This is a genomic window from Halomonas nitroreducens, from assembly GCF_003966155.1.
GTDB lineage: Bacteria > Pseudomonadota > Gammaproteobacteria > Pseudomonadales > Halomonadaceae > Halomonas > Halomonas nitroreducens.
Map to the genome: position 1 here is coordinate 336,971 of NZ_RXNS01000002.1, position 46,131 is coordinate 383,101.

A 46,131-nucleotide genomic window follows, 5' to 3' on the forward strand; every position below is an offset into this window, starting at 1 on the left:
CAGACCGAGCAGATGATACGACGCAGCGGGTGACTCATGCGCATCGGCATCCTGACCCTCACGATCTCCCTGCCCGGCTGTGGCTCCCTCAAGGAGAAACGCCAGCGCATGGGCGGGATGCACCAACGCTATGGCCGCAATCCCTCGGTGGCGGTATGCGAGAGTGCCGAGCGCGACAACCTCGATACCAGCCAGTGGACCTTCGTGGTAACGGGCCACTCGCTGCCGGAGGTCGAGTCGCTGTGTAGCGAGATCGAGGACAGGGTACAGCGCAGCGTGGACGGTCGAGTCATCGAGACGGCCCGCGAGATCCTGTGACGGCGACCGGACGATGCCTGGACACGCCCCCACTCACAACGCCTGCTTCGCTCGCTCCTCCTGGCGATGCTGCAGCGGCGAGGTGCCAAAATAGCGCTTATAGTCGCGGCTGAACTGCGAGACGCTGCGATAGCCCACTGTTTCGGCGGCCTGGTTCACGTTGCTGCTGTCCTGGACGAGCAGCTGCTGGGCCTTGATCAGGCGCAGCCGCTTCAGGTACTGCAGCGGCGAGGCCTGGGCGACCGCCTTGAAGTGCTGGTGGAAGGTCGACGGGCTCATGTTGGCCTGGCGCGCCAGCGCCTCCACCGAAACCTCTTCGGCATAGCGGGCATGCAGCCGCGACAGCACCTGGACGATCCGGGAATAGTGCCCCCGGTGCAGGACCAGGGCACGTAATGCCGGCCCCTGCTGCCCCTTCAGCGCCTCGAACACCACGTCTCGCACCCGCGATTCGCCCATGGCGGCGGTCTCGGTGAGGTCCTGCAGCGTTCGCAGCAGCCGCACCACCGCCCCCTGCATGCCCCCGGTCATCGACACCGAGGCCATGGGCACGGGCGCCGCGTCCTCATCCTCGGGCCGCTCGCCCATGGCCGTCACCAGTTCCCCCAGCAGCGCCGGATCCAAGCGTATCGACACGCCCAGCAGTGGCGACTCGAGGGAGGCATGGGTCTCGCACTCGAAGGGCAACGGCAGTGTCTGTACCAGATACTGGCCGGGCCCGTAGTGGATCTCGCGGTCGCCGAGATAGCCGATCTTGTGCCCCTGGGCGACGATGATCAGGCTGGGGTCGTACATCAGCGGCGTGCGCGCGCAGGGGCGTTGCGCCGCCACCAGCGACACCTCCTTGAGCGGCGTCGGGGTATAGCCGTCGCCCTCGACCAGGGGCGCCATCAGCTCGACCAGGGCCTCGGCCGGGGAATATGCAGTCATCCTGGCTCCATGACGCAGGGTAAGACGATTATGACAATTTCTGCCGCCTCGATGTCGAGCGAAGTCCGGCTATCGGAGAAACGTGCAAAAAACCCGGAGGAACCTGGGTCCTCAGCGAGCTCTCCTCTCCGCATAATGCCTGCAACCTCGCCCCCGAGGTAACACCGATCGAGAGGAGAACCCTCCATGAGTGAGACGCGTGCCTATGCGGCCCACGCGGCCCACGCGGCCGACCAGCCGCTGGCCCCCTTCAGCTTCGAACGTCGCCGGCCGCGCCCGGACGACGTCGCCATCGAGATCCTCTATTGCGGCGTCTGCCACAGCGACCTGCACTTCGCCCGCGACGACTGGGGCATGACCCGCTTCCCCATCGTGCCCGGCCACGAGATCGTCGGCCGCATCACCGCGGTGGGCGACGAGGTGAGCCGCTTCCGGGTCGGCGACCTGGTCGGCGTCGGCTGCATGGTCGACTCCTGCCGCCACTGCCAGTCCTGCCGCGATGGCGTCGAGCAGTTCTGCCTCGAGGGCTTCACCATGACCTACGGCAGCGACGATCGCCAGGACGGCAGCTTCACCCAGGGCGGCTACTCGGATGCCATCGTGGTCAGCGAGCACTTCGTGCTGCGCATGCCCGAGGGCATCGACCTCGCCTCCGCCGCCCCCATCCTGTGCGCCGGCATCACCACCTATTCGCCGCTCAGGCACTACGGCGTCAGGACCGGCCACAAGATCGGGGTGGTCGGCATGGGCGGATTGGGCCATATGGGCGTCAAGCTGGCCAAGGCGCTGGGCGCCGAGGTGACCGTCTTCACCCGCTCCGAGGCCAAGGTAGAGGAAGCGCGACGCCACGGCGCCGATCACGTAGTGGTCTCCAGCGACCCGGACCAGATGGAAGCGGTGGCCGAGACCTTCGATTTCATGCTCGACACCGTGCCGGTCCAGCACGACCTCAACCCCTACCTGGCGGCCCTGAAGTACGACGGCACCCATATCCTGGTCGGCCTGCTCGATCCCATCGAACCCGCCATTGAGGGCGTCAACCTGGTGTTCAAGCGCCGGATGCTGGCCGGCTCACTGATCGGCGGCATCGAGGAGACCCAGGAGCTGCTCGACTTCTGCGCCGAGCACGATATCCGCTGCGACATCGAGACGATCGACATCCAGGACATCAACACCGCCTTCGAGCGCATGGAGCAAGGCGACGTACGCTACCGCTTCGTCATCGACATGGCCTCGCTCAAGGCCTGACGACCTTCCCACCGGCCGCCCCACCACGTCGGCCGGCCCCGCCGAGTGCACGCCAATCAGGACCGATTGGCGTGACATCACCCCGATGCCCTAGCCTGGGATCACAGTCGGTATCCGCGCACACCACGGCATCATTGGAAAGGGAGACACCCGATGCAAGCAAGCTACTTCACCATCAACGATCATCCCCAGGGCACGCCGGCTCGAGAGCTGTTCGAGCTGCACCAGGCCGAGCTGCCCGAACTGGCGGACGGCGAGGTGCGCGTGCGCAACACCTGGCTCTCGGTGGACCCCTATATGCGCGGCCGCATGAGCGGCGTGACCACCTACATCGAGCCCTTTGCACTGCACGCCCCCCTGGAAGGGGCCGCCATCGGCGAGGTCATCCAGTCCCGCGATACAGCCTTTCCGGTAGGCACCAAGGTGCGTCACATGGCCGGCTGGCGCGACCTCGCCCAGCTGCCCGGCAACCAGCTCGAGCCCCTTCCCGATTTCAAGGTGCCTGAACAGGCCTACCTGGGCGTGCTGGGCATGCCCGGCATGACCGCCTGGACCGGCCTCAACCGCATCGCCGGAATGAAGGAAGGCGACAACGTGCTGGTCAGCGGTGCTGCAGGTGCGGTGGGCTCGCTGGCCGTGCAGCTGGCCAGGGCCAAGGGTGGCACCGTGGTCGGCATCGCCGGCTCCCGGGAAAAGCTCGACTGGCTCGAGTCCCGGGGCATCAAGGCAGTCGGCTACAAGGGCAAGGATGCCGCCGAGCTCACCGAGGCCTTGCAAGCGGCCTGTCCAGAGGGCTTCGACGTCTACTACGAGAACGTCGGCGGGGTGTGCCTGGAGGCGGCCCTGAACACCCTCAGGGTCGGCGCCCGCATCGCCGTGTGCGGCATGATCGCCCGCTACAACGAGGCCACGCCCAGCCCCGGCCCCGGCAACCTGGCGATGATCCTGATCCGCCGTGCCCGCATGGAAGGCTTCATCGTCTTCGATCACTGGGCCCATTACCCGCAGTTCCTCGAGGAAGTCGGTCCCCAGGTCGAGAGCGGGCGGCTCGACTACGAGGAAACCGTGGAGGATGGCCTGGAACGCACGCCCGATGCCTTCCTCAAGCTCTTCGCGGGCGCCAACCGCGGCAAGATGCTGGTCCGGCTATGAGCCCGCGTGGCCGGGGCGAGGCCCGTGACGTGGTAGCGGTCATCCTGGCCGCCGGGGCGTCACGGCGCTTCGGCGCCGGGGACAAGCGCCTGGCCCGGCTACCCACGGGCCAGCCCCTGCTCGCCGCCGCGGTGGCCAACGCCGCGGCCGCCTTCTCCCGGCTGCGGGTGGTGATCCGCGACGGCGACGACCCCGCCGTCCTGGGACTGGCAGCGGACACCCCCGTCATCCGGGCGCCTCATGCCCACGACGGGCTCGGCGCCAGCCTCGCCGATGCCTTCGCCACCCTGGGCAATGCCCCGGACCTGGTGGATAGCGTGGCTGCGGCAGTGCTGCTGGCCGATATGCCGAGTCTGTCGCCCGAAACGCTGGGGCAGCTGCAGGCCCATGCCACGCGAGCGCGCATCGTGCGCCCCCGGCAGGGGGGCCGGCCGGGGCATCCGGTACTCTTCGGCCGCGATTTCTGGGGCGAACTGAGTGCCCTCCATGGCGACGAGGGCGCGCGCGGCGTCATTGCCCGCCACCGCGCTCATTCCCTCGAACTCGAGGTGGACGATCCCGGCATCCATCTCGATATCGACGTAGTTGAGGACCTGACCGCCTTGCGGCCCCGCCAGTCCTGAGTCCGGCGTTCTTCTTGGGCCTGGCCCACGCCCGCCCATCCCCTGGGAGCACAACTACACTGCCCCGAGTAAGCGTCCCCAATGACGAGGAGAGCGACCGTGACGACCCTGATCCTCAACGGGCAAACCCACGAGGTGGATGCCCCGGATGACATGCCCCTGCTGTGGGCGATCCGCGATCTCGTCGGCTACACCGGCACCAAGTATGGCTGCGGCAAGGGGCTGTGCGGCGCCTGCACCGTGCACCTGGACGGCCAGCCGACCCGCAGTTGTATCACGCCCATCGCCGCCGTGGGGGATCGGCGGGTCACCACCATCGAGGCCATCGGCGACGACCCGGCCGGGGCCAGCGTGCAGCGGGCCTGGCGCGCGCTCGACGTGGTCCAGTGCGGCTACTGCCAGTCGGGCCAGATCATGGCGGCCGCTGCCCTGCTGCGCGACAACCCGTCGCCGGACGACGCCGCCATCGACGGCGCCATGCGCGGCAACCTCTGCCGCTGCGCCACCTATGTACGCATTCGCGCCGCCATCCACGCGGCAGCGGAATCGCTGGGCCAGGAGGTGTCCTGATGCACGTATTGGCGAATCGGCAGCATGACATGGCCCCCACGACGCAACAGCGGCTGGTGAATGTCAGTCGCCGCGGCTTCATGAAGGGCTCCGCCGGCCTCGCCCTGGGCCTCTACCTGTCGCCCCTGCTGGGCCGCGGCGGAGGGGCCGGGGCAGCCGAAGAGAATGGCGAATTCGCCCCCAACGCCTTCGTGCGCGTCACGCCGGACGGCGAGGTGGTGGTGATCGCCAAGCACATCGAGATGGGTCAGGGCACCTACACCGGACTGGCGACCCTGGTCGCCGAGGAACTTGACGCCGACTGGGAGTCGGTTCGCGTCGAGGGCGCCCCGGCCGACACCGAGCGCTACAAGAACCTGGCGTTCGGCATCCAGGGCACCGGCGGCAGCACCTCCATCGCCAACTCCTTCGAGCAGATGCGCCGGGCCGGCGCCACGGCACGGGCCATGCTGGTGGCGGCCGCCGCCGAGCGTCTCGAGGTCTCCCCCGGCAGCCTGACCGTGCGCGAGAGCCGTGTCATCCACGAGGCCTCGGGACGCGAACTGGACTTCGGGGAACTGGCCGACGCCGCCGCCGGCCAGGCGATGCCCGAGGACATCACGCTGAAAGCCCCCGAGCGGTTCACGCTGATCGGCAAGCAGCGCCTGCCCCGCCAGGACAGCCCCGCCAAGTCCGACGGCAGCGCCCGTTTCACGCAGGACGTGCAGCTGGACGGGATGCTGGTCGCCGTGCCGGCGCCCCCCCCCCGCGCTTCGGCAGCCGACTGGTCAGCGTCGACGACGCCGAGGCACTGAAAGTGCCGGGCGTGGTGGCCAGCGTGCGCTTCGCCTCTCCGACCCGTGGTGGTGACCTGGTCGCGGTGCTGGCAAGCAACACCTGGGCCGCCATGCAGGGCCGCGACGCCCTGGCCCTCGAGTGGGACGACGGCCAGGCGTTCACCATGAGCAGCGACGAGATCGAGTCCGCCTATCGCGCGCTGGCCGGCACGCCCGGCCGGCCGGTCACCCAGCGCGGCGACGCCGCCGCGAGGCTGGATGAGGCCGCCCAGGTCATCGAGGCCGACTATGTGGTGCCCTACCTGGCCCACGCGGCCATGGAGCCGCTCAACTGCGTGGTGGACCTGCAGGACGACCACTGCACCATCCACAACGGCGAGCAGTGGCAGACCCTGGACCAGCAGCTGGTGGGCGAGTTGCTCGGCCTGGCCCCGGAGCAGATCACCATCCACCAGCTCTATGCCGGAGGCAGCTTCGGACGGCGCGCCAACCCGGTAAGCGACTATGTGCTGGAGGCGGCGGCGATCGCCAGGGCCGCCCGCGCCCAGGGCCGGGGCGCACCGATCAAGATGGTCTGGAGCCGCGAGGACGACACCCGAGGCGGCCACTATCGCCCCCTCAACGTCCATCGCGCCCGGCTCGGCCTGGACGAGGCCGGCAAGCCCGTGGCCTGGCAGCAGCGCATCGTCGGCCAGTCGATCCTCACCGGCACCGCACTGGAGTCGATGGTCAAGGACGGCATCGACCCCACCTCGGTCGAGGGAATCGCCGACCTGCCCTACGCCGTGCCGGCGCTGAACGTCGAGCTGCACTCGCCGAGCGACATCGGCGTGCCGGTGCAGTGGTGGCGTTCCGTGGGTCACACCCACACGGCCTTCTCCACCGAGAGCCTGATCGACGAGGCCGCCGTGGCCGCGGGCCAGGACCCCTATCGCTACCGCCGTGAGCTGCTCGCCGAGCACCCGCGCTGGCGAGGGGTACTGGACCTGGCCGCCGAGCAGGCCGGCTGGACGTCGGATCTCGCCCCGGGAGGCGAGGGCGTGAAGCGCGGCCGCGGCATCGCCATCCACCAGTCGTTCAGCAGCTATGTCGCCCAAGTGGCCGAGGTGTCGGTCGATGCCGAGAACCGCCTCAAGGTCGAGCGCGTGGTCTGCGCACTCGACTGCGGGGTGGCCGTCAACCCGGACGTGATCCGCGCCCAGATGGAAGGCGGCATCGGCTTCGCCCTGGCAGCCGCCCTGCACAGCGAGATCACCCTCGATGGGGGCCAGGTGGTGCAGTCCAACTTCAATGACTTCCAGGTGTTGCGCCTCGACGAGATGCCCCGGATCGAGGTGCATATCGTGGCCTCCGGCGAGCCCCCGACCGGCGTCGGCGAACCCGGCGTTCCGCCGCTCGCCCCGGCGGTGACCAATGCCATCCACGCCGCCACCGGCCGACGCATCCGCCGGCTGCCCATCGGCGACCAGCTCGGGGCCTGACCATGCGTGCCCTGGATCTGGAAGTGGTCGAGACCGCCCAGCGCTGGCACGCCGCCGGCCACGATCTCTGGTGGTGCACGGTGCTGTCGACCTTCGGCTCCGCGCCCCGCGAGCCGGGCGCCCTGCTGGTCGCCCGGGCGGACGGCCGACACATCGGCTCCCTGTCGGGGGGCTGCGTGGAGGAGGACTTCCTGGCACGCCTGTCCGTCGGGGCCTTCAGGGCCCCGGTCCAGGTCGTCGCCTACGGGGCGGGCCTCGATACGATCGACGCCAGAGGAGTCAGCCTGCCCTGTGGCGGTCGTCTCGAGGTGCTGGTGGAACACTGGCCCGTCGACCGGCGGGCGGCCGGCGAGCTGGAGTCGTATGCCGCGGCGCTGCGGGGCGGAACCCTGCAGGAGCGTCGCGTGACGCTCGACACCGGTTTCAGCCAGTGGACGACGGCCGATGCTCTGGGCCCACGCGTGGAACTCCTCGCCCGGGAGGCGAGGATTCGCGTCGGCCCGGCAGCGCGGCTGTTGATCGCCGGTATCTCGCCGGTCAGCCAGTACTGTGCGCAGTTCGCCCAGTCGCTCGGCTTCGAGGTGGTGGTCTGTGATCCCCGTGACGAGGCCTGGGCCGACTTCGTCCCCGGCGACGCCCGCTGCCGGCGTGAGCTGCCCAGCGAGTACCTAAAGCGTCACCCCGCCCACGCGATGACCGCGGTCGTGGCCCTGACCCACGACCCTCGCCTGGATGACCTGACCATGCTCGAGGCCGTCCGCGGCGAGGCCTTCTATGTTGGCGTCATGGGCTCCAGGCGCACCTCGGCAAACCGCGCCGAGCGGCTTCGGCGCAGCGGCGGCCTGGACGACGAGGCGCTGGGGCGCATCCGCATGCCGATCGGCCTGGATCTGGGCAGCAAGACGCCGGCGGAGATCGCCCTGGCGACCATGGCCGATGTGGTCCGGGTCATGCGCGGGCGCTAAGCTCGTCAGGCAAATGACCCTCGTCGCGTTGCGCCGGGAGGAGCCTGATGCCGTCATGAACCGGATCATCCGCCCCGAGACCGCCTCGGACGCCCCTGCCATCATGCCCCTGGTAGCCCTGGTAGCCCTGGTGGCCGAGGAGGATGGCGTTCTGGTCGGCCATGTGGCCCTCTCCCCCATGCCCCTCTTGGCTGGCAGCCACGGCTGGTATGGCATGGGGCCGCTGGCGGTGATCCCCTCTCGCCAGGGGCAGGGCATCGGCTCGCGGCTGGTGGAGGCGGCGCTGGCGAAGTTGCGCGAGCTCGGAGCCCGGGGCTGCATGCTGGTGGGGGAGCCACGCGACTCTGGCCGCTTCGGCTTCCGACCGATGCCCAGCCTGGTACTGCCCGGGGTCCCGACCGAGGTCTTCCAGGCCCTGTCCTTCCAGGAGGCCGTGCCCCAGGCCAGAGTGAGCTCCCATGCGGCGTGCGATGTCCAATATTGAGACCCTGCCGGATCGGGCGCCCGCCTGGAGCGGTGTGCCATGGCCCGGCGGAAGGACACCGTCGCTCAGCGTCACCTCGAGGGGGGCCTGATGGATTCTCGCCTGCTCTATTCCCTGGCGGCGGATGCCATCCTGGTGGTCCACGCGGCCTTCGTGGTGTTCGTGATCCTGGGACTCGCGCTGACACTGGTCGGCAAGCCCCTCGGCTGGCACTGGGTGCGCAATCCGTGGTTCCGCCTCGCGCACCTGGTGGCCATCGGTTTCGTGGTGCTGCAGGCCTGGTTGGGCGCCCTCTGCCCGCTCACCGTGTGGGAGATGGCGCTGCGTGAAAGGGCCGGGGACGTGGCATATTCGGGCGCCTTCATCGCCTACTGGCTGCACCGGCTGCTGTTCTATCAGGCCCCCGACTGGGTGTTCATCATCGTCTACACCCTGTTCGGAGGGCTCGTTGGCCTCGGCTGGGTCTGGGTGCGCCCGCGCCCCCTTGGCCGCAAGAAGCACCATCGCGCCCGCTGACCCGCCTCCAGCGGGCTTGTGCCAGGGCCGGCGGCATGGTGAGCCCTCTACACTTACAGTAGACAAGCCGCAGCGCGGCCGGGTGGTGGGCGTCACCTCGGCTGCCGCTCAGGGGGAAACCTCATGCCCATTCTCCACTTCGACCCGATACGTGATGTCTGGAGTGGCCTCGCGGCGGGCTATGACCGTCTCGTCACCCCCACGCACCTGTGGCTGGGCAACGAGGCCCTGCGCCGGGCCGGCCTCGCCCCCGGCATGTCGTTTCTCGATGTGGCCTGCGGCAGTGGTGCCTTGAGCCTGCCGGCGGCGCGCCTGGGGGCGCGGGTCACCGCCATCGATCTCTCCCCTGCCATGATCGAGCGTCTCGAGGCCAGGGTGAAACAGGCGGGGATCAAGAACTTCGAGGCCCGGGTCATGGACGGCTGCGCCCTGCAGCTGGACGACGACACCTTCGACATGACGGCATCGCAGTATGGCGTCATGCTCTTTCCCGACTTCATGACCGGCCTGGCCGAGATGGTGCGCGTCACCCGGCCGGGGGGCACGGTGCTGGTGATCGCCCTCGGCCTGCCCGAGGAGGTCGAGTTCATGCGCTTCTTGATGGACGCCATCCAGGCCGCGGTACCCGAGTTCCCCGACCTCTCTCCGGAGTCGCCACCGCTGCCGTTCCAGCTCGGCAGGCCCAACAAGCTGCGTCATCGGCTGATCACCACCGGCCTGAGGGACGTCCGGGTGGAGCGGATCACCGAATCCCTGCGCTTCAGGTCGGGCCAGGCATTGTGGGACTGGCTGATGTACAGCAACCCCATCCCCGGCCAGCTGGTCGCCGACCTCTCGCAGCAACAGCAGGCCCGGGTCCTCGAGGAGCTGGACGCCAGGCTTCGGGAGCGCGCCGGAAACGACGCCTCCGCGGTGCTCACCAGCCGGGTCAATATCGGCATCGGCACAAAGCGTGACTAACCGTCTCGAGACGCCCGGGGCCATCGATCGCGCTCGGCTCGGGCGCGGCAGGATGCGGATCCAGACACGGCAAGCTCCTGCACCCCCAGCAACCAGGAGTGGCCATGAATCTCGGCATTCTCACCCTGCGAATCTCCCTTCCCGGCTGCGCCTCCCTCAAGGAGAAGCGCCAGCGCATGCGCGGGATGCATCAGCGTTATGGCCGCAACCCGGCGGTAGCGGTCTGCGAAAGTGCCGACCGTGACCGCCTGGAGACCAGCGAATGGACCTTTGTGGTGGTCAAGCCGACGGCGCCGGAGGTCGAGTCGCTGTGCAACGAGATCGAGGACAAGGTGCAGCGCACGGTCGATGGCCGGGTAATGGAGACCACCCGGGAGATGCTCTGACCACGCAGGTGGCAGCCAATGGATATCGCCCATACTAGCAGGAGGCCGACGCCCGCCTGTCGCCGGGCACACACGCCCCTGTAACAGTCCGGCGGCATGCTGGGGTCGCCCTACCCGGGAACCACCACCAAGGATAGCGAGGCCCACGATGAAACGGATGATCCCGACACTCACTCTCTGCTGGCTGCCGTGGCTGCTGGCCTCGGCCCCGGTGTCGGCGGCGCCGGATGACGCCGTCGCGGCCGCCGCCAGCCAGGTTACCCTGGGGCCCCGCCCCCTGGCGCTGGTACAGGCCATGGGCGAGGACAGCCAGCGGGAACGCGACCTCAAGGCTCGCCTGCTGCGCTGTGCTACTGATGACCGGCCCTGGCGCCGCAGTGATTTCACCATCGGCCATCGCGGGGCGCCGATGCAGTTTCCCGAGCATACCCGCGAGTCCTACCTCGCCGCGGCCCAGATGGGGGCCGGGACCATCGAGTGCGACGTGACCTTCACCGCCGACCAGGCGCTCGTCTGCCGACACTCCCAGTGCGACCTCCATGCCACCACCAACATCCTCGAGACCGACCTGGCCCGGAAGTGCAGCGTGCCGCCGGCCTTCGACCCGGACAGTGGCGAGCTGACCAATGCAGCCGAAGTCCAGTGCTGCACCAGCGACATCACCCTGGCCGAGTTCAAGTCCCTGCAGGGCAAGATGGAGGGCGCCAACACCGAGGCGCGCAGCGTCGCGGCCTACCTGGATGGCACGCCCGGCTGGCGCACCGACCTCTACGCCGATCGCGGCACCCTGATGACGCATGCCGAGAGCATCGCGCTGTTCCAGGCCCTGGGCGTGCGGATGACGCCGGAACTCAAGGCCCCGAGCGTCGCCATGCCCTTCGAGGGCATGAGCCAGGCCGACTACGCCCAGAAGATGATCGACGAGTACGAGGCCGCCGGCGTGCCGGCAAGCGAGGTCTTCCCGCAGTCGTTCAACCTGGAGGACGTGCACTACTGGATCGCCAACGCGCCGGCCTTCGGCGACCAGGCCGTCTACCTGGATGACCGCTACGACCTCGATGACTTCGATCATCGCGATCCGTCCAGCTGGTCGCCCAGCATGGAAGAACTCGCCGAGCAGGGCGTGAAGATCCTGGCACCGCCGATGTGGATGCTGCTGGCGGCCGATCCCGGGGCCGACGACGGCGAGAGCCGCATCGTGCCCTCGGTCTATGCCGAGCGCGCCCGGGCGGCCGGGCTGGACCTGATCGCCTGGAGCTTCGAGCGTTCCGGCCCGCTGACCCGGGACGGCGAGTGGTATCACCAGACCACCGACGCGGTCATCGACGGCAACGGCGACAAGCTGCTGACCCTGGACGTGCTGGCCCGGGACGTGGGGGTCCGTGGCCTGTTCTCCGACTGGCCCGCCACCGTCACCTTCTATGACAACTGCATGACCCCCGAGGCCTGAGTCCTCACCGCAGGCCGCACCCGGTGCGGCCTGCCCCTGCCCGCCCTCTCTGCCCTGTCCGATGGCTGCCGTCCCGCGCCCCCACCGGGACGGCGCAATGCACGTCCCGGTCGCGCCAGGATGGCCGATATGAACCGGATCTGCCCTGTCCGCCTCTCACCTTCCAGCACGGTGAGCGCGATGCTGACCCCATGGGGACAGGCGCCAGGCGAGGCCACCCCTCGCCGGCCATCCCGGCCGCGGGATGCCGGGCCGCCCAGGCGTCCCGGCATCCGACCGCTCACCCTTCAGGGAGGCCATACCCATGTTGGCAACATCCGCTATCGAAACCCTGCAAGACGCCTTGCGTGGTCGCGTGATCCAACCGACCGATGCCGACTACGAGGAGGCGAGAACGCTCTTCAACGCGATGATCGACAAACGCCCGCGCCTGATCGCCCAGTGCGTCGACGTGGCGGACGTGATCGCCGCCGTCGGGTTCGGCCGAGACCAGGGGTTGCCGATCGCCATTCGCGGCGGTGGGCACAATGGCCCCGGCCTGGCCTCGGTCGACGACGGCCTGGTCATCGATCTCTCGTCGATGAAGGGACTGCGCGTGAATCCCGGAGCCCGGACGCTTCGCGTCGAGCCCGGCTGTCGCTGGGGCGACGTCGACCATGCCACCCATGCCTTCGGCCTGGCGGCCGTCAGCGGCATCCACTCCAATACCGGCGTGCCCGGCCTGACTCTCGGTGGCGGCCATGGCTACCTGACCCGTCGCCACGGCCTCGCCATCGACAACCTGCTGAGCGCCGACGTGGTCCTCGCCGATGGCCGGCTGGTGCATGCCAGCGAGGACGAGCACCCCGACCTGTTCTGGGCATTGCGCGGCGGGGGCGGCAACTTCGGCGTGGTGACCTCGTTCGAGTTCCGTCTGCACCCGGTGGAGACGGTCATCGCCGGGCCACTGTTCTGGCCGATCGAGGCCCTCGAGACCACGCTGCGCTGGTATCGCGACTGGCTGCCCCAGGCGCCGGAGGAGGTCTACGCCTTCTACCTCACCGCCGAGGTGCCCTCGGCGCCGCCCTTCCCGCCGGAACTGCACGGCCGCAAGGTGTGCGGGCTGCAATGGTGCCTCACGGGCAGCGAGGCGGATGCCGAGGCGGCGCTGCAGCCGGCCCGCGAGGTGGCCGAGCCGCTGTTCGAGGGCATCGGCCCCATGCCCTACCCCGCCCTGCAGAGCATGTTCGATGCCCTCTACCCCGAAGGCCTGCAGTGGTACTGGAAGGGCGATGTGGTCCGCGAGCTCCCCGACGCGGCCATCGCCGAGCATCAGCGCTTCGCCGAGGTGCCCACCAGCCTGTCGACGATGCACCTCTATCCCATCGACGGCGCCGTGCACCGCGTCGAGGAACAGGCCACCGCCTGGCGGTTCCGCGATGCCACCTGGTCGATGGTCATCGCCGGCATCGATGCCGACCCGGCCAACCAGGAGCGCATGCGGCGCTGGGCGCGTAACTACTGGGAGGCCCTGCATGGCCACTCGGCGGGAGGCGCCTACGTGAACTTCATGATGGAGGAGGGCCAGGAGCGCATTCACGGGACCTACGGCGACCACCTGCCACGCCTGCAGCGTATCAAGGCCCACTACGACCCGGAGAACCTCTTCCGGGTGAACCAGAATATCGCGCCCGCCAGCTGATCGGCGGGCACGACAGCGCACGCCGGAACGACGCCGGCGTGCGGACCGACCACCGGGGCGGCGGCTGCCGTCCCCCGGTGGCCAGGCCGGCCCTGATGCGCTTGCCTACGGCGGGCAGGTGGCACCCGGCACATGGAACTTGCGCCGATGCCCCCCGGGGGTGATCCCCGCCTGCCGCTTGAACAGTCGCCGGAAGAAGGCCGGATCCTCATAGCCCACGGCCCAGGCGATCTCGTCGATGGGCCGGGAGGTGCGCTCCAGCAGGCGCTTCGCCTCCTCGAGCCGCAGCGCCTGCACGTACTGGATCGGCGAGTAGCCGGTGGCCTTCAGGAAGCGCCGCTGGAAGCTTCGCTCCGCGGCACCGCTGCCCGCGGCCATCCGCTCCACCGGTGAGTGGCAGTCAAGGTGCTCGGCGATCCAGCGCTGGGCGCGCTCGACCACCGCATCGCCGTGGTCGAAGCGGGGCGAGAAGACACTGTAGGCCGCCATGCCGTCGGTATGCAGGTCGAAGGCGAAGAACTTGGCAATGGCCTGGGCCACGCCCGAGCCCAGTTGCCGGGCCACCAGGTGGAGCGCGAGATCCTGCCAGGACGAACCGGCCCCCGACATCACTAGCTCCTGGTGCTCGCCCTCGATGATCAGGGTCTTCTCGAGGGCAAGGGTCACCTGGGGAAAGTGGCGCCGGAAGGTGTCGGCATAGGCCCAGTGCATGGTGGCCTCGCGCCCGTCGAGCAGGCCCGTCTCCGCCAGCAGCAGGGTCCCCGAGCACGCCAAACACAGCCGTGCTCCCCCGACGTGCATGGCCAGCAGCCAGTCCACCAGCTCGGGATACCGGCCGGTCTGCCATTCGCCATCCACCACCATGAAGGACGGCACGATGACCAGATCGGTGTGCGTGACCTCCTCGACGGAGCGCTTCTTCAGCAGGGACAGGCCGGCATCCAGGGTCAGCGGCCCCTCGCCCGCGGCGACGATGTCCACGCTGAACGGCGGATGCCGGGCGAGCGCCTCGTCGAACCAGCCCAGGGCACCGAAGCAGTTGAAGACATCATGCAGCCCCGTGAGGGTGCCGATAATCACATCCCGGGTCGCCACCAGGCTGACATGTTGGGCGGGTTGACGTGTCTCCATACCGAGCAACGTGGCAGAGACGGCCAGACTCTGCCACTGCCATCGCATCCCCATGGCAGTGTCCGGCCGAACGGCAGCGCCCTATGACGGTCTACCACGCGAACGGCAGCGCCGGCGAGTCCGGCAGCCTTGCCGAGCGGGGCTCACGGCCGCACCAATGCATCAGGGAATGCCAGCAAGGATGACGATCTTCAGGACCACCGGGTTTCTATCCGCCTTCTTCTTCACGACCGCCGTGACCTGCGGCGTCGTCTACCGCCTGATCGGCTCACACATCGACACGCGGGGCGTGCTGCACGAGCCGTTCTTCCTGATTCCGCTCGGCTGGCTCTCGCTGGCCCTGGGCCTGATGTTGCTGCTGGCCTGCGTCGGCAGCTGGCTGGCGAGACGCAACCGACGGCGGGACTAGGTCGGCCCCGCCCCCTGTTGCCCTGGCGGGATGCCGACACCGCCGCTCAGGAGACGGTTGAGGCGGGGATATTCTGGTTGAAGCGGAACCGATTCGCGGGGTCATAGCGACGCTTCAACGCTGCGAGCCGTTCGTAGTTGCCCCCGTAGGCGGCCCGGACCCGCGCTTCCCCCTCGTCGGCCAGGTAATTGACGTACGCACCCTCGTCCAGGAACGGCGCCGCAGCGTGGAAGCAGCGGCGTCCCCACGCGATATTGGCGCTGGAATCGGCCGGATCCTGCCACATGCGCAATACCAGCACGCTGTATTGGGCGTGCCGATGAGCGAAGGCGGTGTCCTGTGGTTCCACGCGGCCGACCGCCCCGCCCAGGTGCTCGATCGCGATCGCGGCGAAGGGGGATGGCACGTCATCGGCGAAGCTGTCCACGATCGCCTCGATGGCGGCATCGCTGAAGGTCCGCATGAAGCCCGCCTTCCAGTAGTGCCGCAGCCCCGGTCGGAAGACCTCGGTCAGCAGGTTCTGCACCACCGGGTAGGGGACGGGCGCGATGGTATCGAGCAGGGGAGCGCTCATCGAGCGCAAGGGTTGTACCACCCTCTCGCCTTCCTCGAGTTCCCCGCACCAGCAGACGATGATGTCCAGCACTGGCCCCTCGGGGCCCAACAGCAGGGTGGCATCCGCCCTCAGCTCATCGGGCGCTGCGCTGGACCAGTCCCGATAGAAGCGCAGCATTTCCTTGGCGCGATCCAGCGGAAAGACCAGTTCGCCGGCGAGCACGGTCCCGACGGGATGCAACCGGTACTCGAAGGACGTCACCACGCCGAAGTTGCCGCCCCCGCCGCGCAGGCCCCAGAAGAGCTCGGCATTCTCGTCGTCGCTGGCCGTGAGCCACTGGCCGTCGGCCGTGACCACATCGGCCGACAGCAGGTTGTCGCAGGCAAGACCGTACTTGCGGTTGAGATAACCGATTCCCCCGCCCAGGGTGAGACCCGCGATGCCGGTCGAGGGCACGATGCCGCCGGTGGTGGCCAGCCCGAAGGCCTGGGTCTCGTGATCGAAGTCGCCCCAAGTGGCGCCCCCCTCGGCTCGCGCCGTTCGCCGCCGTGGATCGACACGCACGCTCCTCATCGCCGACAGATCGACCACCAGGCCACCCTCGCCGACGGCGCTACCCGTCACCCCATGGCCACCGCCGCGCACGGCCACCGGCAAGCCGGCCTCGCGGGCAAAGCCCAGGGCCGCCATCACGTCGGCCACGCCGGCACAGCGCACGATGGCGGCGGGCCGCGAGTCGATCATGCCGTTGAATACCCGTCGAGCCTCGTCATAGCCCTCATCTTCCGGAGAGAAGAGCCGCCCACGCAGCGGCGTCCGCCAAGCCTGAATCCTCGCACTCGCCAACATGACGCCGGCCTCCCGCTCGGTGTCCGAAGCGCCACCGGCCCCGGGTGCCACCTCGGCACGCCCTCATCGTCCTGCACATTAGTCCTCTGCCTTCAATATAGTACCGAGCGTCACGGCGTCAGCGGCCGTTGCACCCGCCGCCAGCGCTGGCCGGGACCAAGGGTGAGGCTCCCCTGGTGGAATGCATCGGCCTGCGCCATAGTCTCCTTGACGACCCACCGAAGCCCGGCGAGGTGCCGTGATGCTGCCCATCCGCGGGATCGACCATCTGGTGCTGCGCATCTGCGACGAGCAACGCATGCTCGCCTTCTACTGCGAGGTGCTGGGCTGCACGCTGGAGAAGCGCCAGGACGCGCTCGGTCTGATCCAGCTGCGGGCGGGCGACGCGCTGATCGACCTGGTGCCCGTGGAAGGCCCCCTGGGCCGCCGCGGCGGACCGCCACCCGACCGGGATGGCCATAACCTGGATCATTTCTGCCTGCGCCTCGCCCCCTTCGACGAGGCGGCGATCCGTCGCCACCTGGCCGCCCACGGCGTCGAGGTCGGCGAGACCAAGCCGCGCTACGGGGCCGAAGGGACGGGCCCCTCGCTCCACCTCCAGGACCCCGATGGCAACACCCTCGAGCTCAAGGGACCACCCGACGCCTAGCTGCACCATGGCCCGGGCGCGAGTCACCTTCCCTGGCAGCCCCGATGACATCCCTGCCCCGACCGCCTGCACTTTCAGCGCATCTCCAGGGCGATACGGAAGGCCCCCCTGTAGCCCTCCCCGCTTTCGGTCAGATCCAGCACCAGCTCGTCTCCACCACTGCGACGGTAGATGCCGTCTCCGTCATTGCGCACATTGCGTGACCCCCTTTCGGCATACGGGGCCTGTTGGTGCACCCGATCGGTCAGGGCGTCGTCGAAGTACAGCTGCGAGGTGAAGTCCAGGCCAAGGTCGGCCTCGGGGGCGGTGCGAATCTTGAAGTGGATATGCACGGCCCGCCCCGAATACCAGCCGGGGTAGAGGGTGGTGAACCGGGCCATGCCACGGCTATCCGTCACCTGATAGCCGCGCAGGAAGCGCTGTTCACGGGTATCGAAGCGTCCTGCCACGTCCTGCACGCCCGAATAGACACCCAGGGCGTCGCACTGCCAGAGATCGACCACGGCTCCGGCCAGCGGCGTGCAGGCGTCCTCAGCGAACCGGAAGACGTGAAACGCCAGCGCCACCGGCACGCCCGACTTGCGAGTCCCATCGGTGGGGTCCGAGCGAAGGTCGCTGCGCTCGAGCCGGGCATCCACGTAGTAGGGGCCCTCCGTCTGGCGTGGCCTGGCGACGCAGAAGGGTGGCGCCCCACCGGTATCGCCGACCGAAGCCGTGACGCCGCCCGTCCGGCCCCCGAGTGACGCGACGGCGGCCACCCCGGCGAAACGCAGCATCTGGCGTCGACTCAGCCCTTGCAGGCTCGGCATGGTGCCCCGCTTGGCCATCTCGTGCCCCCCGAAGCATGCTTCCCATCAGCGTAGCCCGACTTTACCCACGAGATTCACATCACCGGGGGATCTCGCCATGTCGCAGACGGTCACCTTGACTGTTGGACCACGACACGACGTTGCCGGGACATCCCGGCAACACCCGGGTCATCGACCACGGCGCGTCATCCCGTCTGGTGGCACGATCCCGCCATCACGCGATGTTGGAGTGGTCCTGCCTGTGTGAAACCAGGCGCGCCTGATTCGCGCACGCCAGCGGCTCAGATCGGCGCGACATCCTTGCTCGTCACCAGGCGCTTCAGCAGCCCGGGAATCGCGGTCTCGAGGTCCAGGTCGGGCAGCACGTCGCGCAGGGCGACATGGCTCGCCGCCTGGAAACGCTGGGGGTCGTCGATGGCGTCCTGGAAGGCGTTGACCACGGCGACCAGCGCCTCGGGGGTATCGCCGACCTGCATGGCGCCGTGGACCAGCAGCGCCATGTCGCGACACCCCCGCACCCGGCGCCAGCGCTGGGCGGTGCCGACCAGCTTGCGCCCGCCGATGCGCACGTTGAATCGCCCGTCGCAATAGGCGCCCGGTACCGGGCCCAGATCGGCCGAGGTCACGCCGAGGTCGGCGAGCCAGTCACACCACGGGTCGCCCAGCCGGTGATAGCCCCACTCCAGATGGGCCGCCGAACCCCCTACATGGCAGCGCACGGCCAAGGCCAGGTTGACCACCGACGGACTCTGCGGCACCGGCGTGCCGCCGGTGGAGCGAAAGCGAATCGGCCAGGCCTGCTCGACCAACCGGTCGCGGGCCTCGGGGAAGCCCGCCAGGCGCTCGTGCCGGCGTGGCATCACCAAGCCACGGTCGCGTGGCGACCAGGCGAGCCAGCCGAGCGACGCCTCGCCCTGGCAGACCATGTCGAGCAGGGCCTCCTCGGCCACGAGCCCCTCCTCCACCGTGGGGTGTTGCAGGGTCATGCTGGAGAAATCGAGTGGGCCTGCCATGGTCTCCCCCGGGTCACTGGGTCAGTTCGTGATCGAAGGCATCGGGCGCGAGCGCCTCGATGCGCTCTCCCAGTCTATCGAGAAAGGCCGCTGCCGGCGCCCCGTTCACCGCGCGATGATCGAAGGTCAGCGACAACCCGATCACCTCGGCCAGCCGTACACCGCCGTCCTTGTCCGGCAGCGCCCGCCACTCGCTGCCGCCGATGCCCAGGATGGCCACCTGGGGCACGTTGAGAATGGGCGTGAAATGGTGCACCCGGGAGCGCCCCAGGTTGGACACCGTAAAGGTGGCACCGGTCAGCTCGCGCACGCCGAGCTTGCCGGCGCCGGCCTTGTCCACCAGCTCGCGGCGCGCCCTGGGGAGCGCCCCCAGGCCGATGGCCTGGGCATCGAACAGCGCCGGCGCCACCAGCAGGTCGTCGGGCAACGGCACGGCGAGCCCCAGATGCACCCCGGGGTACTGGGTGATGCAGTTGTCCTCCAGGGTCGCGTTCAGCGCCGGGAACTCGCCAAGTGTCTGCACGACCAGGCGCAACAGCACGTCCTGCACCGAGGGCGCCGGCAGGCCGGTGGCCCGGCAATGGGCGCGCAGGGCCTTCACGGCGCCGAGTTCGGCGTTGGCATGGTGGGTCAGCTGGGCCGACGACTGCAGGCTCTCGCGCATCCGGGTGGCGATCATGCCGCGCATCCCGCGCAGCGGAATCTCGCGGGGCTCGGCCGGGTGAGCCGCCCCCTCGGGAGCGGCGTTCGTCTGGGTATCGAGTGGCATGGCGGGCCTCCTCAGGCGTCCAGGCTGGCGATGGGGGTACCCTTGGCGACCACTTCATCTTCCTGCTTGGCGATGGTCAGCACCCCGGAGACCGGGGCCTCGATCTCGTACTGAGCCTTCTCGACCATCACCTCGGCCACCAGGTCGCCCTGGGCGACCTCGGCGCCATCGTCGACCAGCCAGGCGGTGATCACGCCCTCGCCGTCGCCTTCCCAGAGGTCATCGGGTACGGTAATCGCGGTAGTCATGAGTGTCTCCTCGTTCAGTGGTTGCGCAGCATCTGATGGAAAGCGGCGACGATCCTGTCGGCATTGGGCAGGGCCCACTGCTCCATCGTCGGCGCGAAGGGGATCGGGATGTCCGGGTAGGCGACCCGGGCCGGGGCAGCCTTGAGGCGATGATCGTGCTCGACCACGCTGGCGATGATCTCGCCGCTGACGCCGAAGCTGTGGTAGTCCTCGTCGACCACGATGAGTCGCCCGGTCTTGGCCACCGAGGCGCGCACCGTCTCGCGATCCAGCGGTACCAGGCTGCGCAGGTCGACGACCTCGGCGTCGAAGCCCTCCGCCTCCAGGGCCTTGGCGGCGCGCAGGCAGTGGTGCACGCCGGCGCCCAGGCTGACCAGGGTCAGATCCCGGCCCTCCCTGGCCACCGCCGCCTTGCCGATCTCGACGCTGTAGGCCTCTGCAGGCACCGGCACGGTGGCGCCCTTCTCGGTGCCCAGCCAGCCCATGCCCTGCAACGCCTTGTGGTACATGAAGACCACCGGGTTGTCGTCGCGGATCGCCGCGGTCATCAGGCCCTTGGCGTCATGGGCGTTGCTCGGCACCACCACCTTCATGCCCGGCAGGTGGGCGAAGGTGGCGTAGAGGCACTGGGAGTGCTGGCCGGCATCGGAGTAGCCGCCGCCGGTGGAGGTCATCAGCACCATGGGCACCTTGACCCGGCCGCCGGAGAAGTAGGTGTTCTTGGCCATCAGGTTGTAGATGGCGTCCATGCACACGCCGAAGAAGTCGACGAACATCAGCTCGACGATGGGACGCATGCCGTCGGAAGCCGCGCCCACGGCGGCGCCGATAAAGGCGGTCTCCGAGATCGGGGTATCGCGCACCCGGTCTGAACCGAACTCGTCATGCAGCCCGCGGGTGTTGCCGAAGACCCCGCCCAGGGGGCCCACGTCCTCGCCCATCACGAAGACCGACGGGTCGGCGCGCATGGCCTGGGCGGTGGCCTCGGCCATGGCCCGGGCGATGGTCAGCTTGCGTGTCGCAGTGGTAGTGGTCATGTCGTTCACCTCGATGGTGGCGTCGCGGCCCGCCTCAGGCGGGCTGCACGATGATCTTGACGTTCTGGTCCTTGCGGTGGACCAGCTCCTCGAAGCCCTTGTCGATGATCTCGGGCAGGCGGATGCGACCGGTGATCAGGGGCGCCACGTCGATCGCCCCCTCGTCGATGCGGCGAATCACGTCGGCGAACTCGCCGCTGTAGGCCAGCGAGCCGACCACCTCCTTCTCGGTGGCCACCAGCTCGAAGAAGTTGTAGGCGCTGGGCTCCTCGAAGATGCCCACCATCACCACCCGACCGGCCTTGCGCACGGTGTCGATGGCGAGCTTGGCGGTGTCCTTGTGGCCGATGCACTCGAAGGCCAGCTCGGCGCCGAGGCCGCCGGTGAGGGCCTGGATCTCGGCGATGGGGTCGCACTCGCCGGGATCGAGCACCAGGTCCGCCCCCACTTCCCGGGCCTTGGCCTTGCGGGCCGCCGACATCTCCAGGACGATGATCCGCTCGGCCCCCTCGGCCCGGGCACACAGGATGGTGCACAGGCCGATGGTGCCGGCCCCGACCACCACCAGGGTGCGCCCCGCCACTCGGCCGGCCTTGCGCACGGCGTGCATGCCCACCGCCAGGGGCTCGATCAGCGCCCCGGCCTCCATGGGAAAGCCCTCGGGCAGCGGATAGATGACGTCGGCGGGCACGTTGACCAGCTCGGCGAAGGCGCCATCGTTCATCAGCCCGGTGAAGGCCAGCTGCTCGCAGAGGTTGAAGCGTCCCTCCCGGCAGTAGGTGCACTCGCCGCAGTGCTGGCAGGCATCCGCGGCGACCCGCTGGCCGGCCGCGAGCCCCTCGACGCCCTCGCCCACGGCGACGATCTCGCCGCAGAACTCGTGGCCGAGGATGCACTGCCCCTGCATGCCGGTGAGCGGGTGCGGGGCCTCCACCGGGATGAACACCGGCCCGGCCAGGTACTCGTGCAGGTCGGAGCCGCAGATCCCGCACCAGTGGACCCGCACCGTCACCCAGCCCGCCGCCGGGGCGGCGGGCCGCGGCACCGTCTCGAGACGCACGTCCTGGCGGCCGTGCCAGACCGCTGCTTGCATCGTGTTCATGGCATTGCTCCTGCTTGTTGTTGTGGCTTCATTCCGGGACGTCAGACGAAGACGCGATCCAGCGCCGCCTCAGGGGGCAGGAAGTCGCTGTCCTGGGCGAAGCGGATGGCGGACTCGACGCGCTCGTGGGCCTCGTCGACCAGGCCGGCGTCGGCGGCCGCATCGAGCAGCCCGGCCTCGAGCAGCGCCGACCGGTAGCGCGGGATGGGATCGCGGCTCTGCAGGCCGGCCTTCTCGCCCTCGGGCCGGTAGTCCTCGCCATCCCCCATGAAGTGGCCGGCCAGCCGCGAGGTCTCGATCTCGATCAGGCTCGGGCCCTGCCCCTTCCGGGCCCGGGCGATGGCCTCGCCGGCCGCGGCGAAGACGCCGTCCACGTCGTTGTCGGCCACGTGGTGGCCCGGCATGGCATAGGCCGCTGCGCGGGTGTCGTTGCGCGGCACGGCGGTGGAGGCCTGCTTGGCCACCGAGATGCCCCAGGCGTTGTCCTCGATGACGAACACCACCGGCAGCCGCCAGACGGCGGCCAGGTTCAGCGCCTCGTGGAAGGCGCCCTGGTTGGCGGCGCCCTCCCCCATGAAGGCCACGGCAACTCCAGATTTTCCTTGCATTTTCCTGGAAAGCGCCGCGCCCACCGCCGGGCCCAGGCCCTCGCCGATGATCCCCGAGCAGGAGAAGTTCACCTGCTCGTCGAACAGGTGCATGTGACCGCCGCGCCCGCCGGCGAGCCCGGTGGCCTTGCCGAAGATCTCGGCGACCATGGCGTCCAGGTCGACGCCCTTGGCCACGGCGATGTGGTGGGGCCGGTGGGTGGCGGTGACGATGTCCTCGGCGCCCAGGTGGGCGCAGACGCCCACCGCGCAGGGCTCCTGGCCATTGGAGAGATGCATCTCGCCGGGAATCGGCCCCTTGGCCATGTTGAACACCGGCGTCTTGCCTTCCATGTAGAGCGTCTCGATGCGCTCCTCGAGGTAGCGGCTGGTCATCATCTGGCGATACATCCACAGCCGTTGGTCGCGGGTCGGTTGCATGGGGAGTCCTCCGCTCAGAGTTCGCGGCGCTGCATGCGCGCGGCGATGTGGTCGGCCTGGCGCAGCGCCAGGGCGACGATGGTCAGGGTCGGGTTCTCGGCGCCGCTCGAGGTGAACTGGCTGCCATCGGAGACGAACAAGTTGTCGATGTCGTGGGTCTGGCCCCACTTGTTGACCACGCCGTCGGCAGGCCGCGCGCTCATGCGGTTGGTGCCCACGTTGTGGCTGGTGGGGAAGTCGGGCACGTGGAAGATGCGCTCGGCGCCGGCGGCCTCGTAGCACTTGGTGGCCTGCTGCTCACCGTGGCGGCGCAGCTTCTCGTCGTTGGGGTGGTCGCCCTTGTAGACGATCGGCACCGGCAGGCCGTGCTGGTCCTTTCGCGTGTCGTGGAGGCTGATGCCGTTGGCCTCCACCGGCAGGTCCTCGCCGCAGATCCACACCCCGGAGAGGTGGTCGTACTTGTCCAGGGCGGAAGTGATGTCGCGGCCCCAGCCGGCGTGGGTGGGATCCATGAACTTGGCGAAGAAGGGCACGCCCAGCGACATCACCTCCAGGGTGTAGCCGCCGACGAAGCCCCGGGAACGGTCGAGGCGTGCCTCGTCGGAGATGATGCCGGCGAAGGTGGTGCCCCGATGCATGTGCACGGGCTTGGGCATCACGCCGAAGATGCAGCTGGTGGCGTGGGTCATGTAGTTGCGCCCCACCTGCCCGGAGGAGTTGGCCAGGCCCTCGGGGAACACCGACGAATGGGAGTTGAGCAGCAGCCGCGGCGACTCGATGGAGTTGCCGGCCACGCACACCGCCCGGGCGCGCTGGCGATGCCGATTGCCGTCGCCGTCGGCATAGACCACCGCCGTGGCGCGCCCCTGGTCATCGTGCTCGATCGTCAGCGCCATGGAGCGCGGTCGCACCTCGCAGTGGCCGGTGGCCTCGGCGCGGGGGATGTCGGTGTACATGGTCGACCACTTGGCGCCGAAGCGGCAGCCCTGCATGCAGAAGCCGGCCTGCATGCAGCGCCCGCGGTCATCGTATTCCTCGGTGTTGATGGCCATGGGCCCGGCGCGCAGCTGGGTATAGCCGACACGCTCGGCGCCGGCGGCCAGCACCTTGAAGTTGTTGTTCCACTGGTGGTAGGGCATGCCGGTGGAGTCGCCGGTCACCCCCATGTGGCGCTCGGCCTGCACGTAGTAGGGCTCGAGCTCCTCAAAGGAGAGCGGCCAGTCCAGCAGGTTGGCGCCCTTGATGTCGCCGACCTCGCTGTGCAGCCGGAACTCGTGGGGCTGGAAGCGCAGCGAGACGCCGGCCCAGTGGATGGTGCTGCCGCCTACCCCCTTGACGATCCAGGCCGGCAGGCCGGGGAAGGTCTCGGTGAGCTGGCGGGGCCCGGCGGTGATGCGCTCGTCGAGCCAGGAGATCTTCTTGAACATCTCCCACTCGTCGTTCTCGATGTCGTTCATCTGGTAGCGCTTGCCGGCCTCCAGCACCACGCTGTTGATGCCCTTCTTGGCGAGCGCGTGGGCCAGGGTGCCGCCGCCGGCACCGGAGCCGATGATCACCACCACACCGTCGTCGTCATGGGCGAAACGGGTCGTCATGGCGTGTCTCCTCATTGTCGTTGTGCTTGTCGGTGGCCAGCGCCCTTACAGCCAGTCGATCACCAGGTCGTTGAAGCCGCGGTGCAGGTAGCCGCCCTGCTGCCAGGACGCCCCCTCGTAGCCGAAATGCGGCTGCCACAGTTCCGGGTTGTCGTAGAGCCCCACCACCAGGGTGTTGCGGACCGTCTGGAAGAAGTCGCCGTCCTCGATCTCGCGCAGCAGCGCCACCCGGTCGTCCTCCCGCTCGAGGTCGCCGTAGCGCTTGCCATGGGCCTGGCGAGCGCGGCGGTCGAGGTCGGCCAGGCCGTCGGCGATCAGCGCCCGGTCGCTCTCCAGCAGCGGCTCGAGGGGCGCCAGGTAGTAGCGGTCGGCGATGGCCTCATGGGGGTAGATATCGCGCCCCATGCGCAGCAGGCCGGCGGCCAGGTCGGGCTCGGCCAGGGCCCAGCGCGGCCACAGGCCACCGGCGCCGAGCGCCAGGCCGCCGGCGAGCAGCGCGCTCTGCCCGGAGAGGCTGAGGAAGCGACGCCGGCTGAGCAGCGCCGTCTTGGGGGAGGTCGTCATGGCATGGCTCCTGTTGTTGTGCGACGCACTCGTCGCGCTTGTGGTCAGCCAGGGCGGCCTCTCGGCCGCACACCCCTCCATGGCAGCTTTCGTGCCAGAACATGACGAAAAAACGACATTTCATTGTTTTTAAAGGAAATTATTCGCGAAAGACGAGCGGAAAGGCGAGACCTAAGGGGCAGGTGGAATGCCGGGGGTTACACTGAATGTGACAAGGGCGTTTACAGGCCGCGATACAGCGCTGTTTACACCTGTAAAGGGGGGGCGACGAAGGTCGCATCTTCCCGGACGTGGCGGGGTCGTACCTTTAAGGGCACGACAACGACAACACCATGCCAGGCCGGTATGCCGACGAAAGGCCATGACCATGAACACCGCCCAAGCACAGCGCGCCCAGACACAGCGAGATCATGTCGCGACCATCCTGCGTTCCCTGGATCACCCCGATGGCAGCGAGGATGCGGTGATCGAACGATCCTGGCGCCGCTGCATCGACCGCTTCGGCCTCGATCCCGCGGCTCCCAGCCCGCCCCGCTATGTGCCCGATCGCACCCTGCGCGAGCACCAGGATCAGGCCGATGCCCTGATTCAGGTGGCGCGGGCCGGCGTGGAACAGCTCTATCGTCAGGTGACGCCGCTCGACTACGTGGTGCTGCTCACCGATGCGCGGGGCATCGCCGTGCAGTTTCTCGGTTCTCGCGACGCGCAGCGCGAGCACCAACGCACCGGGCTCTACCTGGGCTCGGACTGGAGCGAGGAGCACGCCGGCACCTGCGCGGTGGGCACCTGCATCCAGGAGCGGGTGCCGCTGACCTGTCATCACAGCGACCACTTCAGCGCCCACCACATCCGCCTGACCTGCACCGCGGCGCCGATCTTCGATCCCGACGGCCAGTTGCTGGCGGTACTGGACATCTCCGCCTACCAGTCTCCCGAGTCCAAGGCCTCCCAGACCTTCGCGCTGCAAGTGGTCAAGCACTATGCCCGGATGATCGAGGATGCCTATTTCCTGAAACGCTACAGTGGCTACCACCTCGTCTGCCTGGATCGCTCCCGCGAGTTCGTGCAGATCAACCGCCGCTACCTGATCGCCATCGAGGAGGACGGCACCCTGGTGGCGGCCAACACCGCCGGGCGCAAGCTGCTGCGCCACCACGAGCTGCCACTACCCGGCCCCGGGGAGGCACGGCCCTTCCGTGCCTGGAACATCCAGGACCTGCTCGACGCCGAGATCGACGATATCCTCGACAGCCAGCACTACGGCGACGACCGGGTGCGGGCCTTCCATACCCACCGCCACCACGAGCTGCACTTCGCAACCCTGATCGAGCCCCAGCGGCGCCGACCAGCGAGTGGCCAGGGCCGCCCACACGACGCCAGCCTGGCTCCACTCGAGTCGCTGGCGGACGACGACCCGGCGATGCGCGACACCCTGACCCGGGCCGCCAGGTTGCGCAACGAGCCGATCAACATCCTGGTCGTCGGTGAGACCGGCACCGGCAAGGAACGCATGGCCCGGGCCCTGCATGAGTCCAGCCGGCGATGCGACAAGCCCTTCGTGGCCATCAACTGCGCCGCCATGCCCGAGTCGCTGATCGAGAGCGAGCTGTTCGGCTACGAGCCGGGCAGCTTCACCGGAGCGCGCAGCAAGGGCATGAAGGGGCTGATCGCCCAGGCCGACGGCGGCACCCTCTTCCTCGACGAGATCGGCGACATGCCGCTGCAGCTGCAGACCCGGCTGCTGCGCGTGCTGGCCGAGCAGGAGGTGTTGCCGGTCGGCGCCAGCCGGCCACTCAAGGTGGACCTGCGGGTGGTGGCCGCCACCCACCGCGACCTGCGCGGGCTGATCGACCTGGGCCGCTTCCGCGAGGACCTCTTCTACCGCTTGAACGGCGCCAGCCTGCGACTGCCGCCGCTGCGCGAGCGGGCCGACCAGGACTACCTGATCCGGCGGCTGTTCGAGGACCTGCAGGCCGAGCGCGGCGGGCAGCGGGTGCGACTGCGCGGCGACGCCATGAGCGCCCTGCTCGCCTACCCCTGGCCGGGCAACATCCGCGAGCTGCACAACGCCCTGCGCTATGCCCTGGCCACTTGCGAGGGCGACGAAGTGGTGGTCGGCGACCTGCCCGAGGAGTGCACCAGCGGCCACCTGGCCCACCCGGCGGCGCAATCTCCCCAGGGCAGCGCGGGCACGGCCCCCCGTCCGCGCCGCGGCGAAGACCCGCTGCAGGAAGCCCTGCGCCGGCAGCGCTGGAACATCAGTGCCGTGGCCCGGGAACTCGGGCTGTCGCGACCGACCATCTACCGGCGCATGAAGCGCCTCGGCATCGTGCCGCCCCACCAGCAGGACATCCCGTGATGCCCGTTCGGCCCTAGGAGTTGCCGGCGGCCGGCGTCCCGGCGGCCGGCGTCCCGGCGGCCGGCGTCCCGGCGATCGGGCGGCCGACGGTCAGCGGTCCGGTCAGCTCGGCGGGCAGCGCCCGGTAGGCCGCATCCGCCTCGACGCCGAGGCCATCGAGGATGCGGGTGAAGAAGGCCCGGCCCGCCGCCACGGCGACGATGTCGAAGATCTCGTCGTCGCCGAGCCCCAGGCCGCGCAGGCCATCGACGTCCCCGGCGGTCACCGCCGGGGCCTCGCAGGCGACCTTGCGGGCGAAGGCCATGATGGAGCGCTCCACCTCGCTCAGGGTGCCCCCCTCGCCGGCCACCACGTCACGGGTGTCGTCCATGCCCAACAGCTCGCCCAGCGCCCGGGCATGGGCCAGGGCGCAGTAGGTGTTGCCCAGGGCCCGGGCGGTGGCCAGCGTGACCAGTTCGAAGCGGCGCGGCGCGACGTGCCGGCGGATGGTCGCCAGCAGGCTCGCCCAGCTCGCCATCACGTCCGGACGGTGGCTGAACACTCGGGCATAGTTGGGCAGGTAGCCGAAGTGCGCCTGCTGTCGCTGATACATCGCCAGCACCTCGCCCTCGGCGGCTTCCGGGACAATCGTCTCGATATAGCTCATGACCAAACCTCCTGATGTCGGGGAGCGACGGACGGCGGGCCTCGCCAGGCCTCCGTCGGCTAGACGGCGCGGGCATGCAGCCAGGCCGGCAGCAGTGCCTCGGGATCGATCTCGGCCCCGGCATCGAAGACAACGCCACAGGCGGCGAGGCGCCGAGCCAGGCTACCGTCGCGCCAGGCCGCGAACAGCTCGCCGCAGCCGCCCAGCGACTCCCCGCCGATGAAGACCTGCGGCAGGGTGGTGGCGCCGGTGCGCCGGGCCAGGACGGGGCGCAGCCGCACTCCCAGGTCGTCGACCTGGCAGGCCTGGCCATCGAGTTCGACGCTGCGATAGTCGATGCCCAGCCGGGCGAGCAGCTTGCAGGCCGACCAGCCGAACTCGCACCAGGCCAGGCCGAACATCACCACCGGCGAGCCCGTCAGGCAAGCGTCCACGAAGGCCTCGGCCGAGGAGTCCCGCAACGGCTCGTCGGCCCTCGCCGCCGCTGGAGCCGGAGCCTGCACGGGGCGGTCGAAGCGGTAGCCAGGCGTGGAGCACGACAGGGCCAGCTCCGTCTCGTTCATCTCGTCCTCGATATCGGCGAACAGGGGCGTGGACTGATAGCGCTCGCCGGTGTCGGGCAGCATGCAGAGGATATGGCTTCCGCGGGGCGCGCGCCGTGCCACCTCCAGTGCCGCGGCCAGGGTGGCACCGCCAGAGATACCGGCGAAGATGCCCTCCCGACGCGCCAGCTCCCGCGCCAGGCGCAGGGCAGCCTCCCCGGCCACCGGCAGCACCTCGTCCACCAGCCCCGCCGCTATGGCCTGTTGGGTGAGCGGCGAGAGGAAGTCGGGGCTCCAGCCCTGCATCGGGTGCGGGCGAAAGCGCGGGTGGCTCGCCCCCGGCGGCTGGGCCTCGCCGCTGCCGAGCAGCGGCGCATTGGCCGGCTCGGCAACCACCACGCGAATGCCGGGGTCGGCCGCCTTGAGCGTCCGCGACACGCCCTTGAGGGTGCCGCCGGTGCCGAAGCCGGTCACCCAGGCGTGGAGCGGGACATCGGTGAAGTCGTCGAGGATCTCGCGGGCGGTGGTGCGGCTGTGCGCCTCGGCATTGGCCTCGTTCTCGAACTGACGGCACAGGAAGTAGCCGTGGGTCTCGGCCAGCTCGACCGCCTTGGCGAGCATGCCGCTGCCCTTCTCGGCGGCGGGGGTCAGCACCACCCGGGCGCCGAGGAAGCGCAGCAGCCGACGGCGCTCCAGGCTGAAGTTCTCGGCCATGGTCACCACCAGGGGATAGCCCTTGCGGGCACACACCATGGCCAGGCCGATGCCGGTGTTGCCGCTGGTGGCCTCGATCACCGTCTGGCCGGGGCGCAGCGCCCCGCTGCGTTCGGCCTGCTCGATCACCGCCAGGGCCATGCGATCCTTGACCGATCCCATGGGATTGAAGGCCTCCAGCTTGACGTGGAGGTGTACTCCGGGCGGCGCGAGCCGGCCAAGGCGGACCGTCGGGGTGTGGCCGATGGTATCGAGGATGCTGTCGTGGCGTGCCATGCGGGTTCTCCTGGGTTGGCGTCGGTGCTCGAAGCCTCGCCCCGCGGCGAGGAAGCCGGCGTGGAAGCCAGCGTGGTTTTTTGCGCGCCCCCGACACCGCGCCCCGACGAATCCCTCGGGGGCAGGGCGCGCCCGGCTATACTCAAGAGGTCACGGCTGGCACGGGCCGGCCGTCGGGAAGCTACCATGTGCGCCTTGACCCTCAACCTGCTCGGCGACCTCGAGGTCCTGCACGACGACCGCCCGGTGGCGCTGCCTCCCTCGCGGAAGACCCGCGCCCTGCTGGCCTATCTCGCCCTCCATTCCCGCCCGCTCAGCCGCGACCACCTCTGCGAGCTGCTCTGGGAGTTGCCCGACGATCCCCGCGGCTCGCTGCGCTGGAGCCTCTCCAAGCTGCGCCGGCTGGTGGACACGCCGGACAGGCCGCGCCTGGTCGCCGACCGGCTGTCGGTGAGCCTGGCTCTCGAGGACCTGGACGTGGATGTGCTGCGGCTGAAGCACCTGGTCGCGCGGGGACTCCCGGACGCCGACCTGGACAGCCTGGAGACCACCGCCGCCCGCTACCGCGGCCCCTTCCTGGAAGGCCTGGAGCTGCCCAACCTGCACGATTTCCATAGCTGGTGCCTGGCCGAGCGAGAGGGCGCCATGCGCGCCCAGTCGCAACTGCTGGGATCGCTGGTGGAGCGGCTCGGCGAGGCCCCAGAGCGCGCCCTGCCCCATGCCCAGGCCCTGGTCCGGCTGAGCCCGTTCGACGAGACAGCCCGGGCCCGGCTGGTGCGCCTGCTCCAGGCCCTGCACCGCCCTCGGGAGGCCGAGCAGCAGTACCAACTCGGCATGCGCCTGCTCAAGGAAGCGGGCCTGCCGGTCACGGGGGCCCTGCCGGCGGCCCGGCGCCAGCCGGTCACGCTGCCGGCCTCCCTCGCCTCACCGCCGCCGGCCGGCCCGGCCGACACCCTGGCTGGGCTCGATCCCGACACCCGGAACCTGCTGCAGTGGGCGTCGCTGCTCGGGCGCTGCCCCGACGCGAGCGCCCTGGCCCGATACAGCGGCCTGGACAGTCACCGGACCGGCCAGGCCCTGGAGAGTGCCGAACGCCTCGGACTGCTGACGACCAGCGACCAGGGCCTGTGCTTCGCAGACGATGCGCTGGTCGGCCGCGTCTACGCGACGATCTCCCCAGCCCGGCGCCAGGTCATGCACCGCAGCATCGCCCACCACCTGGTGGCGTCGACCATCCACGACCTGGACGAGGCCGCAGAACTCGTCCATCACGCCCAGCGCAGCGGCGATTCGGCGCTGGCCGCCGAGGCCCTGGTCACCGCCGGGCGCCTCTGCCTGCGCTTCTTCGCCAACGACGAGGCACTGCGCCTGGCCCGGCGCGGCCTGGCACTGGCCGAGAGCCTGCCCGGGCGGCACCGTACCTGCCTGCTGCTCGACCTCCAGGCGGTGCTGCTGGGCGCCGCCCCGCCAGCGGACTGGCAGGCGGCCGCCGAGGAACTGGTCAGCCTCGCCGAAGAGGCCCTGGAACATGGCGACCTGGCCCACGCGCGGCTCGGCTATCACCTGGCCAGCCACCTGCGCTGGGCCCACGGCCAGTGGAGCCACGCCCGGGAGGAGGCCCTGCAGTCGGAGCGAATGACCCGCAGCGCCGACGATCCCGAGCAGGTCATCGCCATGGCCGAGGCCGCGCGCTGCCTGGCCATGCTGGAACGCGACCTGGACCAGGCCCGTACCCTGCTGGCCAGGGCCGAGCAGCGGGCCGACCGGCACCGGCTCGCCCACCCGGCGATGTCGCTGGCACGGGGCCTGCTGGCCTGGCACGACGCCCGGGGCAAGGACGCGGAATCGGCCTTCCAGGAAGCCCGCACGCTGTGCAAGGCCGGCGGCGATCGCCTCGGCGAGTTCCAGGCCAACGAGTCCCTGATGATGATGGCCATGGAGGCTGGCCAGTACCCGGCGGCATGCCAGCGCTGCCGAACCCTCGTCGATCTGGGCGATCGCCTGCGGGGCGGCAGCGAGGGCCCCTTCGCCCATGCTGCCAAGGCCTTGTGCCGGCTGGCCGAGGCGGATGAGCCCCACTCGCTGGCGGCCGCTTTGCCGGCCCTGCGCGACGCCGATGCCAAGCACCGCCTGGCCTGGGTCCTCAACCGGGAGGCGCTGCTGCACCTGGCCCGGGGACGCCCCGCCGAGGCCAGCGTCGCCGCCGAGGAGGCCCTCGCCAATGCCCGGGCCATCGAGCGCGACAGCGAACGGCTGCTGGCCCATGGCGTGCTGGCCCGGGCGCGGCACGTCCTGGGGGATACCGCGGGCGCCGAGCCCCATGTCCGGATGGCCGAGACGCTGGCCTCGACGCCCGTCGCTCGCTGGGCGCGCCACCAGGCCGACGCGCTGCTGGCCGGGCTGGAGTCCCCTGCCCCGACGCCGGTCGAGGCCGGATCGCGGGACCTCGATAGCGACGAGCGGGGATCGACATGATCGATATCTTCGTGGAGCGGGACTTCGCCTCCCCCCTGACGCCCGAGCGCGTCCGCCGGGAGGCCCTGGCTGCCCAGGACCTGCATCGCGTCGCCTGGCAGGGCAGCCTGCTGGCCCGGGACGGCCTGCGCCTGGTCTGCCACTTCCGCGCGCCGGATGCCGAGGGGACGAGAATCGGCCTGCGCCAGGCCGGAGCCGATATCAGCCGGCTATGGGCCGGCACGGTTCATGAAGCCTCCGGCGCGGCGGGTGCCCCGGGCAATGTTCTGGTCGTGCGCGCCTTCACCGCCGCCGTCGAGCTGGCCGCGATCCAGGCCATCGAGGACGCCGGCGCGGCCTGCCTGCAGAATCACCGGGTGCGCTTCCTGCGTACCTTCTTCTCCCTCGACCGCCGGCGCATGCTCTGCCTCTACCGGGCGCCAGACGCCGAGTCGGTGCGCATCGCCCAGCGCCAGGCCGGGATGCCCCTGGAGGCGGCCTGGGCCTTCCACCGGGTCTCCCCGCCCACATCCACTTCGGCCGCTTCCACGCCCGTGTCGTGAAAAACCACGCGCGCTCCCACGCTGAATCTCACGTCTCCCTCCCAGGCTGGTATCCGAGCCGGACGACACCGGCCTCGACCACGACGACAACGCGAGGAGAGACCCCATGACCACCGCCATCCAGACCATCGACAACGGCGTCAACATCACCGCCCTGCTCGACGCCCGCGAGGCCCTGGTCCAGGCCCCCGAGGCCGCACGCTTCACCTGGCAGGCCCGCTGCGACTGGGTTCACGGCACCCATAGCCGCAGCACCATCGATACCTTCCACGGCCTCGGCGAGACGCAGGCCCACCGCCAGCGCAGCACCTTCGATACCGACCACCCGGAAGTCTTCGCCTCCGAGGATCACGGCCCCACCCCAGTGGAGTACGTGCTGGTCGGGCTGGCCGGCTGCCTCACCGCAGGTATCGCCGCGGTGGCCCAGCATCGCGGTATCCAGCTCCACTCGGTGACGGCCCGCGTGGAGGGCAGCATGGATATCCAGGGCATCCTGGGCATGGACAGCGAGGTGCGCAACGGCTTCGATGCGGTCCGCGTGTGCTTCGACATCGACGCCGACGCGAGCCGCGAGGAGATCGCCGCCCTGGTGGCCCAGTCCCAGAAACGCTCCGCGGTGTTCGACCTGCTCACCAATCCCACCGATGTCATGGTGACACTGGCATGAGGGGGGCCAACCTCCACTGCCGTGCCCGCGCCGTGACCGTGGTGGTCATCGGCGCGGGCCACGCCGGGCTCGCCATGGCCCATCACCTGGCGGCCCGCGGCATCGACCACGTGCTCCTGGAGCGCGGCGAGGTGGCCAATTCCTGGCGACACGAGCGATGGGACTCGCTGCGGCTGCTCACCCCCAACTGGCAGTGCCGCCTGCCGGGGCTGGGCTATGCGGGACCCGACCCCGACGGCTTCATGTCCATGGCCGAGCTGATCGCCTTGCTGGAAGACTACGCCCGCCGGTCGGCGACGCCGATCCACCCGCATACCCGGGTACTGTCGGTGCGGCCCGGGGACGGTGGCTATCGGGTGATCACCGACCGGGGCGAGTGGCGGTGCCGGGCGCTGGTCCTGGCCAGCGGGGCCTGCAACCTGCCGCGGCTGCCGCCCCTGGCCGCGGCGCTGCCCCCCGGCATCGCCAGCCTGACCCTGCACGACTACCGGCGTCCCGAGGCCCTTCCCGAGGGGGGTGTGCTGGTGGTGGGCGCCTCGGCGAGCGGCGTCCAGCTGGCCGACGAGATACAGCGCAGCGGGCGGCCCGTGACCCTGGCGGTGGGCGACCATGTGCGGATGCCACGCGGCTACCGGGGGCGCGATGTCCAGTGGTGGCTGGAAGCCGCCGGCCTGCTCGACCAGCGACACGACGAGGTGGAGGATCTCGAGCGCGCCCGTCGCCTGCCCTCGCCCCAGCTGGTCGGCAGCCCCGAGCGGCGGACCCTGTGCCTGGGGTCGCTGGCCGCCCTGGGGGTACGCCTGGTCGGGCGCCTGGTCGGGCTACGCGACGGCCACCTGCAGTTCTCGGGGTCGCTGCGCGCCCACTGTGCCGCCGGCGACCTAAAGCTCGGCCGCCTGCTGGATGCCTTCGACACCTGGGCCCACGAGCAGGGCCTGGATGCCAGCCTGCCGGTGCCCACGCGCTACGCGCCCACGCCCGTGCCGGCCTCGCCCTGCCTGAGCCTCGACCTGGCGCGGGGGGAGATTCACACCGTAGTGTGGGCGACCGGCTATCGCCCCGACTACGCCTGGCTGCACCTGCCGGTGTTCGACCGCAAGGGCCGGCTGCGCCACCAGGGGGGCGTGGTGGAGGCGCCCGGGGTCTATGCCATGGGCCTGCCGTTCATGCGCAGGCGCAAGTCGAGTTTCCTCCACGGCGCCGATGACGACGCCCTCGAGCTCAGCGCCCATCTCGCCGCCTACCTGGCCGGGACGACCGGGCATCGTGACGCCCGTCGCCCGGTTCAAGCGTTGTAGGTCACCCGACCGAGCTCGCTCAGGTCGTAGCCGCCGAGCGCCTCGGCACGCTCGTGGAACCGGGGCTCCCGGGAAAAGGCCAGCAGCCGCTGCAACGGCGGCTCGAAATAGCTACGCCGGCGCAGGGCCAGGTCGAAGGCCTCCTCGTGGAGCGCCACGAAGGCCAGCCCCTGGCGCCGGGCGGCGGCCTCCACCCCGAGCCCCGCATCCGCCTCGCCCTGGCGGATGGCCAGCGCCAGGTCGTCCTCGCTGAGCGAGGGGTGGGCCGTGAGGGCGAGCCGCTCGGCCGCCACCCCGGCCCGTTTCAGCAGCCAGCCCAGCAGCCGCTGGGCCCCGGCCCCGGCCTGGCGGTGGGCGAGCCGCACTCCGGGCCGGGCCAGGTCGCCCAGCCGGCGGATGCCCAGGGGGTTGTCGGGGGCCAGCAGCAGGCCCTGGCGCCGCGTCGCCCAGCGCACCATCACCAGGTCACGCATGCCGGCAAGCCCCAGGGCCTCGGGCCGGTTGTAGCGTCCGCTGGCCTCGTCGACCAGGTGCAGGCCGGCCACCATGGCCTCCCCGGCGAGCAGGCGGCGCACGCCATCCCCGCTGCCGTGGCACAGGGTGGCCAGGCCCGAGCCGCTCTCGCGCACCGCCCACTCCAGCAGCGGGTCCTGGCTGCCGGCGAGCACCACCGGCACCGGACGTCCCCCCGGCTGGTCGCCCTCCAGGTGACTCATCAGCCACAGGTCGATGCTCTGGCGGGGGAACAGCAGCTTGCCGGTGGCCCGGGTGCAGGGGATCTGCCCCTGACGCACCAGGTCGTAGACCTTGCGCGGCTTGAGGCGCAGGTACTCGGCCACCTCGGCGGTGGTCAGGTAGGCCGGTCCGGCCCCGGTCAGATCCGTCGGCATCCCCTCGCCTCCCGTCGTCCTCGAAATGTCATTCTCATGTGTTTCACTGCATATTTTTCACTACCCGATGCAGGCAGCTTACACAGGGCACATGATGCCTGGAAACGTCAGGAGAACAGGATGCCCCAGCACGACTCCGCCTTCGCCACCGCGCTCGCGTTGATCCTCGACCTGGATCCGACGCTGCTCGGCATCGTCGTGCTCTCGCTGCAGGTCTCGCTGACGGCGGTGCTGATCGCCGCCCTGCTGGGGCTGCCGCTGGGGGCCGCCCTGGCGCTGTGGCGCTTCCCGGGCCGCGGCGTGCTGGTGGTGGCGCTCAACGCCCTGATGGGCCTGCCCCCGGTGGTGGCCGGCCTGACGGTCTACCTGCTGCTGTCCCGAGCCGGCCCGCTGGGCGAGCTCGGGCTGCTGTTCACCCCCGGCGCCATGGTGGTGGCCCAGGTGCTGCTGGTGCTGCCGATCATCGCCGCCCTGACCCGCCAGCAGGTGGAGGAGCTGCACCTGGAATACCGTGAGCAGCTGCGCTCCCTGGGCCTGTCCCGGGCGCACATGATCCCCACCCTGCTATGGGACGCGCGCCTTGGCCTGATGACCGTGGTGCTGGCCGGCTTCGGCCGGGCCAGCGCCGAGGTGGGCGCGGTGATGATCGTCGGCGGCAACATCGATGGGGTGACCCGGGTGATGACCACGGCCATCGTGCTCGAGACCAGCAAGGGCAACCTGCCCCTGGCGCTGGGCCTGGGCATCGTGCTGCTCGGCCTGGTCGCGCTGGTCAATGCCGCGGCCCACCTGGTCGGCGAGACGGCACGGAGGCGACTGGGATGAACGATATGCTCCGGGTCCATAGCCTGGACGCCATCGCGCCCCTCCAACTCGAGGGACTCGGCTTCCACCACCGCGGCCAGGCCCTGCTGAGCGATCTCTCCCTGCACCTGGACGGCTGCCGGCGCACCCTGGTGATGGGCCCCAATGGCGCCGGCAAGAGCCTGCTGATGCGCCTGGCCCACGGCCTGCTGTCACCCACCCAGGGGCGGGTCCGCTGGCAGGGCGAGATCCCTCGCCAGGCCATGGTCTTCCAGCGGCCGGTGCTGCTCAAGCGCTCCGCCCTGGACAACCTCTGCTACGCGCTGAGCGTCAACGGCACCCCCTGGCGCCGCCGTCGGCCCCTGGCCCGGGAGGCCCTGGAGCGCTTTGGCCTGGGCGCGCTGGCCCGCCGCCCGGCCCGGGTGCTGTCCGGCGGTGAGCAGCAGCGCCTGGCGCTGGCCCGCGCCTGGCTGCTCGAGCCGCGGATGCTGTTCCTGGACGAGCCCACCTCGGCGCTCGACCCGGCCGCCATCAAGGCGGTGGAGGACGCCGTGACCGACTTCCACCATCGCGGCACGCGCATCCTCATGAGCACCCACGACCTGCACCAGGCAAGGCGCCTGGCCGACGAGGTGGTCTTCCTCTGCGGCGGCCGCCTGCTCGAGCATACCCCGGCCGAACGTTTCTTCACGGCCCCTGCCACCGCGCAGGCGGCGGCCTTCCTGCGCGGGGAGCTGGTCTGGTAGTCCAGCGGTACCCGCCATCGCAACCGCTATCGCCAACACGCTACGCCATACAAGGATGCCAAGCATGCGTACACGCCACACCCTCGCCGCCATCGCCCTGATGGGCCTCTCGATGCCCGCCGTCGCCCAGGAGCAGGCGCCCTACATCACCCTGGCCTCGACCACCTCCACCGAGAACTCGGGGCTATTCGACGCCATCATCCCGCAGTTCAGCGAGGCCAGCGGCATCGAGGTCAGGGTGGTCGCCGTGGGTACCGGCCAGGCCTTCGAGATCGCCCGCCGCGGCGACGCCGACAGCCTGCTGGTGCACGATACGGCCGGCGAGGAGCGCTTCGTTGCCGACGGCTACGCCAGCCAGCGGGCCGACGTGATGTACAACGACTTCGTGATCATCGGCTCCGCCGAGGACCCGGCAGGCATCGGTGAGGCCGAAACCGTCGAGCAGGCCTTCTCGCGGATCGCCGAGGCCGAGGCCCCCTTCGCCTCCCGGGGCGACGACAGCGGCACCCACCGGGCCGAACGGCGCCTGTGGGACGCCGCCGGCATCGAACCCGGCGGCGAGTGGTACCGCGAGCTGGGCAGCGGCATGGGCCAGACGCTCAACACCGCCGCCGGCATGGACGCCTACGTGATGTCGGACCGCGCCACTTGGGTGGCCTTCGACAACCGCCAGAACCTCGCGCTGCTCTTCGAGGGCGACGAGGCGCTGTTCAACCAGTACGGCAGCCTGCGGCTCTCCGAGGAGAAGCACCCGCACCTCAAGCACGACCTGGCGGCAGAGTGGCACGACTGGCTGCTCTCCGACCAAGGCCAGCAGGCCATCGCCGACTTCGAGGTGAAGGGCCAGCAGCTGTTCTTCCCCAACGCCGACTGAACCCTCCCCGCGCCGCCGCGGGCCCGCCCGCGGCGGCCGCACTCATTCCATCAGCGCGAAGCCGTTGAACCGCCAGAAGGTCACCAGCATTAACGCGAGCAGCCCCACCATGCCGGCATGACGAAGACGGCGCCCCCTGCGCCAGACGCCATGCCCAAGCACCGGCGTCAGCAGGCGCATCTGGTGCCCCGGCGGCTCAACACCAGCTGATCGTTCCGGTCCAGGCGAACGCTGGCCATGTCATGGTTGAGCAACGCCTCGACGGTGGTGAAGGGCCGACGCGTGGACAGGTAGTCCCCCACATAGCGCCCCGGCGCGTCGGACATCGCGGCCACGGCGCGTGGCGAGATCGGGAAGTAGCGGCGCACCAGCGCCTCGGCGAGCCCCGCGGATCAACGCCTGGTCGCCGTGGTGGACAGGGCCCCGGCCGGGCCGATGCCGCCGATAAAGGTGAAGCCCCCGGGGCGAAAGCCGCCGTCGACCAGGCCAGCAGGCCCAGCAGTCCCGTCAGGATGCGCGTCATGCTCCCTCCCTCGCCCGGCTCGACAGGCCGGTGTCGTGACGAGTCTAGTCGGCAGGCGTCACCGTGGGGCGCTGAGTGATGCAAAGGCGGCGAACGCCGCGAGGATGTCATCCCCCGCCGGTCCTTTCTATGCTCAGGGGAAACGGCACTTCCCCCGGGCACCGGGCGCCCGCTCCCTCGCCCACGACTGCGACCTTGGTCTATGCGAAACCGGCTGCCCTTTACGTTAACGTAAACCTCACCTAGGCTAGCAATATCGGTCCCTAACCTGCCCGGTGCGCCGACTTGCGGCCCACCCCCTGAATCATCACGGAGTTCGCCATGCACGCGCCCTACAAGCCCCTCGACTTCGGCCTCGACGAAACCCTCGACATGCTGCGCGACCAGGTCAATGCCTTCGCCCGGGACGAGATCGCGCCCCGCGCCGCCGAGATCGACGAGAAGAACGAGTTCCCCAACGACCTCTGGCAGAAGTTCGGCGACATGGGCCTGCTCGGCATCACCGTGCCGGACGAGGACGGCGGCAGCGGCATGGGCTACCTGGCGCACGTCATCGCCATGGAGGAGATCTCCCGAGCCAGCGCCTCCGTGGGCCTGTCCTACGGTGCCCACTCCAACCTGTGCGTGAACCAGCTCAAGATCAACGCCTCGGCGGAGCAGAAGGCCAAGTACCTGCCCAAGCTGATCAGCGGCGAGCATGTGGGGGCACTGGCCATGTCCGAGCCGGGCGCCGGCTCCGACGTGGTCTCCATGAAGCTGCGCGCCCGCAAGGACGGCGATCGCTACATCCTCAACGGCAACAAGATGTGGATCACCAACGGTCCCGACGCCGACGTGCTGGTGGTCTACGCCAAGACCGACCCGGATGCCGGCTCCAAGGGCATCACCGCCTTCATCATCGAGAAGGGCATGCCCGGCTTCTCCACCGCCCAGAAGCTCGACAAGCTGGGCATGCGCGGCTCCAACACCTGCGAGCTGGTGTTCGAGGACTGCGAGGTGCCCGAGGCCAACGTGCTGGGCGAGGTCGGCAAGGGCGTGCGCGTGCTGATGAGCGGCCTGGACTTCGAGCGCACGGTGCTGGCCGCCGGCCCCATCGGCATCATGCAGGCCGCCATGGACGTGGTCATCCCCTACATCCACGAGCGCAAGCAGTTCAACCAGTCGATCGGCGAGTTCCAGCTGGTGCAGGGCAAGGTGGCCGACATGTACACCACCCTCAACGCCTGCCGCGCCTACCTCTACAGCGTGGCGGCCGCCTGCGACCGCGGCCAGACCTCCCGCAAGGACGCCGCCGGCGTCATCCTCTACTGTGCGGAGAAGGCCACCCAGGTCGCCCTGGACGCCATCCAGTTGCTCGGCGGCAATGGCTACATCAACGAGTACTCCACCGGTCGGCTGCTGCGCGACGCCAAGCTCTACGAGATCGGCGCCGGTACCAGCGAGATCCGCCGCATGCTGATCGGCCGCGAACTGTTCAACGAATCGGCTTAAACCCAGCTATAAGCTGGAAGCTTGAAGCTGGAAGAGATCAGGCCCTTGGTTGAGCGGTTTTTCTTCGAGCTTCCGGCTGCGAGCTTCCGGCTTTTATCCCGGAGGGATAAATGAACGTTCTGACGTCCCAGATCAATTCGCGCAGCGACGGCTTCCAGGCCAACGACGCCTCGATGCGCGCCGAGGTCGGCAAGCTGCGCGAGCTGACCGCCGCCATCGCCCAGGGCGGCGGCGAGAAGGCCCGTGCTCGCCACGAGTCCCGTGGCAAGCTGTTCGTGCGCGACCGCATCGACCACCTGCTCGACGAGGGCTCGCCCTTCCTCGAGTTCTCGGCGCTGGCCGCCCATGAGGTCTACGACAGCCAGGTGCCCGCCGCCGGCGTGGTCACCGGCATCGGCCGGGTGTCCGGCGTGGAGTGCGTGATCGTCGCCAACGACGCCACGGTCAAGGGTGGCACCTACTTCCCGCTGACCGTGAAGAAGCACCTGCGTGCCCAGGAGATCGCCCGCAAGCACCGCCTGCCCTGCCTCTACCTGGTGGACTCCGGCGGCGCCTTCCTGCCCCGCCAGGACGAGGTCTTCCCGGACCGCGACCACTTCGGGCGCATCTTCTACAACCAGGCCACCCTCTCCGCCGAGGGCATCCCGCAGATCGCCGTGGTGATGGGTTCCTGCACCGCCGGCGGCGCCTACGTGCCGGCCATGGCCGACGAGTCGATCATCGTCAAGCAACAGGGCACCATCTTCCTCGGTGGCCCGCCGCTGGTGAAGGCTGCCACTGGCGAGAGCATCAGCGCCGAGGACCTGGGCGGCGCCGACGTCCACGCCAAGCTGAGCGGCGTGGCCGACCACTATGCCGAGAATGACGCCCACGCCCTGCAGCTCGCCCGGCGCTGCGTGGCGCGGCTCAACTGGCAGAAGCGCGGCCAGCTGGCCATGGAGGCTCCCAAGCCGCCGCGCCTCGATCCCGAGGAGCTGTACGGCATCGTCGGCACCGACCTCAAGAAGCCCTTCGAGGTGCGCGAGGTGATCGCCCGCATCGTCGACGACTCCGCCTTCGACGAGTTCAAGCGCTACTACGGCGACACCCTGGTCACCGGCTTCGCGCATATCCAAGGCCACCCGGTGGGCATCGTCGCCAACAACGGCGTGCTGTTCTCCGAGAGCGCGGTCAAGGGCGCCCACTTCATCGAGCTGTGCGCCCAGCGCAAGATCCCGCTGGTGTTCCTGCAGAACATCACCGGCTTCATGGTCGGCTCCAAGTACGAGCACGAGGGCATCGCCAAGCACGGCGCCAAGCTGGTCACCGCCGTGGCCTGCGCCAAGGTGCCCAAGTTCACCGTGCTGATCGGTGGCAGCTTCGGCGCCGGCAACTACGGCATGTGCGGTCGCGCCTACGACCCCAACCTGCTGTTCATGTGGCCGAATGCCAGGATTTCCGTGATGGGCGGCGAGCAGGCCGCCGGCGTGCTCTCCCAGGTCAAGCGCGAGCAGATCGAGCGCGAGGGCCGCGAGTGGACCGCCGAGGAGGAAGAGGCCTTCAAGCAGCCGACCCGCGACCAGTACGAGCACCAGGGCCACCCCTACTATGCCAGCGCGCGGATCTGGGACGACGGCGTCATCGATCCGGCCCAGACCCGCGACGTGCTGGGCCTGTCCCTGGCCGCCGCCATGAATGCCGAGGTGGAAGAGACCCGCTTCGGCGTGTTCCGGATGTGAGGTTGCCATGAGCACAGACAGCGTTTCCCGTCCCCCGATGTGCCGCCTCGAGATCGACGACCGCGGCGTGGCGCATCTGACTTTGACCCGGCCCGAGGTGCACAACGCCTTCGACGACCACCTGATCGGCGAGCTCAACGATCACCTGCGGCGCGTGGACGAGCTCGCCCACCGCGGCGAGGTACGCACGCTGGTGCTGGGCTCCGAGGGCAAGAGCTTCTCCGCCGGCGCCGACCTGCACTGGATGAAGCGCATGGTCGACTACGACTTCGAGGACAACCTGGCGGATTCTCGGGAGCTCTCGGCGCTGATGCATGGCCTCGACACCCTGCCCTGCCCCACCGTGTGCCGCGTGCAGGGCGCGACCTTCGGCGGCGCCGTGGGCCTGGCCGCCTGCTGCGATATCGTCATCGCCTCCGAGAAGGCCCGCTTCTGCCTCTCCGAGGTGAAGATCGGCCTGTCGCCGGCGGTGATCAGCCCCTACGTGCAGCGCGCCCTGGGCGAGCGGCAGATGCGCCGCTACGCCCTGACCGCCGAGGTCATGGACGCCGCCACCGCCGAGGCCCTGGGCCTGGCCCACCGGGTGGTCGCCGTCGACGACCTGGATGCGGCCGTCGCGGCCATGGTCGACACCCTGCTGGCCACCTCGCCCCAGGCCAGCCGCGCCACCAAGGCGCTGCTCGCCGAGGTGGCCCGCGAACCCGACAGCAACGCGACCCGCGATCACACCTGCCGGATCATCAGCGAGCTGCGGGTCAGCCATGAAGGTCAGGAGGGCCTCGCCAGCTTCTTCGAGAAGCGTCACCCCGCCTGGGCCCCCGACTCCCCCTCGAACACGGAGCGCAATAAATGAGCCAGACGAACCACAACGCCAAGCGCTTCGACACCCTGCTGGTGGCCAACCGCGGTGAGATCGCCTGCCGCGTGATGCGCACCGCCCGCGCCCTGGGCCTGCGCACCGTCGCCGTCTACTCCGACGCCGACGCCAACGCCCGCCACGTGCGCGAGGCCGACGAGGCCGTGCGCCTCGGCCCGGCCGCCGCCCGCGAGAGCTACCTCAAGGTGGAGGCGGTGATCGAGGCCGCCCGCCGCACCGGCGCCGGCGCCATCCACCCCGGCTATGGCTTCCTGTCCGAGAACGGCCCCTTCGTCGAGGCCCTGGACGCCGCCGGCATCACCTTCGTCGGCCCGCCCGCCTCGGCCATCGCCGCCATGGGCGACAAGTCTGCCGCCAAGGCGCGCATGCATGACGCCGGGGTGCCCCTGGTGCCCGGCTACCACGGCGACGACCAGGACGACGCCCTGCTGCGTGACGAGGCCGAACGCATCGGCTACCCGGTGCTGCTCAAGGCCAGCGCCGGCGGCGGTGGCAAGGGCATGCGTGTGGTGGAGTCCGCAGACGGCTTTCAGGCCGCCCTGGACGGCTGCCGCCGCGAGTCCCAGGCCGCCTTCGGCGACCAGCGCATGCTGATCGAGAAGTACCTGACCCAGCCGCGCCACGTGGAGGTCCAGGTGTTCTGCGACACCCACGGCAACGGCGTCTACCTCTTCGAGCGCGACTGCAGCGTGCAGCGCCGTCACCAGAAGGTCCTCGAGGAGGCCCCGGCTCCGGGCATGACCGCACCGCTTCGCCGCGAGATGGGCGAGGCCGCCGTGCGTGCCGCCAAGGAGATCGGCTACGTGGGCGCGGGCACGGTCGAGTTCCTGCTCGATGCCGACGGCTCGTTCTACTTCATGGAGATGAACACCCGCCTGCAGGTGGAGCATCCGGTCACCGAGATGATCACCGGCCAGGACCTGGTCGCCTGGCAGCTCAAGGTCGCCATGGGCGAGCCGCTTCCGCTGGCCCAGGACGAACTGACCATCACCGGCCACAGCTTCGAGGCGCGCCTGTATGCCGAGGACCCGGAGCAGGATTTCCTGCCCGCCACCGGCACCCTCTCGCGCTTCGCCATGGACCTCGCCGGCGCCGGCCTCGAGCCGTCACGCGTGCGCCTGGACAGTGGCGTGGAGACCGGCGACGCCGTTTCCATGCACTACGACCCGATGCTCGCCAAGCTGATCGTGCACGGCGACGACCGCACCCAGGCACTGGCCACCCTCAACCGGGCGCTGGCCGCCCTGGACGTGCAGGGCGTGGTCACCAACCGCGCCTTCCTGCAGCGCCTGGCCACCCACCCGGCCTTCCGCGAGGCGAATCTCGACACGCGCTTTATCGAGCGCAACGAGGCGACGCTGTTCGCCGCACGCCAGATCGACCTCGAGGCATACGCCGGGGCGGCGCTGATCGGCCTGCACCAGCTGGCCCGGGAGTGCGAGAGCGACTCCCCCTGGGACCGCCACGACGGCTTCCGCCTGAACGCCCCGCACACCATCCGCATCGCCCTGTGCGACCCGGCCCACGCCCAGGACGAGGACGACTCCGAGGCCGTGGTGGTGGTCGAGGGTCGCCGCGAGGCCGAGGGCTCGCCCTGGCAGCTGACGCTCGGCGGACGCACCTTCGCCGCCACCCTCGAGCCCCTTCAGGGCGACGCCGTGGCAGTGACCCTGGACGGCCACCGCCGCCGCCTGCAGGCGCGCCGCGACGGCAACGTGGTGGTGATGGTCGACCCGCAGCGGGAGACCCGGCTGTTCTGGCGGCGCATCGACGCCATCGACCACGGCCATCACGAGGCCGAGTCCACCCTCACCGCGCCCATGCACGGCACCGTGGTGGCGCTGCTGGTGGAGGCCGGCACGCGAGTGGAGAAAGGCATGCCGCTGATGGTCATGGAGGCCATGAAGATGGAGCACACCATGACCGCCCCCGCCGACGGCCACGTGGAGAGCTTCCACTTCGCGGCCGGCGACACCGTGGGCCAGGGCGACGTGCTGCTGGAATTCGCCGCCGACGAATAGGTTCAAGGTCCAAGGTCCAAGGTCCAAGGTCCAAGGTCCAAGGTCCAAGGTCCAAGCAGAAGCATGGCCGCGTCGCGACGATGATAAGCGCTAGCAGGTGAGCGGCGCCGGTGACAGGTCGCCGAGGGGGTCCTATGCCATGGATGGCATCGGTAGCGTACAGGGAAGTATTTACAGCGCCCCCTCGAAGAACTGTCACCGGATAAGCCGCGACTTGTGGCCCCATCATCAGCCCGTCGTGAGCCAGATAGGAGATAACCAATGGCATTTCCCAAGCGCGTGCGCCTGGTCGAGGTCGGCCCCCGCGACGGGCTACAGAACGAGCCTGAAGCGATCGCCACCGACACCAAGCTGGAACTGATCGACCGCCTCGGGGCCGCCGGCCTTGCCCATATCGAGGCGGCAAGTTTCGTCTCGCCCAAGTGGGTGCCACAGATGGCCGACCACCGCGAGGTGATGGCCGGCCTCACGCGCCGCGAGGGCATCGTCTACTCGGCGCTGACCCCCAACCTCAAGGGCCTGGAGGCCGCCCTGGAATGTGGCGTCGAGGAAGTGGCGGTGTTCGGCGCCGCCTCCGAGGCCTTCTCGCAGAAGAACATCAACTGCTCGGTGGCCGAGTCCCTGGAGCGCTTCGCCCCGGTGCTGGAGCGCGCCCAAGAGGCGAAGGTCCGCGTGCGCGGCTACGTCTCCTGCGTGTTGGGCTGCCCCTACGAGGGCGAGATCGCCCCGGCCAAGGTGGCCGAGGTCTCCAAGGCCCTGTTCGAGATGGGCTGCTACGAGATCTCGCTGGGCGACACCATCGGCACCGGCACCCCGCTCAAGGCCAAGCGCATGCTGGAGGCCGTGGCCCGGGATGTGCCCATGGACAAGCTGGCAGCCCACTTCCACGACACCTACGGCCAGGCGCTCGCCAACCTCTACGCCGTGCTCGAGGAAGGCGTGGCGGTGATCGACAGCTCCGTGGCCGGCCTCGGCGGCTGCCCGTATGCCAAGGGCGCCTCCGGCAACGTGGCCAGCGAGGACGTGGTCTACCTGCTCGACGGCCTCGGCATCCAGAGCGGCATCGACCTCGACGCGCTGGCCGCCACCGGCAGCTGGATCACCCAGGCCATCGGCCGGCCCAACCGCTCGAAGGTGGGCGTGGCCTTGAGCAGCCGCTGATCGGCGGCTGCCCGCTCTCTATAACCCAAGGGCGCCTCCGGCAACATGGCCAGCGAGGACGTGGTCTACCTGCTCGACGGCCTCGGTATCCAGAGCGGCATCGACCTCGACGCGCTGGCCGCCACCGGCAGCTGGATCACCCAGGCCATCGGCCGGCCCAACCGCTCGAAGGTGGGCGTGGCCTTGAGCAGCCGCTGATCGGCGGCTG

The 46,131-nt window shown here is 69.8% G+C and carries 46 protein-coding genes and 1 pseudogene; 30 read left to right on the forward strand and 17 right to left on the reverse strand.

The window, feature by feature from the left end; all coding sequences use genetic code 11:
• Window positions 1-36 precede the first annotated feature (36 nt).
• Entirely contained in the window at window positions 37-318 is a 282-nt protein-coding gene (locus EKG36_RS03485) for a DUF503 domain-containing protein (RefSeq protein WP_126481069.1), read from the forward strand.
• Between the two features lie 33 nt (window positions 319-351).
• Here EKG36_RS03485 and EKG36_RS03490 read toward each other — a convergent pair whose 3' ends face one another.
• Window positions 352-1,248: an AraC family transcriptional regulator gene (locus tag EKG36_RS03490; protein WP_126481071.1), complete on the reverse strand. Its 897-nt coding sequence runs from the start codon at window positions 1,246-1,248 to the stop codon at window positions 352-354.
• Between the two features lie 186 nt (window positions 1,249-1,434).
• Here EKG36_RS03490 and EKG36_RS03495 point away from each other — a divergent pair, with 186 nt between their 5' ends.
• The 13 genes from EKG36_RS03495 to EKG36_RS03550 all read left to right on the forward strand — a co-directional run bounded on the left by EKG36_RS03495 (window position 1,435) and on the right by EKG36_RS03550 (window position 13,540).
• A complete protein-coding gene (locus EKG36_RS03495; RefSeq protein WP_126481073.1) occupies window positions 1,435-2,496 on the forward strand; it encodes an NAD(P)-dependent alcohol dehydrogenase in 1,062 nt (353 codons plus the stop codon).
• 153 nt (window positions 2,497-2,649) lie between these two features.
• Window positions 2,650-3,648 (forward strand): NADP-dependent oxidoreductase, encoded by a 999-nt coding sequence (locus EKG36_RS03500; protein WP_126481075.1) that lies wholly within the window; start codon window positions 2,650-2,652, stop codon window positions 3,646-3,648.
• Window positions 3,645-4,271, forward strand: coding sequence for a nucleotidyltransferase family protein (locus tag EKG36_RS03505; protein WP_126481077.1), 627 nt, complete (start codon window positions 3,645-3,647; stop codon window positions 4,269-4,271). Before EKG36_RS03500 ends, EKG36_RS03505 begins: the two co-directional genes overlap by 4 nt.
• 99 nt (window positions 4,272-4,370) lie before the next feature.
• Window positions 4,371-4,841 (forward strand): (2Fe-2S)-binding protein, encoded by a 471-nt coding sequence (locus EKG36_RS03510; protein ID WP_126481079.1) that lies wholly within the window; start codon window positions 4,371-4,373, stop codon window positions 4,839-4,841.
• Window positions 4,841-5,635: a molybdopterin cofactor-binding domain-containing protein gene (locus tag EKG36_RS20680; RefSeq protein WP_246007420.1), complete on the forward strand. Its 795-nt coding sequence runs from the start codon at window positions 4,841-4,843 to the stop codon at window positions 5,633-5,635. The genes EKG36_RS03510 and EKG36_RS20680 overlap by 1 nt, the downstream gene beginning before the upstream one ends.
• A 23-nt stretch (window positions 5,636-5,658) precedes the next feature.
• Window positions 5,659-7,098 carry a xanthine dehydrogenase family protein molybdopterin-binding subunit gene (locus EKG36_RS20685; RefSeq protein ID WP_246007421.1) on the forward strand — a complete coding sequence of 480 codons (1,440 nt, stop codon included), beginning with the start codon at window positions 5,659-5,661 and terminating at the stop codon, window positions 7,096-7,098.
• A 2-nt stretch (window positions 7,099-7,100) separates the two neighbouring features.
• Entirely contained in the window at window positions 7,101-8,063 is a 963-nt protein-coding gene (locus EKG36_RS03520) for an XdhC family protein (RefSeq protein ID WP_126481081.1), read from the forward strand.
• Window positions 8,064-8,118: 55 nt separating this feature from the next.
• Complete coding sequence (locus tag EKG36_RS03525; protein WP_126481083.1) at window positions 8,119-8,547, forward strand: GNAT family N-acetyltransferase; 429 nt, start codon at window positions 8,119-8,121, stop codon at window positions 8,545-8,547.
• A 39-nt stretch (window positions 8,548-8,586) separates the two neighbouring features.
• Entirely contained in the window at window positions 8,587-9,063 is a 477-nt protein-coding gene (locus EKG36_RS03530; protein ID WP_246007422.1) for a DUF2784 domain-containing protein, read from the forward strand.
• Between the two features lie 123 nt (window positions 9,064-9,186).
• Complete coding sequence (locus EKG36_RS03535; protein WP_126481085.1) at window positions 9,187-10,023, forward strand: class I SAM-dependent methyltransferase; 837 nt, start codon at window positions 9,187-9,189, stop codon at window positions 10,021-10,023.
• 104 nt (window positions 10,024-10,127) lie between these two features.
• Window positions 10,128-10,409, forward strand: coding sequence for a DUF503 domain-containing protein (locus EKG36_RS03540; RefSeq protein ID WP_126481087.1), 282 nt, complete (start codon window positions 10,128-10,130; stop codon window positions 10,407-10,409).
• 148 nt (window positions 10,410-10,557) lie between these two features.
• On the forward strand, window positions 10,558-11,859 hold the full coding sequence (locus tag EKG36_RS03545) for a glycerophosphodiester phosphodiesterase family protein (RefSeq protein WP_126481089.1): 1,302 nt from the start codon (window positions 10,558-10,560) through the stop codon (window positions 11,857-11,859).
• Window positions 11,860-12,163: 304 nt separating this feature from the next.
• A complete protein-coding gene (locus EKG36_RS03550; protein WP_221766036.1) occupies window positions 12,164-13,540 on the forward strand; it encodes an FAD-binding oxidoreductase in 1,377 nt (458 codons plus the stop codon).
• 105 nt (window positions 13,541-13,645) lie between these two features.
• Here the strand turns inward: EKG36_RS03550 and EKG36_RS03555 are convergent, their stop codons facing one another.
• Window positions 13,646-14,671: a GlxA family transcriptional regulator gene (locus EKG36_RS03555; RefSeq protein WP_126481091.1), complete on the reverse strand. Its 1,026-nt coding sequence runs from the start codon at window positions 14,669-14,671 to the stop codon at window positions 13,646-13,648.
• 181 nt (window positions 14,672-14,852) lie between these two features.
• Between EKG36_RS03555 and EKG36_RS03560 the strand changes: the two genes are divergently transcribed.
• Window positions 14,853-15,080 (forward strand): DUF3955 domain-containing protein, encoded by a 228-nt coding sequence (locus EKG36_RS03560; protein ID WP_126481093.1) that lies wholly within the window; start codon window positions 14,853-14,855, stop codon window positions 15,078-15,080.
• 46 nt (window positions 15,081-15,126) lie between these two features.
• Here the strand turns inward: EKG36_RS03560 and EKG36_RS03565 are convergent, their stop codons facing one another.
• Window positions 15,127-16,485 (reverse strand): FAD-binding oxidoreductase, encoded by a 1,359-nt coding sequence (locus EKG36_RS03565; RefSeq protein WP_126481095.1) that lies wholly within the window; start codon window positions 16,483-16,485, stop codon window positions 15,127-15,129.
• Between the two features lie 241 nt (window positions 16,486-16,726).
• Between EKG36_RS03565 and EKG36_RS03570 the strand changes: the two genes are divergently transcribed.
• Window positions 16,727-17,134 (forward strand): VOC family protein, encoded by a 408-nt coding sequence (locus EKG36_RS03570; RefSeq protein WP_126481097.1) that lies wholly within the window; start codon window positions 16,727-16,729, stop codon window positions 17,132-17,134.
• A 74-nt stretch (window positions 17,135-17,208) separates the two neighbouring features.
• Here the strand turns inward: EKG36_RS03570 and EKG36_RS03575 are convergent, their stop codons facing one another.
• The 9 genes from EKG36_RS03575 to EKG36_RS03615 form a co-directional block, all read right to left on the reverse strand.
• Window positions 17,209-17,943 carry an intradiol ring-cleavage dioxygenase gene (locus EKG36_RS03575; protein WP_185827472.1) on the reverse strand — a complete coding sequence of 245 codons (735 nt, stop codon included), beginning with the start codon at window positions 17,941-17,943 and terminating at the stop codon, window positions 17,209-17,211.
• Window positions 17,944-18,224: 281 nt separating this feature from the next.
• Complete coding sequence (locus tag EKG36_RS03580) at window positions 18,225-18,956, reverse strand: lipoyl protein ligase domain-containing protein (protein ID WP_126481101.1); 732 nt, start codon at window positions 18,954-18,956, stop codon at window positions 18,225-18,227.
• Between the two features lie 13 nt (window positions 18,957-18,969).
• Window positions 18,970-19,725: a 2-oxo acid dehydrogenase subunit E2 gene (locus EKG36_RS03585; protein ID WP_126481102.1), complete on the reverse strand. Its 756-nt coding sequence runs from the start codon at window positions 19,723-19,725 to the stop codon at window positions 18,970-18,972.
• Between the two features lie 11 nt (window positions 19,726-19,736).
• The gene (locus EKG36_RS03590) at window positions 19,737-19,973 is read right to left on the reverse strand and encodes a biotin/lipoyl-containing protein (protein ID WP_126481104.1); all 237 of its coding nucleotides are present in this window, start codon (window positions 19,971-19,973) and stop codon (window positions 19,737-19,739) included.
• 14 nt (window positions 19,974-19,987) lie between these two features.
• Window positions 19,988-21,010: an alpha-ketoacid dehydrogenase subunit beta gene (locus EKG36_RS03595; protein WP_126481106.1), complete on the reverse strand. Its 1,023-nt coding sequence runs from the start codon at window positions 21,008-21,010 to the stop codon at window positions 19,988-19,990.
• 34 nt (window positions 21,011-21,044) lie between these two features.
• The gene (locus EKG36_RS03600) at window positions 21,045-22,112 is read right to left on the reverse strand and encodes a 2,3-butanediol dehydrogenase (RefSeq protein WP_246007423.1); all 1,068 of its coding nucleotides are present in this window, start codon (window positions 22,110-22,112) and stop codon (window positions 21,045-21,047) included.
• Window positions 22,113-22,153: 41 nt separating this feature from the next.
• Entirely contained in the window at window positions 22,154-23,140 is a 987-nt protein-coding gene (locus EKG36_RS03605; protein WP_126481108.1) for a thiamine pyrophosphate-dependent dehydrogenase E1 component subunit alpha, read from the reverse strand.
• A 14-nt stretch (window positions 23,141-23,154) separates the two neighbouring features.
• On the reverse strand, window positions 23,155-24,735 hold the full coding sequence (locus tag EKG36_RS03610; protein ID WP_126481110.1) for a GMC family oxidoreductase: 1,581 nt from the start codon (window positions 24,733-24,735) through the stop codon (window positions 23,155-23,157).
• A gap of 45 nt (window positions 24,736-24,780) precedes the next feature.
• Complete coding sequence (locus tag EKG36_RS03615; protein ID WP_126481112.1) at window positions 24,781-25,299, reverse strand: gluconate 2-dehydrogenase subunit 3 family protein; 519 nt, start codon at window positions 25,297-25,299, stop codon at window positions 24,781-24,783.
• A 361-nt stretch (window positions 25,300-25,660) separates the two neighbouring features.
• Between EKG36_RS03615 and EKG36_RS03620 the strand changes: the two genes are divergently transcribed.
• Window positions 25,661-27,658 carry a sigma-54-dependent Fis family transcriptional regulator gene (locus EKG36_RS03620; RefSeq protein ID WP_246007424.1) on the forward strand — a complete coding sequence of 666 codons (1,998 nt, stop codon included), beginning with the start codon at window positions 25,661-25,663 and terminating at the stop codon, window positions 27,656-27,658.
• Between the two features lie 13 nt (window positions 27,659-27,671).
• Here EKG36_RS03620 and EKG36_RS03625 read toward each other — a convergent pair whose 3' ends face one another.
• Together EKG36_RS03625 and EKG36_RS03630 are read right to left on the reverse strand one after the other, a co-directional pair.
• Window positions 27,672-28,304 (reverse strand): carboxymuconolactone decarboxylase family protein, encoded by a 633-nt coding sequence (locus tag EKG36_RS03625; RefSeq protein ID WP_126481114.1) that lies wholly within the window; start codon window positions 28,302-28,304, stop codon window positions 27,672-27,674.
• A 59-nt stretch (window positions 28,305-28,363) separates the two neighbouring features.
• On the reverse strand, window positions 28,364-29,836 hold the full coding sequence (locus EKG36_RS03630; RefSeq protein ID WP_126481116.1) for a pyridoxal-phosphate dependent enzyme: 1,473 nt from the start codon (window positions 29,834-29,836) through the stop codon (window positions 28,364-28,366).
• 186 nt (window positions 29,837-30,022) lie between these two features.
• On the opposite strand from EKG36_RS03630, the gene EKG36_RS03635 reads away from it, so the two are divergent.
• The 4 genes from EKG36_RS03635 to EKG36_RS03650 all read left to right on the forward strand — a co-directional run bounded on the left by EKG36_RS03635 (window position 30,023) and on the right by EKG36_RS03650 (window position 34,818).
• Window positions 30,023-32,311, forward strand: a complete 2,289-nt coding sequence (locus EKG36_RS03635; RefSeq protein WP_126481118.1) for an ATP-binding protein — start codon at window positions 30,023-30,025, stop codon at window positions 32,309-32,311.
• Window positions 32,308-32,853, forward strand: coding sequence for a nickel-binding protein (locus tag EKG36_RS03640; protein WP_126481120.1), 546 nt, complete (start codon window positions 32,308-32,310; stop codon window positions 32,851-32,853). The genes EKG36_RS03635 and EKG36_RS03640 overlap by 4 nt, the downstream gene beginning before the upstream one ends.
• A 106-nt stretch (window positions 32,854-32,959) precedes the next feature.
• Window positions 32,960-33,520, forward strand: coding sequence for an OsmC family protein (locus tag EKG36_RS03645; protein WP_185827465.1), 561 nt, complete (start codon window positions 32,960-32,962; stop codon window positions 33,518-33,520).
• A complete protein-coding gene (locus EKG36_RS03650; protein ID WP_126481122.1) occupies window positions 33,517-34,818 on the forward strand; it encodes an FAD-dependent oxidoreductase in 1,302 nt (433 codons plus the stop codon). The genes EKG36_RS03645 and EKG36_RS03650 overlap by 4 nt, the downstream gene beginning before the upstream one ends.
• Here the strand turns inward: EKG36_RS03650 and EKG36_RS03655 are convergent.
• Window positions 34,806-35,708, reverse strand: coding sequence for a helix-turn-helix transcriptional regulator (locus tag EKG36_RS03655; protein WP_126481123.1), 903 nt, complete (start codon window positions 35,706-35,708; stop codon window positions 34,806-34,808). The two genes, EKG36_RS03650 and EKG36_RS03655, sit on opposite strands and share 13 nt — an antisense overlap.
• Before the next feature lie 120 nt (window positions 35,709-35,828).
• Between EKG36_RS03655 and EKG36_RS03660 the strand changes: the two genes are divergently transcribed.
• From EKG36_RS03660 to EKG36_RS03670, 3 genes are all read left to right on the forward strand, one after another.
• Window positions 35,829-36,533, forward strand: coding sequence for an ABC transporter permease (locus tag EKG36_RS03660; protein ID WP_126481125.1), 705 nt, complete (start codon window positions 35,829-35,831; stop codon window positions 36,531-36,533).
• Window positions 36,530-37,258, forward strand: coding sequence for an ATP-binding cassette domain-containing protein (locus EKG36_RS03665; protein WP_126481127.1), 729 nt, complete (start codon window positions 36,530-36,532; stop codon window positions 37,256-37,258). Before EKG36_RS03660 ends, EKG36_RS03665 begins: the two co-directional genes overlap by 4 nt.
• Before the next feature lie 64 nt (window positions 37,259-37,322).
• Window positions 37,323-38,132 carry an ABC transporter substrate-binding protein gene (locus EKG36_RS03670; protein WP_126481129.1) on the forward strand — a complete coding sequence of 270 codons (810 nt, stop codon included), beginning with the start codon at window positions 37,323-37,325 and terminating at the stop codon, window positions 38,130-38,132.
• Between the two features lie 42 nt (window positions 38,133-38,174).
• Here EKG36_RS03670 and EKG36_RS20435 read toward each other — a convergent pair whose 3' ends face one another.
• Together EKG36_RS20435 and EKG36_RS03675 are read right to left on the reverse strand one after the other, a co-directional pair.
• A complete protein-coding gene (locus EKG36_RS20435; protein ID WP_185827466.1) occupies window positions 38,175-38,312 on the reverse strand; it encodes a hypothetical protein in 138 nt (45 codons plus the stop codon).
• Window positions 38,300-38,500 carry a hypothetical protein gene (locus EKG36_RS03675; RefSeq protein WP_126481131.1) on the reverse strand — a complete coding sequence of 67 codons (201 nt, stop codon included), beginning with the start codon at window positions 38,498-38,500 and terminating at the stop codon, window positions 38,300-38,302. Before EKG36_RS03675 ends, EKG36_RS20435 begins: the two co-directional genes overlap by 13 nt.
• Before the next feature lie 476 nt (window positions 38,501-38,976).
• Here EKG36_RS03675 and EKG36_RS03680 point away from each other — a divergent pair, with 476 nt between their 5' ends.
• From EKG36_RS03680 to EKG36_RS03705, 6 genes and pseudogenes are all read left to right on the forward strand, one after another.
• Complete coding sequence (locus EKG36_RS03680) at window positions 38,977-40,146, forward strand: isovaleryl-CoA dehydrogenase (RefSeq protein WP_126481133.1); 1,170 nt, start codon at window positions 38,977-38,979, stop codon at window positions 40,144-40,146.
• 110 nt (window positions 40,147-40,256) lie between these two features.
• A complete protein-coding gene (locus EKG36_RS03685; protein ID WP_126481135.1) occupies window positions 40,257-41,864 on the forward strand; it encodes a carboxyl transferase domain-containing protein in 1,608 nt (535 codons plus the stop codon).
• A 7-nt stretch (window positions 41,865-41,871) separates the two neighbouring features.
• The gene (locus tag EKG36_RS03690) at window positions 41,872-42,717 is read left to right on the forward strand and encodes an enoyl-CoA hydratase-related protein (protein WP_185827467.1); all 846 of its coding nucleotides are present in this window, start codon (window positions 41,872-41,874) and stop codon (window positions 42,715-42,717) included.
• Window positions 42,714-44,762 (forward strand): acetyl-CoA carboxylase biotin carboxylase subunit, encoded by a 2,049-nt coding sequence (locus EKG36_RS03695; protein ID WP_126481137.1) that lies wholly within the window; start codon window positions 42,714-42,716, stop codon window positions 44,760-44,762. The genes EKG36_RS03690 and EKG36_RS03695 overlap by 4 nt, the downstream gene beginning before the upstream one ends.
• 261 nt (window positions 44,763-45,023) lie before the next feature.
• Window positions 45,024-45,923, forward strand: coding sequence for a hydroxymethylglutaryl-CoA lyase (locus tag EKG36_RS03700; RefSeq protein WP_126481139.1), 900 nt, complete (start codon window positions 45,024-45,026; stop codon window positions 45,921-45,923).
• A gap of 27 nt (window positions 45,924-45,950) precedes the next feature.
• Window positions 45,951-46,121: pseudogene (locus tag EKG36_RS03705) on the forward strand (hydroxymethylglutaryl-CoA lyase); the annotation flags it as partial.
• Window positions 46,122-46,131 lie beyond the last annotated feature (10 nt).

Bases quoted from the DNA above. Each gene is read 5' to 3' on its own strand.
- EKG36_RS03625 (WP_126481114.1), bottom strand. From the start codon at position 28,304: ATGAGCTATATCGAGACGATTGTCCCGGAAGCCGCCGAGGGCGAGGTG.
- EKG36_RS03655 (WP_126481123.1), bottom strand. From the start codon at position 35,708: ATGCCGACGGATCTGACCGGGGCCGGACCGGCCTACCTGACCACCGCC.
- EKG36_RS03640 (WP_126481120.1), top strand. From the start codon at position 32,308: ATGATCGATATCTTCGTGGAGCGGGACTTCGCCTCCCCCCTGACGCCC.
- EKG36_RS03545 (WP_126481089.1), top strand. From the start codon at position 10,558: ATGAAACGGATGATCCCGACACTCACTCTCTGCTGGCTGCCGTGGCTG.
- EKG36_RS03595 (WP_126481106.1), bottom strand. From the start codon at position 21,010: ATGACCACTACCACTGCGACACGCAAGCTGACCATCGCCCGGGCCATG.
- EKG36_RS03680 (WP_126481133.1), top strand. From the start codon at position 38,977: ATGCACGCGCCCTACAAGCCCCTCGACTTCGGCCTCGACGAAACCCTC.
- EKG36_RS03525 (WP_126481083.1), top strand. From the start codon at position 8,119: ATGAACCGGATCATCCGCCCCGAGACCGCCTCGGACGCCCCTGCCATC.
- EKG36_RS03665 (WP_126481127.1), top strand. From the start codon at position 36,530: ATGAACGATATGCTCCGGGTCCATAGCCTGGACGCCATCGCGCCCCTC.
- EKG36_RS03685 (WP_126481135.1), top strand. From the start codon at position 40,257: ATGAACGTTCTGACGTCCCAGATCAATTCGCGCAGCGACGGCTTCCAG.
- EKG36_RS03610 (WP_126481110.1), bottom strand. From the start codon at position 24,735: ATGACGACCCGTTTCGCCCATGACGACGACGGTGTGGTGGTGATCATC.
- EKG36_RS03490 (WP_126481071.1), bottom strand. From the start codon at position 1,248: ATGACTGCATATTCCCCGGCCGAGGCCCTGGTCGAGCTGATGGCGCCC.
- EKG36_RS03500 (WP_126481075.1), top strand. From the start codon at position 2,650: ATGCAAGCAAGCTACTTCACCATCAACGATCATCCCCAGGGCACGCCG.
- EKG36_RS03575 (WP_185827472.1), bottom strand. From the start codon at position 17,943: ATGCCGAGCCTGCAAGGGCTGAGTCGACGCCAGATGCTGCGTTTCGCC.
- EKG36_RS03560 (WP_126481093.1), top strand. From the start codon at position 14,853: ATGACGATCTTCAGGACCACCGGGTTTCTATCCGCCTTCTTCTTCACG.
- EKG36_RS03630 (WP_126481116.1), bottom strand. From the start codon at position 29,836: ATGGCACGCCACGACAGCATCCTCGATACCATCGGCCACACCCCGACG.
- EKG36_RS03580 (WP_126481101.1), bottom strand. From the start codon at position 18,956: ATGGCAGGCCCACTCGATTTCTCCAGCATGACCCTGCAACACCCCACG.
- EKG36_RS03700 (WP_126481139.1), top strand. From the start codon at position 45,024: ATGGCATTTCCCAAGCGCGTGCGCCTGGTCGAGGTCGGCCCCCGCGAC.
- EKG36_RS03620 (WP_246007424.1), top strand. From the start codon at position 25,661: ATGACCATGAACACCGCCCAAGCACAGCGCGCCCAGACACAGCGAGAT.
- EKG36_RS03520 (WP_126481081.1), top strand. From the start codon at position 7,101: ATGCGTGCCCTGGATCTGGAAGTGGTCGAGACCGCCCAGCGCTGGCAC.
- EKG36_RS03555 (WP_126481091.1), bottom strand. From the start codon at position 14,671: ATGGAGACACGTCAACCCGCCCAACATGTCAGCCTGGTGGCGACCCGG.
- EKG36_RS03695 (WP_126481137.1), top strand. From the start codon at position 42,714: ATGAGCCAGACGAACCACAACGCCAAGCGCTTCGACACCCTGCTGGTG.
- EKG36_RS03690 (WP_185827467.1), top strand. From the start codon at position 41,872: ATGAGCACAGACAGCGTTTCCCGTCCCCCGATGTGCCGCCTCGAGATC.
- EKG36_RS03605 (WP_126481108.1), bottom strand. From the start codon at position 23,140: ATGCAACCGACCCGCGACCAACGGCTGTGGATGTATCGCCAGATGATG.
- EKG36_RS20680 (WP_246007420.1), top strand. From the start codon at position 4,841: ATGCACGTATTGGCGAATCGGCAGCATGACATGGCCCCCACGACGCAA.
- EKG36_RS03485 (WP_126481069.1), top strand. From the start codon at position 37: ATGCGCATCGGCATCCTGACCCTCACGATCTCCCTGCCCGGCTGTGGC.
- EKG36_RS03650 (WP_126481122.1), top strand. From the start codon at position 33,517: ATGAGGGGGGCCAACCTCCACTGCCGTGCCCGCGCCGTGACCGTGGTG.
- EKG36_RS03495 (WP_126481073.1), top strand. From the start codon at position 1,435: ATGAGTGAGACGCGTGCCTATGCGGCCCACGCGGCCCACGCGGCCGAC.
- EKG36_RS03600 (WP_246007423.1), bottom strand. From the start codon at position 22,112: ATGAACACGATGCAAGCAGCGGTCTGGCACGGCCGCCAGGACGTGCGT.
- EKG36_RS03530 (WP_246007422.1), top strand. From the start codon at position 8,587: ATGGCCCGGCGGAAGGACACCGTCGCTCAGCGTCACCTCGAGGGGGGC.
- EKG36_RS03540 (WP_126481087.1), top strand. From the start codon at position 10,128: ATGAATCTCGGCATTCTCACCCTGCGAATCTCCCTTCCCGGCTGCGCC.
- EKG36_RS03550 (WP_221766036.1), top strand. From the start codon at position 12,164: ATGTTGGCAACATCCGCTATCGAAACCCTGCAAGACGCCTTGCGTGGT.
- EKG36_RS03635 (WP_126481118.1), top strand. From the start codon at position 30,023: ATGTGCGCCTTGACCCTCAACCTGCTCGGCGACCTCGAGGTCCTGCAC.
- EKG36_RS03660 (WP_126481125.1), top strand. From the start codon at position 35,829: ATGCCCCAGCACGACTCCGCCTTCGCCACCGCGCTCGCGTTGATCCTC.
- EKG36_RS03565 (WP_126481095.1), bottom strand. From the start codon at position 16,485: ATGTTGGCGAGTGCGAGGATTCAGGCTTGGCGGACGCCGCTGCGTGGG.
- EKG36_RS03670 (WP_126481129.1), top strand. From the start codon at position 37,323: ATGCGTACACGCCACACCCTCGCCGCCATCGCCCTGATGGGCCTCTCG.
- EKG36_RS03585 (WP_126481102.1), bottom strand. From the start codon at position 19,725: ATGCCACTCGATACCCAGACGAACGCCGCTCCCGAGGGGGCGGCTCAC.
- EKG36_RS03505 (WP_126481077.1), top strand. From the start codon at position 3,645: ATGAGCCCGCGTGGCCGGGGCGAGGCCCGTGACGTGGTAGCGGTCATC.
- EKG36_RS03615 (WP_126481112.1), bottom strand. From the start codon at position 25,299: ATGACGACCTCCCCCAAGACGGCGCTGCTCAGCCGGCGTCGCTTCCTC.
- EKG36_RS03570 (WP_126481097.1), top strand. From the start codon at position 16,727: ATGCTGCCCATCCGCGGGATCGACCATCTGGTGCTGCGCATCTGCGAC.
- EKG36_RS20435 (WP_185827466.1), bottom strand. From the start codon at position 38,312: ATGCGCCTGCTGACGCCGGTGCTTGGGCATGGCGTCTGGCGCAGGGGG.
- EKG36_RS03590 (WP_126481104.1), bottom strand. From the start codon at position 19,973: ATGACTACCGCGATTACCGTACCCGATGACCTCTGGGAAGGCGACGGC.
- EKG36_RS03535 (WP_126481085.1), top strand. From the start codon at position 9,187: ATGCCCATTCTCCACTTCGACCCGATACGTGATGTCTGGAGTGGCCTC.
- EKG36_RS03645 (WP_185827465.1), top strand. From the start codon at position 32,960: ATGACCACCGCCATCCAGACCATCGACAACGGCGTCAACATCACCGCC.